Origin of the sequence: Tsukamurella sp. 1534 (genome assembly GCF_000312385.1) — a bacterium.
In the GTDB taxonomy this organism is placed as follows: Bacteria; Actinomycetota; Actinomycetes; order Mycobacteriales; family Mycobacteriaceae; genus Tsukamurella.
Genome location: NZ_HE997626.1, coordinates 577,965 through 632,584, shown reverse-complemented (window position 1 = coordinate 632,584; position 54,620 = coordinate 577,965). Strand labels below are relative to the sequence as shown.

Here is a 54,620-nt window from a genome sequence, read left to right as displayed (position 1 = left end):
TCGCGATGATGGACGGTGTCGGGCTCGACGTGGTGCTCGACATCGAGAACCACTACGCCGCAGAGGATCCCCACCTCCCGGAGGGGCCGCGCCGCCTGCTGCACGAGTACGTCGACAGCGGCCGCCTGGGCGTCAAGACCGGCGAGGGCTTCTACCGCTACGACAGGGAGGGCGAGCGGGCCTAGGCTGGACGGCGTGGTGGTGGACCTCGACGACCTGCTCGCGACCGCCCGCGTGGTGCGCCTGCCCATGCGGGTGCGCTTCCGCGGCATCACCGCCCGCGAGGCGGTGGTGTTCCGCGGCCCCGCCGGCTGGGGCGAGTTCGGCGCGTTCGAGGAGTACGACGACGCCGAGGCCGCGAACTGGCTGCGCGCCGGGATCGAGGCCGCGCACGTCGGCTTCCCCGCACCGCTGCGCACCGTCGTCCCCGTGAACGCGACCGTGCCCGCGGTCCCCGCCGAGCGGGTCGCGTCGGTTCTTGAACGGTTCCCCGGCTGCCGCACGGCGAAGATCAAGGTCGCCGAGAAGGGGCAGGAGCTCGCCGACGACCTCGCCCGGGTCGCCGCCGTGCGGAAGGCGTTGCCCGGCGGAGACATCCGGGTGGACGCGAACGGCGGGTGGACCGTGCCGGAGGCCCACGAGGCGATCTCGCGCCTCCTCGACGACGGTCCGCTGGACTACGCCGAACAGCCCTGCCGCACGGCGCCGGAGCTCGCCGAGCTGCGCGGCCTCCTGGCGGGCGCGTGCGATGTGGCGGCCGACGAATCCATCCGCCGTGCAAGCGATCCCATGCGCGTCGCGGAACTCGGCGCCGCCGACGTGGCGGTGGTCAAGGTGGCCCCGCTGGGCGGGGTCCGCGCCGTGCTCGACGTGGCCGCCGCCCTCCGCGCCGCCGCCGGAGTGCGGGTCACCGTCTCCTCCGCACTGGACACCGCCGTCGGACTCTCCGCCGGGATCGCGGCCGCCGCAAGCATTCCCGAGGGCAATGCCGCCGGCCTCGGGACGGGAGGCTTCTTCACGGAGGACCTCGGAAGCCACCCGCTGACCGACGGTGCGCTGCGGGTCGCCACCGTCGCCCCGGCCGAGCGGGAGATCGCCGCCGTCGAGGTGACCGGGGACCGTCGGGACTGGTGGCTGGACAGGCTGCGGCGGTGTCACGCCCTCCTGTGATGGTTCAGGGCCAGGGCGCGTAGGCCCAGCCCAGCAGGCGGTGCGGCCGCGGGTTCGGGCTGTCGATGATCTGGATCTGGCTGCCGTCGCCCCAGCCCCGTTTGAGCCCCTGCACCGCGCCGCTGAGGTAGCGGCCGTTCCCGAGCGAGATGTCCACGTGATAGCCGTAGTCGCTCTGCGTGAACACCAGTGCGCCGCGCGGTGCCGGCAGGTCCGGGTGGCCGCGCCCCTTGGCGGCCAGCGCCTCGTAGAACGAGCGGGCGTGATCGCGGGGTATGCCGGTCGCGGTGGTGCGGCCGTAGGCGAAGTCTACGAAGTCCTCGCAGCCGTACTCGCCGAAGGTGTCGGTGCCCAACAGGGTCATGCCGCGCGCGATCGCGGCCTCGGGGTCCGCCGCCTGCGCCGGGGGAGCGCCCGCGACGGCGATCGCGATCACGGCGACGACCGACGCCAGTATTCGTTTCACCCGTTCCTTTCTAGTACTACGCGCCCTGTGCGGTGCGGGAATGCGCGATGACGCCGGGCGTACTGACAATGTCGGTGGTGGCGTCTATGGTCCGGGGCATGGAGAACCTGATGACCGAGCTGGGCGCCGCGCTGACCGGTGACCCCGAGGATCGCAAGGCGGCGCTGGACGCGCTGTGGGCCGGGATCGACCCCTCCGACCACGCCGCCAGGTGCATCGCCGCGCACTTCATCGCGGACGCGCAGGAGGACCTCGGCGTGGAGGTCGAGTGGGACGAGCTCTCCCTGGCCGAGTCCCTGCACGTCTCGGACGCGGAGCTGCAGGCCATCCATCCCACGATGTCCGTCGCCGGGTTCATGCCGTCGCTCTACCTCAACCTTGCCGACGGGTACCGCCGGCAGGGCCGGTTCGAGGAGGCGGCCGACAAGCTGCAGACCAGCCGCGACTTCGATTTCGCGCTCGACGATCCGCAGCAGGAGGCCGCGGGCTACTCGGCGATGATCCGCGGCGGGCAGCAGAAGGTGGCCGAGCTCATCGCCGCGCGCGACACCACGAAGGTGGCGCAGGACGGGGCGCCGCCGGCCTAGCGGCGCCCGTCACGGCCGGGGGAGGTCGCGCAGGTGGCGCGCGCCGTCCTCGTCGCCCTGCTCGAACAGCGCCCCGATCAGCAGCGTGCGCAACGCGCTGGTCCGGAGGGCGGTGTCCGCGTGCTCGGGCAGCGCCGAGTCGATCGCGGTGAAGCCGTTGATGAGCGCGACGACGCCCCGGGCCTGCGCGGGCGTCGCCTCGGTCCCGGCCAGAGCGGCCGCGGCGAGCGCCACCCGATCGGCGGCTTCGACGTACTCGGCGACCACGGCGCGCGACTCCGGATCCCGCGCGGCGCGCAGGTACGCCTCCAGCAGCGCCAGCGATTCCGGGTTCCGCGCGGCCGCGGATGCCGCGAATGCCGCGATCACCTGGTCGGGCGTCGCGTCGGCGTCGGCGAGCTGAGTGGACAGCGCGTCCAGTCGGTCGAACTCCTCGGCGACGAAGGTCCGCATCGCCTCCACGGTGAGCTCGTCGATCGAGGCGAAGAAGTACCCGATGGACGTGGTGGGCAGGCCGGCGCGCGCCGTGACGGCGCGGTGCGTCACCGACGCGTAGCCCGTCTCGGCGACGATCTCGACCGCGGCGTCGATGAGGGCGCGCCTGCGTTCGAGCGTGCTCTGCCGGTGTCTGCGCTCCTCCACGGTCGCGAGTCTAGGCCGCGCAGGAAGTCTGTACAAAGTTACAGACTATGGCTATCGTCGAGTCTGTAACTTTGTACAGACTCGGCCGCGGGGCCGGGGAGGGGCAGCCATGACCACCGACATCACCGCCTCGTCGTGCCGCGTCCACGCGGTCGCCGACGACGTGCTCGGCACGCTGGACGCGACCGCCGTGGCCGCCGCGATCGACGCGGGCGCCTTCTCCGCCGCCGACGCGGCCGATGCCGCCGTGGCCCGGATGCGGGCCGTCGACGCCGAGGTCGGCGCTGTCCGCTGGTGGGGCGCGCCCCGCGGGGCGGGGGTCCGGGCGCCGCGGGGCGCCGCGTTCCACGGCGTCCCGTCGGCGATCAAGGAGAACACCCCGTTCGCGGGCCTGCCCACCACGATCGGCTCCGCGGCCCTGCCGGACGCCCCTGCGGCGAAGTCCGGTCCCGTCGCCGAGCAGTTCCTCGCCACCGGCCTCAACGTGCTCGCGTCCACGGCGATGCCGGAGTACGGCCTCACCGCGAGCGCCGAGTTCGCGGACGGCCGTGCGCCCGTGCGGAACCCGTGGGACACCCGGTACACGGCGGGTGGCTCCTCCTCGGGTGCGGCGGCGCTGGTGGCGTCCGGCGCGCTGCCGATCGCGCACGGCAACGACGGCGGCGGCTCGATCCGGATCCCCGCCGCGCTCAACGGCCTCGTCGGGCTCAAGGGCACCCGCGGGCGCACCGTCGGCGCCCCCGAGCTGAAGGTGTTGCCCGTCAACGTGGTCAGCGAGGGCGTGCTCACCCGCACGGTGCGCGACACCGCACGCTACTTCGCCGCCGCCGAACGGCACCAACGGAATTCGGCGCTGCCACCCGTCGGGCACGTTTCCGGGCCCGGTCGTCGCCGCCGGATCGGGCTGGTCACCGAGTCCGTCACCGAATACGGCATCGACGAGGCGTGCCTCGCGCCGGTGCGCTCCCTCGCCGAGGAACTCGCGGCGCAGGGGCACGAGATCGTCGAGCTGTCGATGCGCGACCTGCACCTGGACGGCGGCTTCGTCACCGACTTCCTCACCTACTGGGGCCTGCTCGCGGCTCTCGAGGTGGCCGGCTCGGCGGCCGCCGCGCGCGGGCGGATCGACCGCGCCGCACTCGATCCCGTGACGCGCGGCCTGCTGCGCGCGGGGCGGCGCTCCGCGCTGGCGATCCCCGGTGCGATCCGCCGGCTGCGCGCCGTCGAGGGCGATTACGAGCGGATGTTCGTCGAGCGCGGCGTCGACGCGATGCTGTCGCCCACCATGACCCGGCCCACCCCGCGGATCGGTCACCTCGATCCGGGGCAGCCGTTCGAGGAGTTCATGGCGCGCACCGTGGCGATGGTGGGGATCACCCCGCTCAACAACGTCAGCGGCGGCCCCGCGATCTCCGTACCCTGCGGCATCGACTCCGCCGGCCTGCCGCTCGGGGCGCAGTTCGCCGGGCCCGCGGGCACCGAGGCGACGCTCCTCGAACTCGCCTACGAGGTCGAGGAGATCCGCCCCTTCGCCCGCATCGACGCCTGATCCGGATCGCTGTGCCGACGGTCCGCGGTCAGGAGGCTGCCGGGGTGAGCGCGTCGGCCAGCGCCGCCGCGGTCTCGGGCGAGACGTCCGCGGGCCGGTTCAGGCGGACGCGGTCGATGTAGCTCCGGCGCGCGGCCTCGGCGGCGCCGGGGCAGGCGTCGGCGAGCAGGGCGATGGTCTCGCGCACGTCGGTGGGAACGTAGCCGGGATCGGCCGATGCGGCGTTGTCCGCCGCGAACGATCCGTAGCCCTCGGCCAGGCGGTGCAGGAGGCGTTCGTCGATAGCCATCACCTCAGGCTAACGACGGGGCGCGCTCCCTGGAAGGGGCTGGAGCGCCTCGATCCTCGTCAGCGGAACCAGGACCGCTTGCGGGGCGGGGTGGGCGTCTCCTGCGTATGGCCGGGGCACCAGTCCCGGGCCGGCACCGTCGCCCGCACGGCGTCGACGTGGGAGCCGCACCCGGCCCAGGTGGTCCTGCCGCAGGTGCGGCAGCGGACTGCGTGGCACATCGTGGGGAATCCTTGTTCGGTTCTGTGGCGTTTCACGACGAACCTAGCATCCCCCTGGGGGGTTATGCAATGATGGCTGGAGCCCATCGATGCCGAGGAGAAGGGAAGAGGGATGCCCGAATTCACCATGAGCAGGACGATCGCCGCGCCGTACGCGGAGGCGGTGCAGCGGGTGCGCGACGAGTTGGCGGAGGTCGGTTTCGGCATCCTCACCGAGATCGACATCGCGGCCACGCTCAAGGCGAAGCTCGACGTGGACGTGCCCGCCAAGGTGATCCTCGGCGCCTGCCGCCCGCAGCTCGCCCACGTGGCCCTGGGAGTCGACCCGCGCGTCGCGGCGCTGCTGCCGTGCAACGTGGTGGTCAGCGCCGCCGGCGAGGGCTCGCTCGTCGAGGTCATGGACCCGAACGTGATGCCCGAGTTCACCGGCACCGAGGCCCTCGCCGAGGTCGCCGGGGAGGCCCGCGAGCGCCTGTCGACGATGCTCGCCGCCCTCGAGCCCGAGGCCGGCCGGTGAGGATCCCCGACGAGGACGCCAAGCCCGTCGTCACCCGGATGAAGCGGGCGCACGGCCACCTCGCCACGGTGATCCGCATGCTGGAGGAGGGGGAGGAGTGCGAGGACGTGCTCACCCAGCTCGCCGCCGTGAACAAGGCGCTCAGCCGCAGCGGCTACGCCCTCGTGGCCACCGGCCTGCAGCACTGCATCGTGACCGAGGGGCCCGAGAACGTCGACCGGCAGAAGCTGGAGAAGCTCTTTCTGGCGCTCGCCTGACGGGCGGAGTGCGTCAGCTCAGCTCGTCGACCTCGACCGTGAAGCCCTGCGCGCGAAGACGATCCGCCAGAGCGTCGCCCATCGCGACCGCGGGCGTGAGCACGCCCGCGCGATCCGGGAGCGCCGCGCCGCCGCGCGCGGGGTCACCGTCGAGCGCGAGGGCCAGGCTGGACTCGCCCAGCATGACCGCGGTCCCGCTGTAGCCGGGATCGAGCTTCGCGCCGATCGTCGAGCGGTAGCGCCGCCCGCCGGTGGTGCGGGTGTAGACGTCGGCGATGAAGGAGCCGTTCGCCTGCGACTTCTCGCTGGGGCCCTCGCCGGGCTGCGGCAGGATCCTGTCGAGCACCGGGCGCAGCGGCTTGATCGCGAGGGCGCCCATGCCGACCGCGAGCGCACCCTGCACCACGTGCGAGCCGATCTTCGAGACGATCGGCGGGCCGGGGATCGCCATCGTCTCCCGGTAGCTGAAGTCCGGGCCGTACGCGAAATCCAGCAGGCCGTTCGAGCGGCGCACCACGCGAGTGTTGTAGCTGGCCATGAAGAACGGGGCCAGCGAGCCGCGCAGCGACGGGTCCACGGTGGACGCGTCCACCACCGACAGGTCGCCCGGCTGCGACGGCGTCTCCCGCGCCGGATCCACGGTGAGCGAATGCGGGCGCCCCGCGATCCGCCGCGCCTCCCTGTCCGCCGCCACCTCGTCCGCGAGCCCGATCGCCGACGCGATGGTGCCGCCGCTGGCGCCGCCGCGGAGGGAACGGATCACCAGGGTCGTGGAGCCGAGGGTGCCGGCGCCGTCGGCCTGCGCCTTCTCGTACACCAGGAACGTGCCGAGATCGGAAGGGATGGAATCGAACCCGCAGGAATGCACGATCTTCGTACCGCTCGCCACCGCCTGCTCGTGGTACTTGTCGATGGACCGTCGCGCGAACAGCACCTCGCCGGTGAGGTCCGTGTAGTGCGTCCCGGCGTTCACGCACGCGCCCACCACGGTCTCGCCGTACAGGGCGTAGGGGCCGACGGTGCTGCAGAGGACGGTCGTGCGGGCGGCCATCGCGTCGAGGGTCGACGGCTTGTCCACGTCGGCGACCACGACGCCCCAGTCCTGTGCGCCCGCGCCGAGTGAGTCGCGCAGCTTCTCCAGCTTCGCCTGCGTCCGCCCCGCGAGCGCGATCTTCACGCCCGCCGGCGCGTGCGCCGCCAGGTGCTTGGCCGTCAGCTCCCCGACGAAGCCGGTGGCGCCGAAGACGATGAGGTCGAATTCCCGGGTTCCCGCGGTGCTCATGAACCCAGGCTAGTCATACCTCCGGAGGCGTGCCTCCGCGGCCGATCGTGCTGCAGGCCGCGGCGCGACGCCCACGACTCACGCATCGACGGTGACGGACTCCTCCTCGGAGCGGCGCGACGAGCGCAGGCGCCGGAAGCCGCGGGCCGCGGCGGGGGCGAGGAACAGCATGAGGACCACGCGGATCAACTGCGCCGCCACCACGAAGGTGATGTCCACGTTCGACGACGCGGCCACCGCGAGCACCGCGTAGATGCCGCCCGGGGTGGTGGCCAGGTACCCGTCGAGCGCGGAGACCCCCGTCATCGCCGACAGCGCGAACCCCAGCCCCGCGCAGACCGCGCCGAGCGCCACGATGAGCAGCGTCGCCCACGGCAGCAGCCGCGCCATCGACCGCAGCGACTCCCGGGTGAAACCCACCCCGGCCTGCCAGCCGATCACCAGGTACCCCGCGAACACCAGGGCCGCGGGCACCGTCGCGCCCGACGCCACGCCCGTCAGCGACCCCGTCGCCGAGATCAGTAGAGGTCCCAACAGCCCGCCCGCCGGGAGCCTCGTCCACCGGCCGATCAGCAACCCGGCGCCCACGCAGACCGCCGTGAACACGAGGTCGAACCACCACGGCCGGCCCGGGCCGTCGTCCATCATCGACCCCGCCCCCGCGACGTGCGGATACAGGGCGGCCACCAGCGGCAGCGACACCGTCACCAGGCCCACCCGGAGGTACTGCACCACCGCGACGGTCCGCTCGTCGCCGCCCAGCTCGCGCGCGATCGCCACCAGCCCGGAGGCGCCGCCCGCCACCAGCGCGAGCGACCCGGTGATCGAATCGGTGTCGCGCCGCAGCCCGAGCAGGGCGCCCGCCGCCACCGAGAGCAGGAGCGTCGCGAAACCCACCAGCAGCGCCGCCGGCCACCGCGAGCCCAGCGCCGCGACGGTGTGCGCCTGCATCAGCGTGCCGATGTAGGCGCCCAGCACCGCCTGCGCGCCCAGCTGCAGCGGGCGAGGCACGTCGCCGGGGGAGCGGCCAGCCAGCGCCATCGCCGCCGCGCACAGCAGCGCCGCGAACAGCGCGGCGCTCGGCACGCCGGCCGCCCCGAGCCCCGCCGCCGCCAGGCAGGACGCCGCGGCGAGCACGGCCCAGCGGCCGAGGCCGGTCGGGAGGGAGGCGGGAAGGCTGCGCACGCTCACAAGTATTCGCTTCCGAATCGGGCGTGGCAACTCGCGAAACGATCAAAAGTATGAAGTAAAATCTTGGTATGTCCGATGTCGGCGAACTCCGCTACGCAGTCCACGCCCTGGTCCGGGAGCTGCGCGCGCACCGTCGCCCCACCGAACTCACCGAGACCCAGTACGCGATCCTCGGCGGCCTCGACCGCGGCGGCCCCGCGACCCCCGCCGAACTCGGCGAGGCGCACCGCGTACGCGCCCAGACCCTCACCCCCGCCCTCAACGCCCTCGCCGCCGACGGCCTCGTCCGCCGCCGCCGCGACGACGCGGACCGTCGCCGGCAGTTCGTCGAACTCACCCCCGCCGGCCGGGCCGTCGTCGAGGCGGACCGGGACGCCCGCAACGACTGGCTCGACTCCGTCATGGACGAGCGACTCACCGAACTCGAACGCGGCGTGCTCCTCCTCGCCGCCCCCGTGCTCGCCAAGCTGGCCGACGGATGACGGTGCGCCCCGGCGCGCGGTCGTAAAGTGGTCGCCATGCACAGTCCGAACCCGTCGACGCTCCAAGCACGCGTGATCGTCGACGAACTGGTGCGCGGCGGCGTCACCGACGTGGTGCTGTGCCCCGGCTCCCGCAACGCGCCGCTCGCCTTCGCGGCGCACGCCGCCGACAAGCGCGGCGAACTGCGGCTGCACGTGCGGATCGACGAGCGCACCGCCGGCTTCCTCGCGGTGGGGCTCGCCGCCGCCGCGCGCAGGCCCGTCGCCGTGATCATGACCTCCGGTACCGCCGTCGCGAACCTCAGCCCCGCGGTGTTCGAGGCCAACTACGCCCGCGTGCCGCTGCTCGTGGTGAGCGCGAACCGGCCGTACGAGCTCCTGGGCTCCGGCGCCAACCAGACCGTCGAACAGTTCGGCATCTTCGGCACCCAGGTGCGTGCGGCCCTCAGCCTCGGCCTCGCCGAGCCCGGCCTGGACCGGAACTCGCAGTGGCGCAGCGCCGTCTGCCGCGCGCTCGCCGCCGCCCGCGGCGCCCGCACCGGCAACGCCGGCCCCGTCCAGTTCGACATCCCGCTCCGCGAACCCCTCGTGCCCGACGACCCGTCGCCCGAACTCGCGCAGGGACGGCCCGACGGGGGCCCCTGGACCGTCGCGCCCGTCGCCACCCTCGACGTGCCGCTGCCCATCGACCTCAGCCCCGACACCGTCGTCATCGCCGGCCACGGCGCCGGCCCCAACCCGGCACTGCGTGGCCTCCCCACCGTCGCCGAACCCACCGCGCTCCAGGCGAGCGCCGAGATCGCGCCCCGGCAGCTGCACCCGTGGGCGCTCTCCGCGCTCAAGCCCACCCAGGCCATCATCTGCGGCCGGCCCACCCTGCACCGCGAGGTCAGCGCCCTCCTCGCCGACCCGGACGTCACCGTCTACGCGGTCACCACCGGCCCCCGCTGGCCCGACGTCTCCGGGAACGTCGCCGCCACCGGTACCCGCGTGGTGCCCGTCGGCGAGCCCGACCCGGCGTGGCTGGAGCGCTGCGCCGCCGCCGACACCGCCGCCCGCGCCGCCGTGACCCGCGGCCTCGACGAGGGCCCCGTCACCGGCCTGCACGTGGCGCGCGCGGTGTGCGCCGCCCTCGCCGACGGCGACCAGCTGGTGGTCGGCGCCTCCAACCCCGTGCGCGACGTGGCCCTCGCCGGGCACCTGCCGACCGGCGTCCGCGTGCTCTCCAACCGCGGCGTCGCCGGCATCGACGGCACCGTCAGCACCGCCGTCGGCGCCGCGCTCGCCGCGCCCGGTCGGCGCACCGTCGCCCTGATGGGGGACCTGACCTTCGTGCACGACGCGTCCGGGCTGCTCATCGGGCCGCACGAGCCCCGCCCCGACAACCTCACGATCGTGGTCGCCAACGACAACGGCGGGGGCATCTTCAACCTGCTGGAACAGGGCGAGGAGCGGTACTCCGGGGCGGAGTACGACGGTGCCGCCGCCCGCGTCTTCGGCACCCCGCACGGCACCGACATCGGCTCGCTGTGCGCCGCCTACGGCGTGCCCTACCGGCTCGCCGAGCTGGGCGAACTCGCCGCCCTCGCCACCGCGGACGGGGCCGGTGGCCGGTTCCAGGTGGTCGAGGTGCGCACCGAACGTGCCGGCCTCCGCGCCCTGCACGCCGGAATGCGCGCCGGCATCACCGGGGGCGGCCGGTGAGCCGGGTGGTGCTGCGCCGCATCCAATGGGTGCTGCTGTGGGCCGCGATCCTCATCACCGTCCTGTGCACGATCCTGGTGCTCGCCGCGTGGCGCGACGACAAGGCCATCGAGCGCGACCTCGGCTCCGTGACCGCAGAGGTGCTGTCCGCGAGTCCCACCCGCTCGACGATCAGCTTCTACACACCCGACGGCGTGAACCACAACCCGCCGCTCGGCGTGCTGTACCCCAGCGACCTCACCATCGGCGACCGGATCCAGGTCGAATACAACCGCGCCGACCCCGAACTCGTGCGCGTGGCCGGCCGCACCGCCGCCGTCGCCGTGCTGCCCGCCGCGTCCGTCGCCGTGGGGACCTGGCTCGTGATCGGCTCGGTCATGGTGCTGCTCGCCGTCGCGCACCGCCGCGCCGACGGCGACACCGGTACCCCGGCGCAGGAAAGTTCACCTGCCGTTCCGCGACGGGACAACCGGCGGGAGTCCTGACGGTCACCGTCCCGCGTGACACTCGGCTCGTGCGTATCGCCATCGTCGCGGAATCGTTCCTGCCGAACGTCAACGGGGTGACCAATTCGGTGCTCCGGGTGCTCGAACACTGCCGCCGGACCGGCGCCGAGGCACTCGTCATCGCCCCCGACACCGTCGCGGGGGAGGACCCGGCCCCGCTCGAACACCTCGGTTTCCCCGTGCACCGGGTGCCCGCGCGGATGCTCCCCAGGATCTCCTCGCTGCCCATCGGCCAGCCGGGGATGCTCATGGTCGACGCCCTCCGCGAGTTCCGGCCCGACGTGGTGCACCTCGCCTCGCCGTACTTCCTCGGCGCCGGCGGCCTCGCCGCGGCCAAGCGGCTCGGGGTGCCGACCGTCGCGATCTTCCAGACCGACGTGGCCGGGTTCGCCGGCTCCTACGGCCTCGGCCCGCTCGAGCGCGCGGCCTGGTGGTGGACGCGGCAGATGCACAAGCAGTGCGACCTGACCCTGGCACCGTCGTCGGCCTCCGTCGCCGACCTCGAGGCGCACCGCATCCCCCGGGTGAAGACGTGGGCCCGCGGCGTCGACGGCGAGCGCTTCGCCCCGTCGCACCGCAGCGACGACCTGCGAGGCTCCTGGCTCGGCGACCGCCCCGACCGGCTCGTCGTCGGATTCGTGGGGCGGCTGGCCGCGGAGAAGCACGTCGAGCGCCTCGCGGGCCTCGCCGGCCGCGACGACGTGCAGCTCGTGATCGTCGGCGACGGTCCCGACCGGCCGAAGCTGGAGAAGCTGCTCGGCGCCGGAACCGGCGGCGCGGTGTTCACCGGCCAGCTGGGCGGCGACGACCTCTCCGCCGCGTACGCCTCCCTCGACGTGTTCGTCCACCCCGGCGAGCACGAGACCTTCTGCCAGGCCGTGCAGGAGGCCCTCGCGTCGGGCGTCCCGTCGATCGCCCCGGACCAGGGAGGCCCCCGCGACCTGGTGTCGCACTGCCGCAACGGCTACCTGCTGCCCACCGGCGAGTTCGCCGACCTGCTCCCCGGCGTCATCGACACCCTCGCCGACCCGGCGCTGCGCGCCCGGTTCGGCGACGCCGCCCGCAAGTCCGTGCTGGCCCGCACCTGGCCCGCACTGTGCGACGCCCTGTTCGGTCACTACGAGAGCGTCATCGCCCGGCCCGCCACCGGCCGCGGTGTCCGCGCCGTCGTGTAGTTTTCGGGTATGGCCAGGGCTTCCCTCGATAAGCGGCCCGGCGAGGTGGCGTCGATGTTCGACGGTGTCGCCCGCCGGTACGACCGCACCAACACGCTCATGACCGGGGGCCTGGACCGCTACTGGCGCCGCCGCACCCGGCAGGCGCTGCAACTCAAGCCCGGCGACCGGGTGCTCGACCTCGCCGCCGGCACCGGCGTCTCCACCGTGGAACTCGCCCGCTCCGGCGCCTGGGCCGCCGCGTGCGACTTCTCCACCGGCATGCTCCAGGCCGGCGCCTTCCGGCGGGTGCCGATGGTCGCGGGCGACGCGATGGCGCTGCCCTTCGCCGACGACTCCTTCGACGCCGCCACCATCTCCTTCGGCCTGCGCAACGTGCAGGACACCGCGGCGGGCCTCAGCGAGATGGCCCGCGTCGTCCGGCCCGGCGGCCGGCTCGTGGTGTGCGAGTTCTCCAACCCGACCAACGGCGCGTTCCGTTCGCTGTATGAGAACGTCGCGCTGCAGGCGATCCAGGTGGTGGCCCGCGGATCCTCGAATCCCGAGGCCTACGCCTACCTGGCGGAATCCATCAAGAACTGGCCCGACCAGGAACGCCTCGCGCAGATCGTGCGCGACGCGGGCTGGGGCGACGTGGCGTGGACGAACCTCACCGGCGGCATCGTCGCGCTGCACACCGCGATCCGCCCGCTAGGCTGAGGTCGTGGAGAAGACGGTAGCCGGGGTCGATCTGGGGTCCGACGAGTTCGCGGACGGGATCCGTGCCGACCTCGCCCGCGTCGAGCGGGTCATCGCCGACGGCATCGCCGAGGCGCACGGATGCGTCATCGAGGAGGCCCTGCACCTCTTCGAGGCCGGCGGCAAGCGGTTCCGCCCCATGTTCACGGTCCTCTCCGGCCGCATCGCCGGGCAGCCGTCCGATCAGGTGATCACCGCCGCCGCCGCGATGGAGCTCACCCACCTCGCCACGCTGTACCACGACGACGTGATGGACGAGGCGGACACGCGCCGCGGCGCACCGTCGGCCAACGCCCGGTGGGGCAACTCGATCGCGATCCTGGCCGGCGACTACCTGTTCGCCCGCGCCTCCGCCTACGGCGCAGAGCTCGGGCCGCGCGCCGTCGGCGTCATCGCGAAGTGCTTCGGCGAGCTGGTCACCGGCCAGATGCTCGAGCTCAAGGGCGCGCAGGACTCGGATCCGGTGCAGCACTACCTCGACACCATCTGGGGCAAGACCGGCAGCCTCATCGCCACCTGCGGCCTGCTCGGCGCGCTGCACGGCGGCGCCTCCGAGGAGCTCGCCCAGCGCATGTACCGCATCGGCGCCGCGATCGGCATGGCCTTCCAGATCAGCGACGACATCATCGACATCAGCTCGGTGGCGCAGCAGTCCGGCAAGACGCCCGGCACCGACCTGCGGGAGGGCGTGTGGACCCTCCCCGTCCTGCACGCGCTCCGGGACCCGGGGCCCGACGGTGACCGCCTCCGCGCGATCCTCGTCGGCCCGGTCACCGACGACGCGCTGGTCGCCGAGGCGATCGAGCTGCTCGGCCGGTCCGACGGCATGAAACAGGCCCGCGTCATCCTCGAGGGCTACGCCGACGACGCCCGCACCGAGCTCGCCGAGCTGCCCGAGTCCGAGGCACGCACGTCCCTGGAATCGCTCGTGACGTTCACGGTCGCGCGTCTGGGCTGAGCCCCGCCAGTGCACGCCCACGCCAATCAGATCCGCACGGTTCTGCTGCTGGCTCTCGTCTCCGGTTTCGTCATGGCCACCGGAGCGATCTTCGGGCAGACGGTGTTCCTGCTCTCCATCGTGTTCGCCGCGGGCCTGTGCGCCTACCTGTACGTCGTGGGGCCGTCGCTGCCGTTGCGCGCCATGCACGCGCGGCGGGTCTCCGAGATCGAACAGCCGCACCTGTTCCGCGTGGTGCGGGAGCTCTCCACCGTCGCGCGGCTGCCGATGCCGGCGCTGTACGTGTCGCCGACCTCCGCGCCCAACGTGTTCGCGGCGGGCCACGGCCCGTCGCACGCCGCGGTCTGCTGCACCGAGGGGCTGCTGGAGCTGCTCGACGAGCGGGAGCTGCGCGCCGCCCTCGCGCACGCGCTCACCCGGATCGGCTCCCGGGACACGCTGACCTCGTCGATCGCGGGCGCACTCGGGGCCGTGATCTGCGGTTTCGCCGGGTTCGGCTACCTGCTCGGGTTCGGCGACGGGGGCTCGCGCCGTAGCCGCGTGGTGGAGGCGATGCTCTCGGTGCTCGCGCCGATCGCCGGTGCGCTCATCCGCCTCGGGATGTCGCGGACCGTCGAGTACCGGGCCGACCACGAGGGCGCACTGCTCGCCGGCGACCCGCCCGCGATGATCAGCGCGCTCCGCAAGACCGAGGACGGCGTCGCGTGCGCGCCGCTGCCGCCGGAACCGGAGATCGGCGTGCACGCGCACGCGATGATGGTGTTCCCGTTCCGGGAGGGGGAGAGGTACACCCGCTCCTTCCGCACCCAGCCGCCGCTGGACGACCGCATCGCGCGCCTGCAGTCCCTCACGGCCTAGGCGAGGCCCTCCCGCGCACGCGGCGCCTCAGCCGCGGATCGGCGCCCGGTGGGGGAGAGCCGACCCGCGGGTGAGAATGAACACAGTGCCGGGAGTCAGCGGTAGTTGACGAACTGCACCGCGATGTCGAGGTCGGCGCCCTTGAGGAGCGACTGGACGGACTGCAGATCGTCGCGCGACTTGCTGGTCACGCGCAGCTCGTCGCCCTGGATCTGCGCCTTGACGGACTTGGGGCCCTCGTCGCGGATCAGCTTGCTGATCTTCTTGGCGTTCTCGCTGGTGATGCCCTCGACGAGGGTGCCGGTGATCTTGAACGTCTTCCCCGAGGCGACGGGGTCCCCGGCGTCGAAGGCCTTGAGCGAGAGGCCGCGCTTGATCAGCTTCTCCTGGAACACGTCGAGGCCCGCCTTGGCGCGCTCCTCGGCGTCGGAGGTGATGACGACCTTGTCCTCGCCCGAGAACTCGACGGTGGTGTTCGTGCCCCGGAAGTCGTATCGCTGGCTGAGCTCCTTCGAGGCCTGGTTCAGGGCGTTCGCCACTTCCTGGCGATCGATCTTGCTCACGACGTCGAACGACGAGTCGGCCATCCGTTGACTCCTTCTTTGCTGACCTGCGGGTTTGCGTAGCCCCCGTGGGAGCGTTGTATTCTAACCGCCGCTGCCCTTCAGGGCGGCGAAAGGCACGTTGCCCGAGCGGCCAATGGGAGCGGACTGTAAATCCGTCGGCTTACGCCTACGTAGGTTCGAATCCTACACGTGCCACCAGCTCCGACCCCCGGCGTGAGAGCGCTGGGGGTCGGGCGCTGTCAACGGCAGTGACCAGCGGATTTGTTCAATCTCTTCCGCCGTGTGTACTCTCGTTGAGGCTTCTGGAGTGCCGGTGACGGTGCCCGGGACAGGCCCCCTTAGCTCAGTCGGCAGAGCGTTTCCATGGTAAGGAAAAGGTCGACGGTTCGATTCCGTCAGGGGGCTCGCTAGACCAGTGCAATGTGCTGATAGCTCAGGGCGGTGTAGCTCAGCTGGTTAGAGCGCACGACTCATAATCGTGAGGTCGGGGGATCGAGCCCCCCCACCGCTACAACTGATATCGATCGTGAAAGAGGAACCGTCGTGGCTTCATCGACAGATGTTCGCCCCAAGATCACCTTGGCGTGCGAGGTGTGCAAGCACCGGAACTACATCACCAAGAAGAACCGGCGCAACGACCCCGATCGCCTGGAGCTGAAGAAGTTCTGCCCGAACTGTGGCTCGCATCAGGCGCATCGCGAGTCGCGCTGATCTAACTCAACGTCGACGAAGGGGAGGGTATCCGGTGCGGATGCCCTCCCCTTTGGCATACTGCCCTTCAGCCCATTCACGTTAGGTAGGTTCGACACGTGAGCAATGACATCGATGTGCCGGGTGGACCGGTCACCGAGCAGCTCAGCCATGATGAAGTCGCGGCCCGTACCGCGGCCGCGGTCGGTTACAACTACGAGTACCACGAGAAGTACTACGTGAGCCGCGAGAAGGTGCGCGAGTTCGCGCACGCGAGCCAGTTGACCGACCCGATCCACCACGACGTGGAGGCCGCGCGCGCCGCGGGCCACGCCGACCTGGTCGCCCCGCCGATCATGTTCTCGCTCATCGGGATCATCGCCCACCGCCCGCTGTTCGAGAACGCCATCGTCGGCTACGGCCGGCGGCCGGTCGTGCAGTCGGAGCAGAAGGTGCACTTCCACGCGCCGATCCTGGCCGGGATGACGCTGACCACGCACGTGCACTTCGATCAGTTCCGGCAGGCCGCCGGCGTCGACCTGATCGTGACGCGCAACGAGATCTCCGACCAGGACGGCAATCCGCTGGTCACGTCGTGGACCACGCTCGCCGGGCGTTCCGGCGAGGACGAGGATCCGGCGTTCATGCAGGCTATGGAAAAGGTGATGATGTATGGCGCTTCGTAACTTCGCGGACGTGGCGGTGGGCGAGGAGCTCCCCGAGCGGACCTTCGAGCTCACCCGCGGCGACCTCGTCAACTACGCCGGCGTCACGGGCGACCCCAACCCCATCCACTGGTCGGATCACATCGTGAAGATCGCCGGCATGGACGACGTGGTCGCGCAGGGCATGCTCACGATGAGCCTCGGCTCGAACTACGTCACCGAGTGGCTCGGCGATCCGGTGGCTCTCAAGGAGTACAGCGTGCGCTTCACCGCGCCGGTGTACGTCCCGGCCGATCAGAAGGCGGAGCTGCAGTACTCCGGCAAGATCAAGTCGCTCGATCCCGAGACCAAGACCGGCGTCGTGATGCTCACCGTCAAGCAGGGTGAGCGCAAGATCTTCGGCAAGCCGATCGCCACCGTCCAGTTCGCCTGACGGTCGTTTTGAGGTGCGGCGCCGATGTGCCGTACACTGAACTGTCTGCAGCTTCGGCGGGCGTGTTCGACGCATGCCCACCGAAGGTTGTGGAGTGCGGGCCTCAGGGCCCGCAAAGGGGTGTAGCTCAGTTGGTAGAGCAGCGGTCTCCAAAACCGCAGGTCGCAGGTTCGAGTCCTGTCGCCCCTGCCCAGGCGGGCGTTCGGCCCGCCGAACGACCAGTGGAGGGATTTGCGTGAGCGACGAGCACGACGACGCGACCACCGGCAACGCCGGGGACAGCGCCGCCGAAGACGGCGCACAGCAGGCCCGCCCGTCGGGTAAGCGTGGCAGCGGCCGCCGCGGCCGGACGGCGCTGGCCGAGCCCTCGGAGTCGGCGACGTCGGCGGAGTCCTCCGCCCCGGCACGCGGTGCGGCGACGAAGAAGCAGTCGCGCAATCCCTTCGCGGCCATCTGGCTGTTCCTGCGGCAGGTCGTCGCCGAGCTGCGCAAGGTCATCTGGCCCACGCGCAACCAGATGGTCAACTACACGATCATCGTGCTGGTGTTCGTGGTGGTCCTCACCGCGTTCGTCAGCCTCCTGGACCTCGGCTTCGCGAAGCTGATGTTGTGGGCGTTCAGCTGATCAGCCGATACGCCCCCACGAAAGACGAGACGGAAGGAACTTCGGCGCTGTGAGCACCCCGGAGCAGAACGAGACGGAGCAGGAAGTCCAGGCGGACGTCCTGCTCGACGACGCTGCGGAGGCGCCGGTCGCCGAGGAGCCGGCCGGTGAGGCCCCCGAGTCCGACGCCGCCGTGAGCGACGCGGAGACCGCTGAAGCCGAGGCCGTCGAGGCCGAGGAGGAAGAGGTCGACCCCGTCGAGGAGCTGAAGGCGCAGCTGCGCACCGCCCCCGGCGACTGGTACGTCATCCACACCTATGCGGGCTACGAGAACAAGGTGAAGGCCAACCTCGAGACCCGTGTCCAGAACCTCGACGTCGGCGACTACATCTTCCAGGTGGAGGTCCCCACCGAGGAGGTCACCGAGATCAAGAACGGCCAGCAGAAGCGGGTCAACCGCAAGGTGCTGCCGGGCTACATCCTGGTGCGCATGGACCTCAACGACGAGTCGTGGGGCGCCGTCCGCAACACCCCGGGTGTCACGGGTTTCGTCGGCCTGACCAGCAAGCCTTCGCCGCTCACGATGAACGAGGTCGTGAAGTTCCTGCTCCCCGAGAGCGCCCGGACCAAGCCGGCGAAGGACAAGGGCGCGGGCGCCGCGTCCGACGGTGCCGCCGCCGCGACCGGCGGTGCCGTGTCGCAGGGCCCCGCGGTCGAGGTCGACTTCGAGGTCGGCGAGTCGGTCACCGTCATGGACGGCCCGTTCGCCACGCTGCCCGCGTCGATCAGCGAGATCAACGCCGAGCAGCGCAAGCTCAAGGTGCTCGTCTCGATCTTCGGTCGCGAGACCCCGGTCGAGCTGGCGTTCAACCAGGTCGAGAAGATCAACTGACGCGGGCGCACGCCCCGCGAAGACTTCCCACGTCGCCCATCGGCGTGGGGTGGAAATAAAGGAAACTGAGGATGCCCCCGAAGAAGAAGAAGGTCGCCGGGCTCATCAAGCTTCAGATCCAGGCCGGGCAGGCCAACCCTGCTCCGCCCGTGGGTCCCGCGCTTGGTCAGCACGGCGTCAACATCATGGAGTTCTGCAAGGCGTACAACGCCGCGACCGAGTCGCAGCGTGGCAACGTCATCCCCGTCGAGATCACGGTCTACGAGGACCGGTCCTTCGACTTCAAGCTGAAGACTCCTCCGGCCGCCAAGCTGCTGCTCAAGGCAGCCGGCGTGCAGAAGGGCTCGGGAGAGCCGCACAAGACCAAGGTCGCCAAGGTGACCTGGGATCAGGTGCGCGAGATCGCCGAGACCAAGAAGGAAGATCTGAACGCGAACGACGTCGATCAGGCCGCGAAGATCATCGCCGGCACTGCTCGCTCGATGGGCATCACCGTCGAGTAACTCGACCCCGTCGAGGACGTCACCGGGAGGCACCGCCTCCCGTGGGAGGGCCGGCTCGGCCCGCGGAACCACTCACTGCCCACAAGCCGGGCAAGAACGAAAGAGCAAGAGATGAGCAAGAACAGCAAGGCCTACAAGGCCGCTGCCGAGAAGGTCGACAAGGACAAGCTGTACAGCCCGCTCGAGGCTGTCACGCTGGCCAAGGGCACCTCCTCCACCAAGCAGGACGCCACCGTCGAGGTCGCCATGCGACTCGGCGTCGACCCCCGCAAGGCCGACCAGATGGTGCGCGGCACCGTCAACCTGCCGAACGGCACCGGTAAGACGGCCCGCGTGATCGTCTTCGCCGTCGGCGACAAGGCCGAGGAGGCCAAGGCCGCGGGTGCCGACGAGGTGGGCGCCGAGGACCTGATCGAGAAGATCCAGGGCGGCTGGCTCGAGTTCGACGCCGCGATCGCCACCCCGGACCAGATGGCCAAGGTCGGCCGTATCGCTCGCGTCCTGGGCCCCCGTGGCCTCATGCCGAACCCGAAGACCGGCACCGTGACGCCCGACGTCACCAAGGCGGTCAACGACATCAAGGGCGGCAAGATCAACTTCCGCGTCGACAAGGCGGCCAACCTTCACTTCGTGATCGGTAAGGCATCCTTCGACGCGAAGCAGCTGGTGGAGAACTACGGCGCCGCGCTGGACGAGGTCCTGCGCGCCAAGCCGTCGGCGGCCAAGGGCCGGTACCTGAAGAAGGTCACCGTCTCGACGACCACCGGACCGGGCATCCAGGTGGACCCGTCGCGCGTGAGCAACCTCGCGGAGGAGGAGGCCTAGCCTCCGTCCCCTTCAGGGTCTGAACGCGAGAAGCCCCCGATCACTCCGCCGGAGTGGCCGGGGGCTTCTTCGTGCCCCGGGTCAGAGCAGGAGCGACGGGGCCGTCGAGGCCACGCCGACGAACAGCGCGATGATCAGGACGTAGGCCAGTACCGCCAGCAGGGCCATGCCGGTGAACACGGCGCCGATGATCGTGCCCACCAGCGCCATCGTGTTCCGGTACCCGCGCTCCTTCGATTTCTTCAGCGCGATCCAGCTGACGATCAGGCCCACGGGGGAGCAGGCCGCCACCGACAACACCAGCCCGACGATGCCGAGTGCGCTGTCCGGGTCCTGCGGCGGTTCGCCGTTCGGGCCGGGCATGGGGCCCGCGTAGGGCTGCCCGGGCGCCGGGTACTGGTACTGGCCGAACCGCGGGTCGTAGCCGCCGTACTGCGCGCCGTACTGCGCCGAGGCGGGGTCGTAGGGCTGGTACGGATCCTGCCCGCCGGGTGTGCTCATCCGTCCTCCGGTTCCTGGTCCGTTACGCCGTGAGCCCGTAGGCGAGGCCTATGGCCATGCTCACCGCGCCCACCACGATGCCGACGAGCGCGATCGTGTTCTTGTAGCCCCGCGACTTCGACTTGTTGAGCGCGATGATCGAGACGATCAGCCCGGGCAGCGAGCAGAAGACCGCGAGCACCAGGCCGACGATGGCGAGGGTGGTGTTGGGGTCGTTGATCCGCTCACCGTTCGGACCGACGGGTGCCTGGCCGTACCCCGGCTGGCCGTAGCCGGCCTGGTCGTACCCCGGCTGGGGGTAGCCGGGCTGCGGGTACCCCGGGTACTGCGGTTGCCCGTACCCCTCCGGTCCCTGGGGCGAGCTCGGATCCTGGCCGTACGGCTGACCGGGGTTCTGGGGCCCGTTCGGATCGCTGGGCGTCGACATCGAGAATCGTCTCCTTAGTACAATGAATCATGCTGTCTCCCTCAGAGTAACGGAGCGCTCTGGGATTCCGCTTTCGGCGGGCTTGGCGCCCGGCGGCGGCGCGGCACTGTCGGTGCGGGTGGGTACTCTCGCGCCCATGGACGACGAGAAGCTGCTGGCGCGGATCGGGGCGCTCCTGCGGCAGGCGGAGGGGACCGACAACGAGCACGAGGCCGCCACGTTCACGGAGGCGGCGCAGCGGCTGGCGACCGCCGCGTCGATCGACCTCGCGGTGGCCCGCGCGCATCATCGCGGTAAGGAGCGCGCCCGGGTCGTGCCGGAGCAGCGCACCGTCCGGATCGGGGAGGCGGGCCGGCGCGGGCTGCGCACGTTCGTCGAGCTGTTCGTGGCCATCGCCGCGCCCAACGACGTGACGTGCGACGTGGCCTCCAACTCCACGTTCGTCTTCGCCTACGGCTTCGCGGAGGACATCGACGCGTGCGAGGCGCTCTACGCCTCGCTGGTGATCCAGATGGTCCGTGCCTCCGACGCGTACCTGCGGTCCGGGGCGTACAAGTCGGAGACGGTGCAGCAGCTCTACGAGGACCGGCGTACCCGCCGCCGCTGGGTGGAGGAGAAGCCGCTGGCCGCGGTCACGGCGCGGATCAACTTCCAGTCGGCCTTCGCCGCGCGGATCGGCAAGCGCCTCGCGGAGGCGCGCGCGGCGGAGACGGCGCACCGCACCGAGCAGGGCGAGCCGGGGACGGCGGTCGCCCTGCGGAACAAGGAGATCGAGCTCAAGGACTTCTACCGCGCGGAGTCGTCGGCCCGGGGCAGCTGGCGCGGGTCGGCGGCGTCGGCCGGGTACTCCGACGGCGCGCGCCGCGCCGGCGACAGCGCGGGCCGCTCCGCCCGGCTCGGCGCGCATCACGAGATCGGTGGCGGCAGAGGCGCTCTGGAGCGGGGCGGCAGGTGACCAAGCGGCTGGGGTGGCTGATCGGCGGCGCGGTGGCGCTCGTTCTGGTCGTCGCCGTGGCCGCCGGCGTCCTCGTCGCGCGAGTACTCATGTCCGACGGTGCGCGGCCGTCGGGCGGACCGTCGGGCACGCCGGTCGACGGCCGGTGCGGCCTGCCCGGTGCGAGCTCCACGACCCCGATCACCGACCGCGTGACGGCGGGCCCCGTGTCCTTCCCGGTGTCGGCGGCGCCCGGGTGGACGCCGCAGCGGTACGTGCTGTTCGCGCCCGGCGCGCAGTCCGTGGGGCTGCGCCAGGGGATACCGGGCCAGAAGTGGGACGCGCACGCCGAGATCGGGCTGACCACCTTCGCCCCGCGCCTGCCGGTGGCCGAGGCCGCCCGCCGGATGATCCCGTGCATCGTGGACAGCAGCAGGTACGACTCGTACGGGCCGCGGCTCGAGGGGCTCACCGAGCCCGAGGCGATCACGGTGGACGGGGTGCCCGCGGCGCGGGTCACGGGGCGGATCCTGGTGCGGCGCGCGGGCCTGTCCGTGGTGGGCGATGTGGTGACGGTTGTGGTCATAGACTCGGCACCGCAGGCATACTTCGAGTCGGACACTCCGATCGGTGACGAGGAGCGGGCGGCGGTGGCCAGACAGATCTTCGAGCAGCTCAAGGTGGCGAGGGACGTATGAGCAACCCGCAGGATCCGTACGGACAGCAGCAGCCGGACCCGTACGCGCAGGGCGGATACCAGTACCCGTACGGGCAGCAGCCGGGGCAGCCCCAGTACGGGCAGGGGTACGGCCAGCCGCAGTACGGGCAGGGTTACGGGCAGCAGGGCTACGGCCAGCAGCAGTACGGCCAGCAGTACGGCTACGGCGCACCCGGGCAGCCCGGCGCCCCGGGCGGGCCCGGCGGCCCGCAGAAGCCGAACCGCACCGGCCTGTGGATCGCCGTCGGCGTCGCGGTGCTGCTCGTCATCGCGGTCGTGATCGCCGCCGTCGTGGTGATCGGCAACTCGGACGACGAGCCGAGCGCGTCCTCGCCGTCCACATCGGCTTCCCAGGGCGACCCGTCGACGGGCGCCGCCAGTTGCGGGCTGCCGGGCACCGGCAAGGCCTCCGAGGTCAAGGACCGGGTGGTCTCGGGCCCACTGTCGTTCCCCGTCTCGGCCGCGCCCGGATGGACTCCCGAGAGCTACACGGTGTACGCCGAGAGCATCGCCGCCGCCGGGCTGGAGAAGGCGATGGGCGACGGTCAGCCGTGGCAGGCCGGCGTGGAGATCGGGCAGACCAACTTCGGCGAGAAGCTGGACGGCAAGGACGCGGCGCCGCGGATGATCCAGTGCATCGCCGACGGCGCCGGCTACCAGAGCGCCACGTCGAAGAAGGTCGAGAAGTCCGCGCCGGAGGCGATCACCGTGGACGGCGTGCCCGCTACGAAGATGACCGGCAAGGTGCTCGTGCAGGCCCCGGGGGTCACTGTTCCCGGCGACGAGCTGACGATCCTCGTGATCGACTCCGCGCCCCAGACGTACGCGCTGTTCATCGTCCCCATCGGCCGGGCCGACATGGCCGCGACGGCCAAGGCGGTGCAGGATCAGCTGAAGGTGGCGAAGGACGTCTAGGGACGGGCAGCGGGCCGCGGTCTACCGGGCGGAGGAGCTGGTCCGCGGCCTGTTCGAGCACTCCGCGGGCGGGCGCACCGTCGACGTGCTCGGTGTGCCGCTGACGCTGCCGCCCGAGGCCCGGTTCGGGTCGGTGGACTCGGTGCAGGCCTACGTCGACCGCGTGCTCGGCCCCGGCGAGGTGCGGGTCCGGGCCCGCGCGGGCGCCACCGGCGCGCACTACGAGCGGGGAGCGGACCGTCGCCCGACGGTGGCGGTGCCCGCCGGGCGCGACGGGGCGTGGGCGTTGCGGGAGCTGGTGGTCCTGCACGAACTGGCGCACCACGGCGCACCGTCGGACGCGGCGGCCGCCGCGCACGGGCCCGAGTTCACCGCGGCGTTCGTCGACCTCGCGGCGCGGGTCATGGGCCCGGAGGCCGGCCTGGCCCTGCGCATCGTCTACGCCGAATCCGGCGTGACCATCGGCTGACCGGCGACGATTTGGCGTAGCCCGCCGGTTCCCGTACTCTGGTCCCTCGGAATCCGGTGTCAACCGGATCGTTCCACCAGAGACCGTCGGTCATCGGGCGCGAGCCCGATCGAAGGTCCGGCCCCGAGCCGGCGACCCACGCAGGAGGACGAGGATTCTTCACCGAACCCCGTGCGCCCTGCGCCGGGGTTCTCGTCGTTTCGGGCCCGAGCCTTCTCCGTCGGATGACACGCAAGAGAGGAGGCGAAGTATGGCAAACGCCGAGAAGGTCGCCGCGGTCGCAGAGATCGCCGAGCAGTTCTCGAAGTCCACGGCCACCGTGGTCACCGAGTACCGCGGACTGTCGGTCGGTTCCATCACCGAGCTGCGTCGCTCGCTCGGGGCGGGTACCACCTACTCCGTCGCCAAGAACACCCTGGTCAAGCGCGCCGCGGCTGACGCCGGCGTCGAGGGCCTGGACGAGCTGTTCGAGGGTCCCACCGCGATCGCCTTCATCGAGGGTGAGCCGGTCGAGGCCGCCAAGGCGATCAAGAAGTTCGCCAAGGACAACAAGGCCCTGGTCATCAAGGGCGGCTACATGGACGGCCGTGCGCTGTCCGTGGCGGAGATCGAGCGCATCGCCGATCTCGAGTCGCGCGAGGTGCTCCTGGCCAAGCTCGCCGGTGCCATGAAGGGCAACTTGGCGAAGGCCGCTGGCCTGTTCAACGCTCCCGCCTCGCAGGTGGCCCGCCTGGGCGCCGCGCTGCAGGAGAAGAAGGCCGCCGAAGAGGCTGCCGCCTGATTCCGCTGATCCAGCGAACCTCCCGCGGGCACCGCGCGCGGGAACATCACCACCTTGCCTCGCGGATCAGCGAGCAAGACTGAACGGAAGGACGCCACCATGGCGAAGCTCACCACCGACGAGCTGCTTGATGCTTTCAAGGAGCTGACCCTGCTCGAGCTCAGCGAGTTCGTGAAGGCTTTCGAGGAGACCTTCGAGGTCACCGCCGCTGCTCCGGTCGCCGTCGCGGCCGCCGGTGCTGCCCCGGCTGCCGGCGGCGACGCCGCCGCCGCTGCCGACCAGGACGAGTTCGACGTCATCCTCGATGGCGCCGGCGACAAGAAGATCCAGGTCATCAAGGTCGTCCGCGAGCTGGTTTCGGGCCTCGGCCTGAAGGAGGCCAAGGACCTCGTCGAGGGCGCCCCCAAGGCGATCCTGGAGAAGGTCGACAAGGAGGCCGCCGACGCCGCCAAGGCCAAGCTCGAGGAGGCCGGCGCCTCGGTTTCGGTCAAGTAATAACCGAACCGCACGTCAGTGCTCTGACCGCCCCGTCGCCCAGTGCGACGGGGCGGTTCGCGTTTCCGGGGGCGCCGGCGCCGCCGGATAGAACAGGTCCGGTACCGCGACCAGCGGTGACTGGGGTACTGTGCTCCCAGCGGTCTGTGGCGCGAGCCACACCTAGGAGAGCGACGAAAGGTCTCGACAGTGGGTGTCGAAGTAACTACCAAGAACCTGACGAAGTCGTTCGGGTCCCAGAACATCTGGTCCGACGTCTCGCTGACCCTGCCGGCGGGTGAGGTCTCGGTTCTGCTCGGCCCCTCCGGTACCGGTAAGTCGGTGTTCCTCAAGTCCCTGATCGGTCTGCTGCGCCCCGAGGAGGGCCAGATCATCATCGACGGGACCGACATCCTCACCTGCTCCAGCTCGGAGCTCTACGAGATCCGCAAGATGTTCGGCGTGCTGTTCCAGGACGGCGCCCTCTTCGGCTCGATGAACCTGTACGACAACACGGCCTTCCCGCTTCGTGAGCACACGAAGAAGAAGGAGAGCGAGATCCGTCAGATCACGATGGAGAAGCTCGAGATGGTCGGTCTGGTCGGCGCGGAGGACAAGCTCCCCGGCGAGATCTCGGGCGGTATGCGTAAGCGCGCCGGCCTCGCCCGCGCCCTGGTGCTGGACCCGAAGATCATGCTGGTGGACGAGCCGGACTCGGGCCTGGACCCGGTGCGTACCACCTACACCAGCCAGCTGCTGATGGACATCAACGCGCAGATCGACTGCACCACCCTGATCGTGACGCACAACATCAACATCGCCCGGACCGTTCCGGACAACATGGGCATGCTGTTCCTCAAGCACCTCGTCATGTTCGGCCCGCGCGAGGTCCTGCTGACCTCGGAGGAGCCGGTCGTCAAGCAGTTCCTCACCGGCTCGATGATCGGCCCGATCGGCATGTCGGAGGAGAAGGACCAGGCGCAGATGGCCGCGGAGGCCGAGCGCGTGGCCGGCGGCCACTCCGACGGCGGCGTGGACGTGCCGGACGAGATCGCCCCGCAGATGCAGCCGACGCCGGGCATGCCGGTGCGCCAGGGCGTCGCCCGCCGCAAGGCACGCGTGCGCGAGATGCTGCCGTCGCTGCCGGCGAAGGCGCAGACGGCCATCCTGAGGGACCTGGAGGGGGAGCCCGCGGCCGACGCCGCGTACGCCGCGGCGGGTTCGCCGGAGGCGCCCACGGTGGTGCTGGGCCAGGGGGCCGAGTACCAGGGGCAGGCCCAGGGCGAGGTTCCCGCCGGCTACGAGGTGCGGCAGCCCCTCAGCCAGGACGACAACCCCACGGATCACCTTCCCAAGGTCGAAGACCGCTGATCGACGCGCAGCCGCGCTCGGAGCCCGCCGGGGCGCCGGGCGCGGCTTCGTCGTTCCCGACGGTCCGCGGCCCCGTCGGGCGGGGGAGGCGCACCGTCGGACGCCCCGGCGGTCACGGGACTCTCACCTGATTTTCGAAGAGAACGGCGGTTTCGCTTGACGTTCTCCCCGATTCGGGTCACAGTTATCGGCAGGACGTACGCCTCGACGTCGCGGTTCGCACGGCAGCCAGCCCGCGGGCCCCGGTTCGGCGAGGGTGTTCGATTCACCTGGCGTACGGTCCTTGCGCACGGCCCCTCAGGGGCCTAGTCTGGACTGCCCCTTGCGGGGGTGGTCTCCCTCTGCTAATGTTGGACGTTGCGCTGGCTGCCTCCTGCCCATCTGAATATTCGTCTCCTCCTAGAGGGCGTTTTCTCTGCGGGTTGCCGTCGGCACGATTTTGGCAACGTTACTAGGCACAGCAGAGGACGCATCTTGGCAGTCTCCGTCTCCAGCCAGACTCAGAACGATCAGAACGCGGTGGTCCCGGGGGCCCCGAAGCGCGTGTCGTTCGCGAAGATCTCCGAGCCGCTTCCGGTTCCGGGACTGCTCGATCTCCAGATCGATTCCTTCGAGTGGCTCGTGGGCTCGCCCGCGTGGCGTGAGAAGGCCGCGGCGCGGGGCGAGGCCCAGCCGACCGGCGGCCTGGAGGACATCCTCGCGGAGCTCTCGCCCATCGAGGACTTCTCGGGTTCCATGTCGCTCTCCTTCTCCGATCCGCGCTTCGACGAGGTCAAGGCCTCGATCGAGGAGTGCAAGGACAAGGACATGACGTACGCGGCGCCGCTGTTCGTCACGGCCGAGTTCATCAACAACAACACCGGTGAGATCAAGTCGCAGACCGTCTTCATGGGCGACTTCCCGATGATGACGGACAAGGGCACGTTCATCATCAACGGCACCGAGCGCGTCGTCGTCTCGCAGCTGGTCCGCTCGCCGGGCGTCTACTTCGACGAGACCATCGACAAGTCGACCGAGAAGCCGCTGCACAGCGTGAAGGTCATCCCGGCCCGCGGCGCGTGGCTCGAGTTCGACGTGGACAAGCGCGACACCGTCGGCGTCCGCATCGACCGCAAGCGTCGCCAGCCGGTCACCGTGCTGCTCAAGGCGCTGGGCTGGACGAGCGAGCAGATCCTCGAGCGCTTCGGCTTCTCGGAGATCATGCGGTCCACCCTGGAGAAGGACAACACCGCCGGCACCGATGAGGCGCTGCTCGACATCTACCGCAAGCTGCGCCCGGGCGAGCCGCCCACCAAGGAGTCCGCGCAGACCCTGCTGGAGAACCTGTTCTTCAAGGAGAAGCGCTACGACCTGGCTCGCGTCGGCCGCTACAAGCTGAACAAGAAGCTGGGCCTGCCGGCCAACGAGGACGGCACGCAGCCGCTCGTCCTCACCGAAGAGGACATCGTCGCGACCGTCGAGTACCTGGTGCGCCTGCACGAGGCCCCGTCGGAGCAGCTGACGTACATGACCGTGCCGCAGGGCGAGGAGGTGCCCGTCGAGGTCGACGACATCGACCACTTCGGCAACCGCCGCCTGCGCACCGTGGGCGAGCTGATCCAGAACCAGCTCCGGGTGGGCCTGTCCCGCATGGAGCGCGTGGTGCGCGAGCGCATGACCACGCAGGACGTCGAGGCGATCACCCCGCAGACCCTGATCAACATCCGCCCGGTCTCGGCGGCGATCAAGGAGTTCTTCGGCACCTCGCAGCTGTCGCAGTTCATGGACCAGAACAACCCGCTGTCGGGCCTGACCCACAAGCGCCGCCTGTCGGCGCTGGGCCCGGGCGGCCTGTCGCGTGAGCGCGCCGGCCTCGAGGTCCGCGACGTCCACCCGTCGCACTACGGCCGCATGTGCCCGATCGAGACCCCTGAGGGCCCGAACATCGGCCTGATCGGCTCGCTGTCGGTGTACGCGCGGGTCAACCCGTTCGGCTTCATCGAGACGCCGTACCGCCGCATCGCCGACGGTGTCGTCACCGACGAGATCGTCTACATGACGGCCGACGAGGAGGACCGCTACTACATCGCGCAGGCGAACGCGGCCACCGACGACCAGGGGCGCCTGACCGACGACCGCGTGCTCGTGCGGAAGCGCGGCTCCGAGGTCGAGATGGTCCCCGTCTCGGCGGTGGAGTACATGGACATCTCGCCGCGCCAGATGGTGTCGGTCGCGACGGCCATGATCCCGTTCCTCGAGCACGACGACGCCAACCGTGCCCTCATGGGCGCGAACATGCAGCGTCAGGCCGTGCCGCTGGTCCGTAGCGAGTCGCCGCTGGTCGGCACCGGTATGGAGCTGCGCGCCGCGGTCGACGCCGGCGACGTGGTCATCACGGAGAAGCCGGGCGTCGTGGAGGAGGTCTCGGCCGACTTCATCACCGTCATGGCGGACGACGGCACCCGTGCCACGCATCGCCTGCGCAAGTTCGCGCGGTCGAACCAGGGCACCTGCGCCAACCAGCGCCCGATCGTCAACGCGGGCCAGCGGGTCGAGACCGGCCAGGTCCTGGCCGACGGCCCCTGCACCGACAACGGTGAGATGGCGCTGGGCAAGAACCTGCTCGTCGCGGTCATGCCGTGGGAGGGCCACAACTACGAGGACGCGATCATCCTCTCGCAGCGCCTGGTGGAGGAGGACGTGCTCACGTCCATCCACATCGAGGAGCACGAGATCGATGCCCGCGACACGAAGCTGGGCGCCGAGGAGATCACCCGGGACATCCCGAACGTCTCCGACGAGGTGCTGGCCGACCTGGACGAGCGCGGCATCATCCGCATCGGTGCCGAGGTCCGCGACGGCGACATCCTGGTCGGCAAGGTCACCCCGAAGGGCGAGACCGAGCTGACCCCGGAGGAGCGCCTGCTCCGCGCGATCTTCGGTGAGAAGGCGCGTGAGGTGCGCGACACCTCGCTGAAGGTGCCCCACGGCGAGACCGGCAAGGTCATCGGCGTCCGCGTGTTCTCGCGCGACGACGACGACGAGCTGGCCCCGGGCGTGAACGAGCTGGTCCGCGTGTACGTGGCCCAGAAGCGCAAGGTCCAGGACGGCGACAAGCTGGCCGGCCGCCACGGCAACAAGGGCGTCATCGGCAAGATCCTGCCCGCCGAGGACATGCCCTTCCTGCCGGACGGCACCCCGGTCGACATCATCCTCAACACGCACGGCGTGCCCCGTCGTATGAACATCGGCCAGATCCTGGAGACGCACCTCGGGTGGGTCGCCAAGACGGGCTGGGACGTTCGCGACGAGAACGGGAACATCCCGGACTGGGCGTCGGCGCTGCCCGAGGAGATGTACAGCCAGCCCAAGGACACCAACACCGCCACCCCGGTGTTCGACGGTGCCCGCGACGAGGAGCTGGCAGGCCTGCTGGGCTCGACGCTCCCGAACCGCGACGGCGACGTCATGGTCGGCGGCGACGGCAAGGCGACGCTGTTCGACGGTCGTTCCGGCGAGCCGTTCCCGTACCCGGTCGCGGTGGGCTACATGTACATCCTGAAGCTGCACCACCTGGTCGACGAGAAGATCCACGCCCGTTCCACCGGCCCGTACTCGATGATCACGCAGCAGCCGCTGGGTGGTAAGGCGCAGTTCGGTGGCCAGCGTTTCGGCGAGATGGAGTGCTGGGCCATGCAGGCCTACGGCGCGGCGTACACGCTGCAGGAGCTCCTCACCATCAAGTCGGACGACGTGGTCGGCCGCGTGAAGGTGTACGAGGCGATCGTCAAGGGCGAGAACATCCCCGAGCCGGGCATCCCCGAGTCGTTCAAGGTGCTCCTCAAGGAGCTCCAGTCGCTCTGCCTCAACGTCGAGGTGCTGTCGTCCGACGGCGCCGCGATCGAGATGGCGGACGGTGACGACGAGGACCTCGAGCGCGCTGCTGCCAACCTGGGCATCAACCTGTCGCGCAACGAGAACGCCTCGGCCGAAGACCTCGCCAACTAACCGCCGACCGAACAACTGAGGAGAGAAGTGCTCGACGTCAACTTCTTCGACGAACTGAAGATCGGTCTGGCGACCGCCGATGACATCCGTAACTGGAGCTACGGCGAGGTCAAGAAGCCCGAGACCATCAACTACCGCACGCTGAAGCCCGAGAAGGACGGCCTGTTCTGCGAGAAGATCTTCGGACCGACTCGCGACTGGGAGTGCTACTGCGGCAAGTACAAGCGTGTCCGCTTCAAGGGCATCATCTGCGAGCGCTGCGGCGTCGAGGTCACTCGCGCCAAGGTGCGTCGTGAGCGGATGGGCCACATCGAGCTGGCCGCTCCCGTCACCCACATCTGGTACTTCAAGGGCGTCCCGTCGCGCTTGGGCTACCTGCTGGATCTGGCGCCGAAGGATCTCGAGAAGATCATCTACTTCGCCGCCTACGTGATCACCGAGGTCGACGAGGAGCAGCGGCACAACGAGCAGTCGACGCTCGAGGCCGAGATCGAGTCCGAGAAGAAGGTCCTCGCGGACCAGCGGGACGTCGATCTGGAGAACCGCGCCAAGAAGCTGGAGGACGACCTGGCCGTCCTCGAGGCCGAGGGCGCCAAGGCCGATCAGCGCCGCAAGGTCAAGGACGGCGGCGAGCGCGAGATGCGGCAGATCCGCGACCGCGCCGGCCGCGCCATCGACGAGCTGGACGAGATCTGGACGACCTTCGTCAAGCTCGCTCCGAAGGACATGATCGTCGACGAGAAGCTCTACCGCGAGCTGCAGGACCGCTACGGCGAGTACTTCAAGGGCGCCATGGGCGCCGAGGCGATCAAGAAGCTCATCGAGAACTTCGACATCGACGCCGAGGCCGAGTCGCTGCGCGAGACGATCCGTTCGGGCAAGGGGCAGAAGAAGCTCCGCGCCCTCAAGCGGCTCAAGGTCGTCGCGGCGTTCCAGCAGTCGGGGAACTCGCCGCTGGGCATGGTCCTCGACGCGGTGCCGGTGATCCCGCCGGAGCTGCGCCCGATGGTGCAGCTCGACGGTGGCCGCTTCGCCACGTCGGACCTGAACGACCTCTACCGTCGCGTGATCAACCGCAACAACCGCCTCAAGCGACTGATCGACCTCGGCGCGCCCGAGATCATCGTCAACAACGAGAAGCGGATGCTGCAGGAGTCCGTCGACGCGCTGTTCGACAACGGCCGCCGCGGCCGTCCGGTCACCGGACCGGGCAACCGCCCGCTGAAGTCGCTGTCGGATCTGCTCAAGGGCAAGCAGGGCCGGTTCCGCCAGAACCTGCTCGGCAAGCGCGTGGACTACTCCGGCCGTTCGGTGATCGTCGTGGGCCCGCAGCTCAAGCTGCACCAGTGCGGCCTGCCGAAGCTGATGGCGCTGGAGCTGTTCAAGCCGTTCGTGATGAAGCGCCTGGTGGATCTCAACCACGCGCAGAACATCAAGTCGGCCAAGCGCATGGTGGAGCGGCAGCGCCCGCAGGTGTGGGACGTCCTCGAAGAGGTCATCGCCGAGCACCCGGTGCTGCTCAACCGTGCGCCCACGCTGCACCGCCTGGGCATCCAGGCGTTCGAGCCGCAGCTCGTGGAGGGCAAGGCCATCCAGCTGCACCCGCTCGTGTGTGAGGCCTTCAACGCCGACTTCGACGGTGACCAGATGGCCGTGCACCTCCCGCTGTCCGCGGAGGCGCAGGCCGAGGCGCGCATCCTGATGCTGTCGTCGAACAACATCCTGTCGCCGGCGTCGGGCCGCCCGCTCGCCATGCCGCGTCTGGACATGGTGACCGGCCTGTTCCACCTGACCACCGAGAAGAAGGACGCCCTGGGCGCCTTCACCCCGGCGGCCGAGGATCAGCCGGAGACGGGCGTCTACTCGAGCCCGGCCGAGGCGATCATGGCGGTCGACCTGGGCGACCTGTCGATCCAGGCTCCGATCAAGGTGCGGCTGACCGATCAGCGTCCGCCGGCCGAGATCGAGGCCGAGCTGTTCGACGGTGCCTGGGAGCGCGGTCAGGCCTGGACGGCCGAAACCACGCTGGGCCGTGTGCTGTTCAACGATCTGCTGCCGATCGACTACCCGTTCGTCGACGAGCAGATGCCGAAGAAGCGCCAGGCCGTGATCATCAACGATCTGGCCGAGCGGTACCCGATGATCGTGGTGGCGCAGACGGTCGACAAGCTCAAGGACGCCGGCTTCTACTGGGCCACGCGTTCGGGTGTCACGGTCTCGATGTCCGACGTGCTCGTTCCGCCGAGCAAGAAGGAGATCCTGGACCGCTACGAGGAGCGCGCCGACGGCATCGAGCGCAAGTACGCCCGCGGTGCCCTCACCTCGGGTGAGCGCCGCGACGCGCTGGTCGAGATCTGGAAGCAGGCCACGGACGAGGTCGGTAAGGCCATCGACGACTTCTACCCCGAGGACAACCCGATCACGATGATCCCGAAGTCGGGCGCCACCGGCAACATGACCCAGGTGCGCAACCTGGCGGGCATGAAGGGCCTGGTGACGAACCCGAAGGGCGAGTTCATCCCGCGTCCGATCAAGTCCTCGTTCCGTGAGGGCCTGACGGTGCTGGAGTACTTCATCAACACCCACGGTGCTCGTAAGGGTCTGGCCGATACCGCGCTCCGTACCGCCGACTCGGGTTACCTGACCCGTCGTCTGGTGGACGTCTCGCAGGACGTCATCGTCCGCGAGGAGGACTGCGGCACGTCGCGCGGCATCCTGGTGCCGCTCGGCGAGAAGCAGGCCGACGGTTCGATCATCCGCGATGCGCACGTCGAGACCTCGGCGTACGCCCGCACCCTGGCCGAGGACGCGAAGGACGACAAGGGCAACGTCGTCGTCGAGCGCGGCCACGACCTCGGTGATCCGCAGATCGAGGCCCTGCTGGCGGCCGGCGTCGACCAGGTGAAGGTGCGCTCCGTGCTCACCTGCACCACCGGTACCGGCGTCTGCGCCACCTGCTACGGCCGCTCGATGGCCACCGGCAAGCTGGTCGACATCGGCGAGGCCGTCGGCATCGTCGCCGCCCAGTCCATCGGTGAGCCCGGTACCCAGCTGACCATGCGTACCTTCCACCAGGGTGGCGTCGGTGACGACATCACCGGTGGTCTGCCGCGAGTCACCGAGCTGTTCGAGGCCCGTGTCCCCAAGGGCAAGGCCCCGATCGCCGAGGTCTCCGGCCGGATCCGCCTGGAGGACGACGACCGGTTCTACACGATCACCATCACGCCGGACGACGGCAGCGAAGAGGTCGTGTACGACAAGATCAGCAAGCGCCAGCGCCTGCGCGTGTTCAAGCACGACGACGGCTCCGAGCGCCTGCTGGCCGACGGCGACCACGTGCAGGTGGGCCAGCAGCTCCTCGAGGGCGCTGCCGACCCGCACGAGGTGCTCCGCGTCATGGGCCCGCGTCAGGTGCAGGTGCACCTGGTCAACGAGGTCCAGGAGGTGTACCGGTCGCAGGGTGTGTCGATCCACGACAAGCACATCGAGACCATCGTTCGCCAGATGCTGCGTCGCGTGACGATCATCGATTCGGGTGCCACGGAGTTCCTGCCCGGTTCGCTCACCGAGCGCGCCGAGTTCGAGGCCGAGAACCGTCGCGTCGTGGCCGAGGGCGGCGAGCCCGCGGCCGGCCGTCCGGTGCTCATGGGCATCACGAAGGCGTCGCTCGCGACCGATTCGTGGCTGTCGGCGGCCTCCTTCCAGGAGACCACCCGCGTGCTCACGGACGCCGCGATCAACACCCGCTCCGACAAGCTGGTGGGCCTCAAGGAGAACGTCATCATCGGTAAGCTCATCCCGGCCGGTACGGGCATCAACAAGTACCGGAACATCCAGGTGCAGCCGACCGAGGAGGCCCGCGCGGCCGCGTACTCGGTGCCGACCTTCGACGATCAGTACTACGGCCCGGAGGGTGCGTTCGGCGCACCGTCGGGCGCCGCGGTGCCGCTCGACGATTACGGCTTCTCCGACGGCTACCGGTGACGTAGTCAGCCGAATCCGGCCCCCGACCTGTTCGCAGGTCGGGGGCCGTTTTCGTCGGCCCGACGATGCGGTGGCCCAGGGGGCTGTTGCGCTCCGGCCTCCTGATGTGTACGGTGTGAACATCAAATGTTCACGCCGTGAACACAGAGGCTGAGGAGCCGATGATGACCGTGACCTCCGATGCGACCGCGGCTCCGACGAAGCCGTGGGCGAACCGTTCGAAGTCCTGGATCACCGGCATGGTGCTGACCGTGCTGATCTGGGCGTTCCTGGTGTTCGACGTGGTGGGGAAACTGACCAAGCCGCAGGCGGTGATCGACGGGACGCTGCAGCTCGGATTCCAGGAGAAGCACATCCTGGTGATCGGGCTGGTGCTGCTGGTCGGCGTGGTGCTGTGGACGATCCCGCGGACCGCGGTGATCGGCGCGATCTACCTCACCGGTTACCTGGGCGGGGCGGTGGCGATCAACCTGCGCGCCGAGCAGCCGGTCGCGGGCTTCGTGCTCTCGGGCGTGTATGTGGGCGTGCTGATCTGGGTCGCGATGATCCTGCGCCGCCCGGATCTCCGCCGCGCGGTCCTCGGCCGGTGACCGCTGCCGTGGCCGACCGCGCGCAGATCATGCGCTGGCTCGAGGCCGAGCGGCGCAGTATCGCCGACCTCCTGGAATCCCTGGAGCCGCAGCAGTGGTCGGAGCGGTCCGCCTGCTCGGAGTGGACGATCCACCAGCTGGCGGCGCACATCACCACGTCGACCGGCGACACCGTGCTGGCCACGGTCCGCGGCCTGATCCGGGCGCGCGGCGATTGGAACCGGATGAACGCGCGGGCGGCGATCGACATCGCCGCGCAGAGCTCTCCGCCGCAGGTGATCGCGCGGATCCGGGAGACGGCGGCGTCCCCGAGGCGGGCGCCCGGCGCGGCGCCGATCGATCCGCTCGTCGACATGTTGGTGCACGGCCAGGACGTCGCGATGCCGCTGGGGATCGCGCGCGCGATGCCCGTCGAGCCCGCCGTCGCCGCCCTGGACCACGTCGCGCGCAGCCGGTTCTACCCGGGACGCAAGGCTTTCCGCGGTCTGCGCGTGGTCGCCGAGGATGCGGACTGGTCGGCGGGGGAGGGCGACGAGGTGCGCGCACCCGTGTCCGCCCTGCTCCTCGCCGCGACGGGCCGCCCCGCCGCCCTGGACGCCGCGGCCGGCCCGGGTGTCGCCGCCCTGCGCTCGCGGCTCTGAGTCGCGCCGTCAGACCCGCGGCCTACTCCGGTCGACGGGCGGCTGGACGAGGCGGATCTCGGTGGACTCCCGGGCCATCGCCCGGCGCTGGTAGGTGCCCTCGATCCGCCGCCCGTCGACGTCCCCGGACAGGGAGAGGGAATCGGGGGATCGCTGGGACGCGGCCAGCCGCACCGGCGCGGCGCCGGCGCCGGACCGGAGGAGGAGCGCACCGTCGGACACCGTGAGGCCAAACGGTTGCACGGTGCCGTCCGGCCGCTGCGTCACGACGCTGTCCTGTGCCGAGCCCTGCGCGGGCCGGCCGGGCGTGCCGCGCAGGGTGATCGCGACGGCGGTCCACACCGGGCCGGACGACGCGGCGAGGGCCGGCGCACCGTCGACGGTGAACGACGTCGCCCGCCAGGTTCCGTCGAGCGGACTGCGCGGGGTGTCCATGCTCCGCCACCGGTCGACGTTCTGCGCCCCGACGGCCGCCATCACCGCGAGGACCGCCGTCACGACCGCAGCCCGGGCCCATAGTGGTCCGCCGGATGTGCTCCGCGGCAGGATGATCCGCAGCAGTGCGGGCCAGGACGGTGTCGTGAGTGCGACAGCGGTCAGCAGCAGCTCCAGCGACAACAGTTTGACGGGCACGTCGTAGAAGAGGTTGAGCAGGACGATCTGCGTCAGCGCCACGATCGCGAGCATCGCGCCCGCCGGCCGGGTCCTGCGGAACAGCAACAGGATTCCGGATGCCACCTCGATCATCCCGGTGATCACCGTGTACGGCGTGGAGGCCGCCATGGATCCCCACAGCATCGAGAATCCGCCGGTGTCGCCGACCGACTGCAGTTGGTGCGCGGGCAGATTCATGTATCCCATCTGGATCGGGACGGCCTTGGCCAGGCCGTAGATCAGCATCGCCACGGCCAGGCTGATCGCGGCGATCCCGCTGAGCGCGCGGTAGGCGCCGCGCAGGTCGGGGTGGTCGCGGTCGAGCATGGCCCAAACCGCGGATCCGGCCAGTGCCACCACGATCCAGCCGAGGTGGAACTGCCACGCCCAGGCCATGTCGCTCCCGGTCGCCGCGTCCACGTCGACGGGGCCCGTGCCGGTGAGGGCCGCCCCGATCGTGGCGAAGAACGACCACACCGGGTCGACGACGCCGCTGATCGACAGGCGCGCGAGGAGTTGGCTCAGCAGGATGCCGTCGACGAACAGGACCAGCAGTCCGCCGCCGACCGTCAGTCCCGCCATGCCGGCGAACGTGCTGCGCGCGGTGGCGTGGGGTGCGGGTCGAGGTGAATCCATGCGTCCCACACTAAACACAATGATATAGGAATGCCTAACCTTGCTTCCTTCCGGGCGAAACGGGCATACTCGCTAGTCGCCGGTGCTACCGAGCGCCGCGGACGAAGGGGTGGGTGGATGTTCACGAAGGTTCGAGGTGCCGCGACGGCGCTGCTCTGCGCCGTCGCGCTGGCCGTGGCGGGCTGCGGTTCGGGGGCGGGGGGTGACGCGCCCGGCGACGCGCGCACCGTCGCCACCGTCAAGGGCGAGGTGCGGATCCCCGAGGCGCCGAAGCGTGTGGTGCTGCTGAACTACGCCCTCGCGGGCTACCTCTACGACCTGCGGCTTCCGGTCGTGGCGATGACGCCCGAGTTCACCGGGAAACCGTCCGAGCCGAACGGGGCCTGGGCCGGCGATTTCAGGTCCGCGGGGACGAGGTTCATCCCGTGGCCCGCGGAGGGCTTCAGCATCGAGGAGGTCGCCGCGCAGAAGCCCGACCTCATCGTGGCCGGCGGCATCGGCCTGCCGTTCAAGCAGGCCGACGACGCCTACGACAAGCTGTCCGCGATCGCGCCGACGGTGTTGGTGGACAAGAAGTACGAGACGTGGCAGGCGCAGTTCGAATACCTCGCCGGCGCGGTGTTCGGGAAGCCGCAGGTGTACGCCGACGCCGTGCGGAAGTACGACGAGAAGATCGCCGAGGTGAAGGCGTCGATCACTCCGCCGCCCGCGCCCGCGGCGTTCGTCTCCATGACCGGCAAGGGCGTGGCGCACGGCCTGGTCGAGGGGCGCGGCGTGCCGGGCGAATTCGCCAAGGTGGGCATCGCGTCCGCCCCGATCTTCGCTTCCGGCCGCTTCCGGCCCTTCTCCCAGGGCGGCGATTCCTACGAGGTCTCGCCCGAGCTCATCGCGAGCACCTTCGATCAGCCGACGCTGTTCGTCATGGCCTTCAACAACGCGAGCACGGCGAGCGTCGCGACCCTGCGGCAGCAGCCGGTGTGGGCGGCGCTGCCCGCGTTCACGGCGAACAGCGCCCACGACCTGCCGTACTGGGTGCAGCGCCCGGACTTCGACCGCGCCATCGCGACGCTCGACCTGGTGCGGCAGATGTTCCCGAAGAGGTAGCCCCGCGGTCAGGCCGGCCGGATCCGCACCGGCTGGCCCGGCCGCAGCTGGAACGCCGCGGACAGCGACCGCCGGTCGAGGACGGCGATCACGGGGTAGCCGCCGGTCACCGGGTGATCGGGGCCGAAGATCACCGGCTGCCCACCGGGCGGCACCTGGATCGCGCCGAGAGGCACTCCCTCGCTGGGCAACTGGCCCTCGCCTGCCGGGGCGAGCGGCGGACCGTCGGACCTGTCCAGCCGTACGCCGATCCGATTGCTGGTGGCGGAGGTGGCCCACCCGCCCGCGAACAGGTCCCGCGGCGCGGCGAACCGGTCGGCCCGCGGACCCAGGTGGGCGAGCAGGGTGACGGTCCCCGACACGGGCGCGGGCACGGCGGCGATGCCGACGTCCGGGATCGCGCCCGACGGTGCGCCGATCGCCAGCCGGTCGCCCGCCTCGAGCGGGCGGGAGAACCCGCTGAGCACGTCGGCGCTCCACGAACCGAGGACACGGGTGCCGGGGCCGGAGAGTCCACCGCGCACAGCCAGATACGTCCGCAGCCCCGCCGTCGGAGGGCTCAGCACCAGCCGGGCTCCGGCGGGAAGGGCACGCGCGTACGACATCCCGACGGGGCGTCCGTCGACCTCCACCCGGACCGGCGCGCCCGTCACGGCCACGACCGCGGGCTCGGTGAAGCGGACCGTGAGGCCGCCGAGGGTGGCCTCGACGACGGCGGCGCTCTCGGCGTTCCCGACCAGGCGGTTGGCGAGTGTGGCGGCCGCGGCGTCGGCGAATCCGGACCGGGGCACGCCCTGGTGTGCGGAGCCCGAACGGCCGGCGTCCTGCACCAGGGCGAGCGGGCCGGGTGCCTCGACGGTCAACTCAGGCATGGAACTCCACCGCCGATCCGGGGCGCAGCAGCGCGCCGCGCTCGGGGTCGAACAGGCGCTCGGGGGCCTCGATCCTGCCGATCAGGTTCCAGCCGCCGGGGGAGGGGCGCGGGTACACGGCGGCGTAGCCGGCCGCGAGCGCCACCGATCCCGCGGGCACGTGCGCGCGCGGCTGCGCGTGCCGGGGGAGGTACAGCGGGGAGCCGGGCACCACGTCCTCGCGCATCAGATACCCGAAACCCGGTGCGAAGCCGAGGAATCCGACGGTCCACGGCCGCGCGCACAGCGACGAGACGAGAGCATCGCGTTCCGCCGGCGCCGCGGGGAGGTCCGGGCCGTCGAAGGTCACGGCGAGCCGCAGGACCTCGCCGCCGGAGTCCGCGCCCGTCGCCGCCGCGGCGGCGACGGATTCGATCGCGGACCGCCGGAGCCGGGGGCCCTCGACGAGCACGGTGGTGGCGCCGGCCACCACGTCGAGCGCGCCGAGCTCGTCGCGGCGGGGCAGCAGCGCGGCCGCCACGGCGGCGGCGTGCGCCCCGTCGGCGCACTCGAGCAGGAGGGCCTCCGGGCCGGCGGTGCGGAGGCCGACGGCGTGCGCGCCCGCGGGCGCGTTAATCGCGGCCTCCGGTGAACGCGACAGGCGTGATGCCCTTCTCCTGCAGCGCCGCCCGGACCGCGCGCGCCGACGCGACGGCGCCCGGGGTGTCGCCGTGCAGGCAGATCGATTGCGCGTCCACGTCCACGGAGCGGCCGTCGATCGTGCCCACGGTGCCCTCGGTCGCCAGCCGCACCGCCTGCGCGGCGATCGCCTCCGGATCGTGGAGAACGGCGCCGGGCTCGCGACGGTCCACGAGGCGGCCGTCGGGAGTGTAGGCGCGGTCGGCGAAGGCCTCCCGCACGGTGCGCAGCCCGGCGTCGCCGGCCAGGCGGAGCAGATGGCTGCCGGGGGCGCCGAGGATGGACAGGCCCTGATCGAACGCCAGCACCGCGTCGACCACCGCCCGCGCCTGCGCCTGCGAGGTCGTCACCGCGTGGTACAGAGCGCCGTGCGGTTTGAGGTAGAGGACGCGGGTGCCCGCCGCGCGGGCGAGGCCGTGCAGGGCGCCCAGCTGGTAGAGCACGTCGGCCCGCAGGTCGTCCGGCGCCACGTCGATGAACCGCCTGCCGAACCCGGCCAGGTCCCGATAGCCCACCTGCGCGCCGATCACGACGCCGGCCCGGGCCGCGAGCTCGCACGTGCGCAGCAGCGTGAGCGGATCGCCGGCGTGGAATCCGCACGCGACGTTGGCGCTGGTCACCACGTCGAGCAGGGCCTCGTCGTCGCCCAGCGTCCAGCGTCCGAAGGACTCGCCCATGTCCGCGTTGAGGTCCACCGGTGCTCCCCTTCGGTCGTCGTCCCGCCCGGCGCGTGGTCGCCGGAAGCGGACGTAGGAGTGAACGGTACGACAGTAGTATCGACCCCGACGGGTCTTTGAACAAGATTGTTGAACAAAATCTGGCGGGGTGATGGATACCGACGGGGACGACTTCGTTAGCGTTCGAGGTGTGGAGACAGCTCGGGGAGGCGCCGCGACCCACGTCCCGGTGGCCGAGGCGGTGGCCGCGCGCGTGCGCGACCGGATCTTCGACGGTGTGCTGCCCCCGGGCATCCAGCTCTACGAGGAACAGCTCGCCGAGGAGCTGGGGGCCTCGCGCAACACCCTGCGCGAGGCCTTCCGCCTGCTCTCCCACGAGCGCCTGGTGCAGCACGTCCGGCACCGCGGCGTGTTCGTCCGGACCCCGACGGCCGACGATGCCCGGGACCTGTGGCGCGCCCGCGAGGTGCTCGAGTGCGGCGCTCTCGCCGCTGCCCGCCGCGCGGCGACGCCGCCCGCGGCCGGCGTCGACCTGGAGGACCTGACGGTGCGCGCCACCGCGGCCGCCGAGCGCGGCGAGTGGGCGCAGGTGGGCACCTACAACGGCGAGGTGCACCTGGCGATCTGCGGGCTCGCGGGCAGCGCGCGCCTGGTGGAGGAGGCGCGCCGGCTGCTCACCGAGATCCGCCTCGTGTTCGTGGCCGTGGGCGGCGCGCAGGTGGTGCACGAGCCCTGGCTCAGGGCGAACGCCGAACTGGCGCGGCTGATCTCGGCGGGTGATCTGACGGCCGCCGAGGACGCGCTGCGCGACTACCTGCACCGCTCGGGCGAATCCATGGTCGCGCTGTTCCACGCCCGCGACGCCGCCGCGCGCTGAGTCCCGGACGCTAGACCGGCACGATCTCCGAGCCGAGCGGCAGCAGCGACAGGCGGATCATCTTGAAGTTGGCGATCGCCATGGGGATGCCGATGATCGTGAGGCACAGCGCGATACCGGTCACGATGTGCCCGATCGCCAGCCAGATGCCCGCGACCAGGAGCCAGATCACATTGCCGACGGCCGAGGCCGCCCCGGCGGTGGGCCGGTCGACGACGGTGCGCCCGAACGGCCACAGCGCGTAGTTCGCGATCCGGAACGACGCGAGCCCGAACGGGATCGTCACGATGAGCAGGCAGCACACGATCCCGGCGACCGCGTAGCCCACGGCCATCCAGAACCCGCAGAACACCAGCCAGATGATGTTGAGGAGCACCTTCATGCGCCCAGTATGCAGGCGCCCGGGGCGTCGCAGGTCAGGCGGTGCGCGGCGTCACGGTGTGAGGGAGTACACGGAGGTCGCGGTGCCGGAGAACACCGCCGAGCGTTCCCGGTGCGAGGCGTCGCCCACGATCTCGGTGGCCAGGTCCAGGACGTCGGAATAGCCGGCCCGCAGCAGGCACACGGGCCAGTCGGAGCCGAACATCACCCGGCCCGCGCCGAACGCGTCGAGCACGTGCCGCCCGTACGGGAGGACGTCCTCCGCGGTCCAGGCGCCGGGCGGGCACTCGGTCACCAGGCCCGAGAGTTTGCAGGCGACGTTGGGGAGTTCCGCCAGCGCGGAGATCCAGCGCGCCCAGCCGTCCCACTCGCCGCCGATATCGGGCTTGCCGGCGTGGTCGAGCACGAACATCGTCGACGGTGCGCGGCGCGCCAGCTCCAGCGCCGCCGCCCGCTGCGGCCCGCGCACCAGGAGGTCGTAGGTCAGTCCCCGTTCGGTGGCGGCGGCGAGGCCGCGGGCGACGTCGGGCCGGAGCAGCCACGCGGGATCGGGCTCGTCCTGCGCCAGGTGCCGGAGGCCGCGCAGCGCGCCGCCACCGGGTGCGGCGGCGAGCGCGTCGAGATCGTCGGCCACCGCCGGCGAGGTCAGGTCGGCCCAGCCCACGACGGCCGTCACCGGCCCGGGACCGGCGGCCGCGGCGAGCAGGTCGAGCGTCTCGGCGGCGGTGCCGAGGGCCTGGACCGCCACGGTGGCCGTACCCGACGGTGCCGCGTCCGCGAGGTCGACGGTGCCGAAATCGCGGCGGATGGTCGCGAGTCGCGGGTCGTCGAGCCAGCCGTGATCGTGCCGGTCCAGGGACCAGAGGTGGTGGTGCGCATCGACGATCATCGCGGGGCCGCTTCGCCGGCGGGGAGCGACCAGACCAGCGCGATGCCGTGGTCGTCGCCGGAGTAGTCGTCCTCGATCTCGAGCAGCCCGGCCATCCTCGCCTGCCAGGGCACGTTGGCGGGGTGCGCGGCGAGGCGCCGGCGCATGGCCCGGTAGTCGTCCACCTCGACGAGGTGGAACAGCTCCCTCCCGTCGCGCCAGATGCGCCACGCCCGCACGCCCGCATCCCGCAGCGCCGCATCGAGATCCGCGGGGATCACGGCGTGCACCCGGTCGTACTCCTCCTCGGCGCCGGGCTTGAGCCGGGTGTGCAGGGCGATCGTCTCGGTCACGACCGCGCCGCCCGGTCCGGGCGGGGGAGCGGCACCACGCGGGTGAGCTGGGTGACGTGGCCGGGGTTCAGCTCGTCGAGCGAGTTCACGCCCAGCAGGCGCATCGTGCGCCGCACCTCGTCGGCGAGGATGGTGATCGCGCGGTCCACGCCGGCCTCGCCGCCCGCCATCAGGCCGTACAGGTACGCGCGTCCCACCAGCGTGCTGCGCGCGCCGAGCGCGATCGCGGCCACGACATCGGCCCCGGACATGACGCCGGTGTCCAGCAGGATCTCGGTGGCGCCGCCGAGATCGGCGGCGACCTCCGGGAGCAGGTGGAACGGCACGGGAGCCCGGTCCAGCTGCCGCCCGCCGTGATTGGACAGCACGATGCCGTCGGCACCGAGGTCGGCGCACCGCCGGGCGTCGTCGATGGTCTGGATGCCCTTGACCACCACCTTCCCCGGCCACTGGTCGCGGATCCACGCGAGGTCGGAGTAGTCCACGGTGGGATCGAACATGGTGTCCAACAGCTCGCCGACGGTGCCGGACCAGCGGTCGAGCGATGCGAACGACAGGGGCTCGGTGGTGAGGAAGTCGATCCACCAGTGCGGGCGGGGCACCGCGTCGAGCACGGTGCGCAGCGTAAGCGCGGGAGGGATGGTCATGCCGTTGCGCTTGTCCCGCAGGCGCGCCCCGGCCACGGGGACGTCCACGGTGACGAGCAGTGTGTCGTACCCCGCCGCGGCCGCGCGATCGACGAGCGCCATCGACCGCTCCCGGTCGCGCCACATGTACAGCTGGAACCACTGGCGCCCGCCCCGGCCCGCCTCGGCCACCTCCTCGATCGACGCCGTGCCCATCGTGGAGAGCGAGAACGGGATCCCGGCGCGGGTCGCGGCGCGCACCCCCGCGAGTTCGCCCTCGGTCTGCATCATCCGGGTGAACCCCGTGGGGGCGATCGCGAAGGGCAGGGCCGACGGTCCGCCGAGCACCGTCCGCGCGGTGTCCACGGAGGCCACGTTCCGGAGGATCTGCGGATGGAACTCGATGTCGGCGAACGCCTGCCGCGCCCGCGCCAGCGAGAGCTCGGCCTCCGCGGCGCCGTCGGTGTAGTCGAACGCGGCGCGCGGCGTCCGGCGCTGCGCGATGCGGCGGAGGTCGGCGATGGTCTGGGCGTCGTCCAGCCGCGCGGCCCGCCGGTCGAGGCGGGGCGGCTTCACGCGCATGAGCGGCGCGAGGTCACGCACCTTGGGCACCTGACGGCGCATCAGTCCTCCGATCTTTGACGAAGCGCTTTCGGTGATGATAGCCGGAGGGCGCACAAAGCCCCGGCGTGTTGACGCATAGACATCGGATGTTTACAGTCAACGCTGTGACTCACCACACATGGTCCACGGTACCCGGGGCGGGTGCGCTTCGCGCCGGAGCCCCGGTCCTGATCGCGAGGGGGCGTCGATGAGGCTGCGCAGAGTGGGTGAAGCGGGCCGGGAACTGCCGATCGTCTCCGCGGGCGACGGCCGGTGGTTCGACGCGTCCGGCGTCGTCGCCGACTACCGGCCGGACACGATCGGCGCGGCCTGGCCCCTGCTGACCACCGCGATGGCCGAGGGGTGCCTGCCGGCCTTCGACCCGCGCGGCCTCCGGGTGGGGGCGCCGGTGGCGCGTCCCGGCAAGATCGTGTGCGTCGGGGTCAACTACCTCGCGCACGCCGAGGAGACCGAGCACGAGAAGCCGGCCGAGCCGGTCGTGTTCCTCAAGACCTCGGCCACCGTCGTCGGCCCGCACGACGCGATCCTCATACCCCGCGGCTCCGTCGCGACCGACTACGAGGTGGAACTGGCGGCCGTGATCGGCAGCACCGCACGGTATCTCGACGACGCGGAGCAGGGGCTCGCGTGCGTGGCCGGCTACACCGTCTCCGACGACGTGTCCGAACGCGACTTCCAGATGAACCACGGCGGCACCTGGGACAAGGGCAAGAACTGCGAGACCTTCAACCCCCTCGGGCCGGAACTGGTGACGGCGGACGAGATCCCGGACCCGCAGCGCCTCGGGATCGGGCTCACCGTGAACGGCGAGGTGCGGCAGGAGGCGAACACCGCGCAGATGATCTTCGGCGTCGGCGAGATCGTCCGCTACCTCAGTCGGTTCATGGTGCTCGAACCCGGCGACGTGATCAACACCGGGACCCCGGCCGGCGTCGCGTTCGGCTACCCGGGGGACAAGCCGTACCTCCGCCGCGGCGACGTGGTCGAGGCCGCGATCGAGGGGCTCGGCGCGCACCGCTCGCCCGTCGGGGCGGCCTGAGATGGGAGCCGTGTTCACGGAATTCGCCACGCACGACGTGCGTTTCCCGACGTCCAGGGATCTGGACGGGTCCGACGCGATGAACGTCGACCCCGACTACTCCGCGGCCTACCTGGTGCTGGGGACCGACGCGGGCGACGGGCTCGAGGGGCACGGCTTCGTGTTCACCATCGGCAGGGGCAACGACGTGCAGAGGGCCGCGATCGAGGCGCTCGCGCCGTACGTGCTCGGCCGCGCCGTCGACGCGGTCCTCGAGGACCTCGGCGGCATGTGGCGCGAACTGGTCTACGACGCGCAGTTGCGGTGGCTCGGCCCGGAGAAGGGCGTCATGCACATGGCGATCGGCGCGGTGATCAACGCCCTGTGGGACCTGCGGGCCAAACGCGCGGGCCTGCCGCTGTGGCAGCTCCTGGGCGAGCTGTCGCCGGAGGCCCTCGTGGATCTCGTGGACTTCCGCTACCTCACCGACGCCCTGACCCGCGACGAGGCGCTGGAACTGCTCCGCGCCTCGGTACCGGGCCGGGAGGAGCGCGCTGCGGCGCTGCGGGAGCGGGGCTACCCCGCGTACACCACCTCGCCGGGTTGGCTCGGCTACTCCGACGAGAAGCTGGTGCGCCTGGCCCGGGAGGCCGTCGCCGCCGGGTTCCGGCAGATCAAGCTCAAGGTGGGCGCCGACGTCGACGACGACGTGCGCCGATTCGCGCTCGCCCGCGCCGCCGTGGGCGAGGACGTCCGCATCGCCGTGGACGCGAACCAGCGGTGGGACGTCGCGGACGCGGTGGCGTCGATCGAGCGGCTGCGCGAGTTCGTCCCGTGGTGGGTCGAGGAGCCGACCGCACCCGACGACGTGCTCGCCCACGCCGCGATCCGGCGGGCCGTCTCGCCCGTGCGGATCGCCACCGGCGAGCACGCGCACAGCCGGGTGCTGTTCAAGCAGCTGCTGCAGGCGGAGGCCATCGACGTGCTGCAATTGGACTCGACCCGCGTGGCCGGCGTCAACGAGAACATCGCGATCCTGTTGCTGGCGGCCAAGTTCGGCGTGCCCGTCTGCCCGCACGCCGGCGGCGTGGGCCTGTGCGAGCTGGTGCAGCACCTGTCGATGTTCGACTATGTCGCGGTGTCCGCCACCGTCGCCGATCGCACCATCGAGTACGTCGACCACCTGCACGAGCATTTCCTCGACCCGGTGCGGATCGTCGACGGCGCGTACGCGGCCCCCGCGGCGCCGGGCTTCTCCGCGCAGATGCGGGACGAGTCCATCCTGCGGTACACCTTTCCGGGCGGGGCGGAATGGGCGGAGGGAGCGGCGTCATGACCACCGAGTTCGAGGGCTTCCGCGCCGTCGTGACCGGCGGCGGATCGGGCATCGGCCGGCGCACGGCCGAGGAACTGCTCGCCCGCGGCGCGGCGGTGGCGGTGCTCGACCTGGACCCGTCCACCGCGCCGGACGGCGCACATCCGATCCGCTGCGACGTGGCGGACGACGACGCGGTCCGGTCCGCCGTGGCGGCAGCCGCGGCGCGCCTGGGCGGCATCGACGGCCTGGTCAACAACGCGGGCATCGGCGCCCAGGGCACCGTCGAGGACGGCGACCTGGACGAGTGGCGCACGGTGTTCGAGATCAACGTGCTCGGCATCGTCCGCGTGACGCGGGCCGCGCTCGGGCACCTGCGGGAGTCGAAGGCGGCCGCCGTCGTCAACACCTGCTCGATCGCCGCGACCGCGGGGCTCCCGCGGCGCGCGCTGTACAGCGCCTCCAAGGGGGCGGTGGAGTCGCTGACCCGCGCCATGGCGGCGGACCACGTGCGCGAGGGCATCCGGTTCAACTGCGTCAACCCCGGCACCGTCGACACCCCGTGGGTGCGCCGGCTGCTGGACGCGGCGACCGATCCCGAAGCCGAGGCCGAGGCCCTGCGCCGCCGGCAGCCCACGGGCCGGCTGGTGAGCGCCACCGAGGTGGCCGGGGCGATCTGCTACCTGCTCGGCCCCGCGGCCGCCGCCACCACCGGGACCTCGCTCGCCGTCGACGGCGGGATGAGCGGCCTGCGACTCCCGCCGCAGCGATGACCGAGCCGCAGCACGCCACGGGCCGTCCCCTCGGGCGCGGCGGACTGCGGGTGGGGCCGTTGGGATTCGGCGCCGCCGCGATCGGGAACCTGTTCAGCGAGGTCGACGACGCGCAGGCGACGGAGGCGGTGCGCGCCGCCCTCGGCGCGGGCCTGCGCTACTTCGACACCGCGCCGCACTACGGGCTCGGGCTGTCCGAGACGCGGCTCGGAGCGGCCCTGGGCCCCGAACGGGACGTGCTGGTGTCCACCAAAGTGGGGCGCGTACTGCGGCCCGCCGCAGGGGATCCGGGGCCCGACACCGAGGGCTTCGCGGTGACCGCCGGCGTGGAGCGGGTGTGGGACTTCAGCCGCGACGGCGTACTGCGTTCGATCGAGTCGAGCCTGGAGCGGTTGGGCCGGGACCGGATCGACGTGGTGTTCGTGCACGATCCGGACGACCACTTCGCCGAGGCGATGGACGGTGCGTTCCCCGCGCTCGACGAGTTGCGACGCCAGGGCGTGATCACCTCCTACGGCGCCGGGATGAACCAGTCGGCGATGCTCACCCGGTTCGTCCGGGAGACGGACCTCGACGTCGTGCTCGTCGCCGGCCGGTACACCGTGCTCGACCGCGGCGCCGCCGAGGACCTTCTGCCCGCGTGCGCGGAGCGCGACGTGTCCGTGGTCGCGGGCGGCGTGTTCAACTCGGGGATCAGCGCCTCGGCCGAACCCGGGCCCGGCGCGATGTACGACTACCGGCCCGCGACCCGGACGGAGATCGAGCGCGCGCGGCGGGCCGCGGGGATCTGCCGCGACCACGGCACCACGCTCCCGCACGCGGCGGTGCACTACCCACTGTGCGATCCCACGGTGAGCACCGTCCTGATCGGTATGCGCAGCGCGCAGGAAGTCGCCTCTGACCTGCAGCTTCTCCGAGAGGAGCCGCCTCGGGCGCTGTGGGACGACCTGGCAGCCGTGTTGTGACGCGCGGGGCGTCCGACCGTCGATATCATCGACGGATGTCGACAACCGAGGGGGCCGGGCGGGTGTCGCGTACCGACGACGCGATTCTCAAGCTCAAGGCGATGATCACTGACGGCGAGCTGCCGGCGGGGAGCCGTCTGCCCAACGAGGCCGACCTCGCCGAGCGGCTCGGACTCTCCCGCAACTCCCTGCGCGAGGCGATCCGGGCGCTCGCCATGCTGCGGATCCTGGACGTCAAGCAGGGCGACGGCACCTACGTCACCAGCCTCGAACCCACCCTGCTGCTGGACACCATGGGGTTCGTCGTGGACTTCCAGCAGGACGATTCGGTGCTGCACTTCTTCGAGGTGCGGCGCATCCTCGAGCCCTCGGCCACCGCGATGGCCGCCCGCAGGATCACCCCCGAGACGCTCGCGGTGCTCGAGGACACGCTCGCGCTCGGCGGGCCGGACGCGTCGGTGGAGACGCTGGTGGAACAGGACGTCCTGTTCCACCGGACCATCGCCGAGGCCTCGGGCAATCCGGTGCTCCGCGCGCTCATCGCCGGGCTCTCGGGCCCCACGCTGCGGGCGCGGATCTGGCGCGGCTACGACCAGTCGGGCGCGCGGGAACGCACCATCGCCGAGCACACGCAGATCTACGAGGCACTCGCCGCGGGCGAACCCGATGTGGCGGCGGCCTGCGCGACGGTGCACATCGCCGGCGTGGAATCGTTCATCCGGCACGCGATGGACGAGCGGGCGGCGGCGCCCGGGGAGTAGTCGTACGCTGGGGACATGACTCTGTTCCAGCGCGCGGCGAAGGTCTTCAACGCGGGATTCACGCCGCTCCTGTCCCTGCCCGTGGTCGGCCCCGCGCTCGGGAAGTCGATGGTCACCTTGAGCTACACCGGCCGCAAGTCCGGTAAGCGGTTCTCGTTGCCCGTCGCCTATCGGCGCAGCGGCGCCGACCGCGTGACCATCGCCGTCGCCCTGCCGGATCAGAAGCAGTGGTGGCGCAACTTCCTCGGCGAGGGCGCGCCCCTCACGCTGCACTTCCCCGACGGTGACCGCACCGGCCACGCCGTCGCCACCCGCTCCGACAGCGGCGTCACCCTCGCGGTCGACCTGGCCTAATCCAGCGCGGCCGCGGCGGCGTCGACCTTGGCGCGCAAGGCCTCTCGGATCTCGGGCGGATCGAGCACCGTCACCTCCGGGAGCGTGGCCCACAGCACCCACTCCGCCTGGTCGCGGTCCCGGAACACGGCGACGCCGGCACCGTCGGGCCCGGGCGGCGTGACCCGGGCGGCGAACATGGTGAGCTTGTCCCAGGCGTCGGGCGTCGCCCGGACGGTGACGGGCACCGTGGCCAGGGCGGTCCGGAAGGACGTGCGGGACTCCTCGAACTCGGCGGCGAGATCCACCTCCGCGGGCCGCTCCGCGGGATCGGAAAGCACTGTCACGGAGGAGAACCGGGAAGTGCGATAGGTTCGGCGATCGCCGTCGCGCAGCGCCAGGAGGTACCAGCGCTGACCGGCGTGCACGAGTCCCACCGGGTCCAGCAGTCGCTCCGCGGGGGCGCCGCCCCGGGCCGCGTACACCGCGCGCACGCGCAGGCCGTCGATCACCGCGTGCTGCAGGTCGCCGAGGAACGGCTCGGGTTCGGGGACCCGGGCGAAACCGTCGGGGCGCACGTGGATCCGCTGGGCTGCGGCGGCTGCCTCCCGACGGTGCGCCTCCGGCAGAGCCGCGGCCACCTTGCGCATGGCGCTGGCGAAGGCGGGGGAGACGGGCGCCCCGGCGAGCAGGGCCTTCGCCTCGTCGAGCGTCAGACCCGTGAGGTCCGTGCGGTACCCGGGCAGCAGGCGGATGCCGCCGCCGTGGCCGCGGTCGGTGTAGACGGGCACCCCGGCGGCGGACAGCGCCTCGACATCGCGCAACACGGTGCGAGTGGACACTTCGAGCTCGCCCGCGATCTGCGCGGCGGTCATGGAGCCGCGGTGCCGCAGCAGCATGAGCAGCGAGAGGAGGCGGTCGGCGCGCATGGGAGAACTCTCCCAGACCAATATGACAGGAGGTGTCATATTAGGCGGGTTGACTGCACTCATGACCGATACAGCAGCCCTCACCGACCCCCGTCCCGCCTACGCCGCCGCCACCGAGTGGATGCACTCGCTCCTCGCGAACGTCACCGACGAGCAGCTCGCCCTCCCCACCCCGTGCGACGAGTTCGACGTCCGCGCCCTCGCCGAGCACCTCATCGCCGTGGTGATGCGCGCCGAGGCGCTGGCCACCGTCGCCACCGTCGACGGCCAGCCGTTCCGCGCCGAGGAGTACGACGCCACCACCTACGCCCGTATCCGCGAGCGCGCGCTCGCCGCCTGGGCGGAGGCCCCGCTCGAGCGGGAGGTCGCGGTGCCGTGGGGCGTCGTGCCCGGCTTCGCGGCCCTGGGCATGTACGTCAACGAGACGCTCGTGCACGGCTGGGACCTCGCGGTCGCCACCGGCCAGGACGCGGAGTTCCCCGAGCCCGCCCTGCCCGAGGGCGTCCTCGCCGTGGTGAAGAAGGCCCTGCCGGCCGATTACCGCGGAGGGGAGGTGCCCTTCGGCCCCGTCGTGGAGCCGCGCGCCGAGGCCGGCCCCACCGAGCGCCTCGCCAATTGGAGCGGGCGGTCCGCGCAGGGCTGGGTCTGATGACGGCGAAGACCGTCGCGCTGTTCCATTCCGTGCTCGGCGTCCGCGAGGGCGTCCTCCTCGCCGCGGAGCGCCTCCGGGGCGCCGGGCACGCGGTGCGCGTGGTGGACCAGTACGCGGGCCGGGTGTTCGACGACTACGCCGAGGCGTCCGAATACGCGGAGGGCGTGGGCTATCCCGCACTCATGGCCTCGGCCCTGGAGGCCGTCGCCGACCTGCCCGACGGCTTCGTCGCCATGGGCTTCTCCAACGGCGGCGGCATGTCCACGTACGTGGCCTGCCATCGCCCGGTGGAGCGGGCGGTGCTCTGCTCGGGCGCGCTGCCGCTGGAGATGATCGGCCTCGACCGGTGGCCGGCGGGTGTGCCCGCGCAGCTGCACTACACCGTGGACGACCCGTTCCAGCGCCCCGGATCCGTGGCCTCGGTGATGGATTCCGTCAGCGCCGCGGGTGCGGTGAGCGAGTACCACCAGTATCCGGGCGCGGGGCACCTGTTCACGGACCCCTCCCTGCCCGCGGAGTTCGACGGTGCCGCCGCCGAAGTGTTCTGGGAGCGGGTGCTCGGCTTCGTCGGGCGTTGACGTGGAGTGCGGTTCAGGTCGTAGCGTCGGGACATGAGCATCGAACTGAACCACACCATCGTCGCGGCGGCGGACAACCTCGAGACCGCGCGTTTCCTCACGGAGATGCTCGGCCTCGAGGGCCCCGTCGCCGTGGCGGGCGGGCACTTCCAGCAGGTGAAACTCGCCAACGGCGTCGACCTCGACGTGATGACCGTGGCGCCGCCCATCCATCGCCAGCACTACGCGTTCCTCGTCTCGGAGCGGGAGTTCGACGAGATCTTCGGCCGGATCACCGACCGCGGCCTCGAGTTCTACGCCCACCCGGACGGCTCCGGGCGCGGGGAGATCAATCACAACTTCGGTGGCCGGGGCGTCTACTTCTTCTCGCCCGACGGACACGCCCTCGAGGCCCTCACCGTCGCCTGACCCGTCAGAAGGGCGGGGGTTCGGGTTCGGTGTTCGGGACGAATTCGACGCCCTGCTCCTCGGCCTGCTTACGTTGCCCTTCCAGCTCCTTCCGGAGGCGTTCTTCGGCGCGCTTCGTGGCCTTCTCGAGTCGGATGCGGCGGTTCTTGGTGCGTTCGTCGCGGCGTTGTTGGGCGCGGTGTTCGGCGTGGGTGTCGAAGGTCGGCGGTTCGGTCTGCTCTTCTGGTTCGGTGCGGGCAGGGGTGTCCCAGATGAGTTTCCCGAGGCCGGGGAGGATGTCCTGGGCGGCGCCGGGTGGGGTGAGCCAGATACCGCCGGCGGGGTGCCGCCATTCGACGGTGCCGTCGTCGAGCAGGTCGGAGAGCCATCCGGTTTCGGTTTTGATGCGGTGGTGGAATCCGCAGAGTGGTACCAGGTTCCCGGGGCCGTGTTTCCCGGCGACCGTCGTCCGGCCGCCGCGCGCAGGATTGCGGTGGTCGTATTCGGCGACGTGATCGGCCTGGCAACGGGTGGACGGCACGCTGCAGCCGGGGAACACCCACGTCGGGTACGTCAGCCGCATGATCAGCAGTTGGTATTGGGTGGGTGTGTAGCCGGAGGATCCGGTGATGTGGATCTCCCCGGTCGCGGGGTCGCGCTTACCCAATGTGCGGATGGTGGTGTCACAGTCGGCGATCAGGTCGTTCGCTTGCTCCACGGTCACCGGCCCGGAGATCCCGAGCTCGTCGCACACCACATACGCCCCTCCCGACGAGTCCGGAGGCGTCGACGCGCGCTGTGCACCCGAGTCGCCGGAGGCGATGTCCCCGGTTTCGTCTACGTCGTCCGCGGCGTTCGTGAGGTCCGCATCGTCCGAACGGTCTGCATTGTCTTCGTCGTTCGTGACGTCCGTGCCGTCCGCGTCGTCTGCCTCATCCGCGGTGTCTTCGGCGGCGGGTGGTTCGTCGAACAGGGTGATCGCGTCGTCGACCGCACCAGCAGTGGTGGCGGGCTGGGGTTCGGCCGCGGCGGGTTCCGGTGGGCGGAGGTCGGATTCGTTGAGGAGGATCAGTGCCAGGGCTTTCACTTCCGATGACACGGCAGCGGTGCGGGGTTTACGTTCCTTGAACCGGCAGGCATCGTCGGAACACTGGCAACCGAGAGTCTCGTAACCCTCGATCAACGCCGCATGCGCGGCGACCTGCCGCTCACCCGGCGTCCGCGGATCCTTCCGGCAGGTGGTCTTGAGCATGTCGGCGAGGAGGGCGGCGAAGCGGATGCCGTGTTCCTTGGACACCACCGCCTCGATATCGACCGTCCCATCGGCACGCGCGTGCATGTCGATGCCGAAGCGGGGCTTCTTCTCCGGGACCTGGGGGACGGCGTCGATGTCGATCCGCACCAGGATCTGCTTCGCCGCCTCCTCCACCGCCGCCGCGGTCACCGCCACATCGGGATCGGTGAGCGTTCCCGCGAGCCACGCGGCCATGCGGACGTCGAACTCATGGAGCACGCGGTCGTCGATGATCGCCGACGCGTACCGCAGGACGGCGTAGAGCTGTTGGTTCGTCACGATGCCGGTGGCGCAGACCGCGAATACGCGCGGCAACCGTTCGCGGAGGTCCAGTCCGCGGTGCACCGCCGCGGAGGCGCCGCCCCGCCCGACCTGCAGCACCGCACCCACCTCGGCGACCAGTTCGTCCCAGTCCCCGACGAACCGGCGATCGGACTCGGTGCGGCACCGTCGGGCATCGTCACGGACGGAGAACAGCTGCGAGAGCACTGCGTTCTTCCTCGCCTCCAACCTGTTCGCCTCGGCGAGCACCGAGCGCAGGTCGGCCAGCAGGGCGCCGGCGTCGAGGCCTGCGACGTCCCCGAACTCGGGCGGCAGCGGTCGGCGGACCGCTCTCCCGTGTTCGAATGCATCGCCTGTCTGGCTCATATATTCGATACTACTCCGCTCACGACGATATTGCTACAGCAACAAGTGGACTGATTCGCCTGGCTCCCACGGCGTTCGGCATCGCCGTCGTGCTCGGAGGCATGCGTGCGGCGCATGGCTGTTCGGAAACGAACCGCCCCCCGCGCCCCGTCGCCGCGCCTCGCCGTCGCGCCTCGCGATCGTGCCCGGGTCTCAGTCCTCGAACAGTGCGCGGATGTCCGACGCGGCGAGGCGGGCGTCGAAACCGCCCTCGCCGCCCATGACGGATTCGAACAGCGCGGCCTTGCGCTCCTTGAGCGCCATCACCTTGTCCTCGATCGTGTCCGCGGAGACGAGCCGGTAGACCATCACGCTGCGGGTCTGTCCGATGCGGTGCGCCCGGTCGATGGCCTGCGCCTCCGCGGCGGGGTTCCACCACGGGTCCAGGAGGAAGCAGTAGTCCGCCTGCACCAGGTTGAGGCCGAATCCGCCCGCCTTGAGCGAGATGAGGAACACCTGCACCTCGCCGGAGGTGAACCTCTCGATCGCGGCGGCCCGGTCCGTGGTGGAACCGTCTAGGTACGCGTACGCCACGCCCTCCTCGTCCAACCGCTCCGCGGCCTTCCGCAGGAACCCGGTGAACTGGCTGAACACCAGCACCGCGTGTTTCTCCTCCAGCAGCTCGTCGAGCTTCTCCGCGAGGTAGTCCAGCTTCGCCACGTCCTCGACGGCCAGGTCCTCGTCGACCAGCGACGGGTCCAGCGCCAGCCGGCGCAGCATCGTGAGCGACCGCAGGATCTCGAACCGGTTGCCCTCGAAATCGTCCAGCAGGCCCAGCAGTTTCGCGCGCTGGTCGGCCAGGATCCGGTCGTAGGTGTGCCGGTGCTCCTCCGAGAGCTCCACCTGTACCACGGATTCCGTCTTCTCCGGCAGGTCCTTCGCCACCAGGTCCTTGGTGCGGCGCAGCATGAACGGGCGTACCCGTCGTCGCAACCGGGCGAGCCGGTCGTCGTCGCCGCCGCGCTCGATCGGGCGCCGGTACTCCTCCGCGAACCAGGACCGGCCCGGGAACAGTC

61 protein-coding genes, 4 tRNA genes and 1 pseudogene (2 of these 66 cut by a window edge) are annotated in these 54,620 nt (G+C 71.1%); 46 read left to right on the top strand and 20 right to left on the bottom strand.

What is annotated here, in order from left to right:
• Positions 1-185: the 3' portion of a 3-hydroxyacyl-CoA dehydrogenase family protein gene (locus BN39_RS03210; protein ID WP_019200913.1), read on the top strand. It extends 697 nt beyond the left edge of the window; 185 of the gene's 882 nt are visible here — the last part of the coding sequence; its start codon lies off the left edge, out of view; the stop codon is at positions 183-185.
• A gap of 10 nt (positions 186-195) precedes the next feature.
• A complete protein-coding gene (locus tag BN39_RS03205; RefSeq protein WP_019200912.1) occupies positions 196-1,170 on the top strand; it encodes an o-succinylbenzoate synthase in 975 nt (324 codons plus the stop codon).
• A gap of 4 nt (positions 1,171-1,174) precedes the next feature.
• Here the strand turns inward: BN39_RS03205 and BN39_RS03200 are convergent, their stop codons facing one another.
• A complete protein-coding gene (locus BN39_RS03200; protein WP_019200911.1) occupies positions 1,175-1,636 on the bottom strand; it encodes a C40 family peptidase in 462 nt (153 codons plus the stop codon).
• Between the two features lie 98 nt (positions 1,637-1,734).
• Here BN39_RS03200 and BN39_RS03195 point away from each other — a divergent pair, with 98 nt between their 5' ends.
• Positions 1,735-2,223 carry a hypothetical protein gene (locus tag BN39_RS03195; RefSeq protein WP_202803282.1) on the top strand — a complete coding sequence of 163 codons (489 nt, stop codon included), beginning with the start codon at positions 1,735-1,737 and terminating at the stop codon, positions 2,221-2,223.
• 9 nt (positions 2,224-2,232) lie between these two features.
• On the opposite strand, the gene BN39_RS03190 is transcribed toward BN39_RS03195, so the two are convergent.
• The gene (locus BN39_RS03190; RefSeq protein ID WP_019200909.1) at positions 2,233-2,865 is read right to left on the bottom strand and encodes a TetR/AcrR family transcriptional regulator; all 633 of its coding nucleotides are present in this window, start codon (positions 2,863-2,865) and stop codon (positions 2,233-2,235) included.
• Positions 2,866-2,974: 109 nt separating this feature from the next.
• Here BN39_RS03190 and BN39_RS03185 point away from each other — a divergent pair, with 109 nt between their 5' ends.
• Positions 2,975-4,414: an amidase gene (locus tag BN39_RS03185; protein WP_019200908.1), complete on the top strand. Its 1,440-nt coding sequence runs from the start codon at positions 2,975-2,977 to the stop codon at positions 4,412-4,414.
• A gap of 28 nt (positions 4,415-4,442) precedes the next feature.
• Here BN39_RS03185 and BN39_RS03180 read toward each other — a convergent pair whose 3' ends face one another.
• Both BN39_RS03180 and BN39_RS23650 read right to left on the bottom strand, forming a co-directional pair.
• Entirely contained in the window at positions 4,443-4,703 is a 261-nt protein-coding gene (locus BN39_RS03180) for a hypothetical protein (protein WP_019200907.1), read from the bottom strand.
• Between the two features lie 59 nt (positions 4,704-4,762).
• The gene (locus BN39_RS23650; protein ID WP_192814832.1) at positions 4,763-4,924 is read right to left on the bottom strand and encodes a hypothetical protein; all 162 of its coding nucleotides are present in this window, start codon (positions 4,922-4,924) and stop codon (positions 4,763-4,765) included.
• Between the two features lie 112 nt (positions 4,925-5,036).
• Here BN39_RS23650 and BN39_RS03175 point away from each other — a divergent pair, with 112 nt between their 5' ends.
• Together BN39_RS03175 and BN39_RS03170 are read left to right on the top strand one after the other, a co-directional pair.
• Positions 5,037-5,441 (top strand): DUF302 domain-containing protein, encoded by a 405-nt coding sequence (locus BN39_RS03175; RefSeq protein WP_019200906.1) that lies wholly within the window; start codon positions 5,037-5,039, stop codon positions 5,439-5,441.
• Positions 5,438-5,698, top strand: coding sequence for a metal-sensitive transcriptional regulator (locus BN39_RS03170; protein WP_019200905.1), 261 nt, complete (start codon positions 5,438-5,440; stop codon positions 5,696-5,698). Before BN39_RS03175 ends, BN39_RS03170 begins: the two co-directional genes overlap by 4 nt.
• Positions 5,699-5,711: 13 nt before the next feature.
• On the opposite strand, the gene BN39_RS03165 is transcribed toward BN39_RS03170, so the two are convergent.
• Together BN39_RS03165 and BN39_RS03160 are read right to left on the bottom strand one after the other, a co-directional pair.
• Positions 5,712-6,980: a trans-acting enoyl reductase family protein gene (locus BN39_RS03165; RefSeq protein ID WP_019200904.1), complete on the bottom strand. Its 1,269-nt coding sequence runs from the start codon at positions 6,978-6,980 to the stop codon at positions 5,712-5,714.
• Positions 6,981-7,058: 78 nt separating this feature from the next.
• Positions 7,059-8,165 carry an AbrB family transcriptional regulator gene (locus BN39_RS03160; RefSeq protein WP_040766472.1) on the bottom strand — a complete coding sequence of 369 codons (1,107 nt, stop codon included), beginning with the start codon at positions 8,163-8,165 and terminating at the stop codon, positions 7,059-7,061.
• Positions 8,166-8,239: 74 nt separating this feature from the next.
• On the opposite strand from BN39_RS03160, the gene BN39_RS03155 reads away from it, so the two are divergent.
• Genes BN39_RS03155 through BN39_RS03125 form a run of 7 tightly spaced genes read left to right on the top strand, consistent with a single transcriptional unit; the run spans position 8,240 to position 14,592 of the window.
• On the top strand, positions 8,240-8,653 hold the full coding sequence (locus BN39_RS03155; protein WP_019200902.1) for a MarR family winged helix-turn-helix transcriptional regulator: 414 nt from the start codon (positions 8,240-8,242) through the stop codon (positions 8,651-8,653).
• Between the two features lie 36 nt (positions 8,654-8,689).
• The gene (gene menD / locus BN39_RS03150) at positions 8,690-10,357 is read left to right on the top strand and encodes a 2-succinyl-5-enolpyruvyl-6-hydroxy-3-cyclohexene-1-carboxylic-acid synthase (protein ID WP_040766470.1); all 1,668 of its coding nucleotides are present in this window, start codon (positions 8,690-8,692) and stop codon (positions 10,355-10,357) included.
• Positions 10,354-10,842 (top strand): DUF3592 domain-containing protein, encoded by a 489-nt coding sequence (locus tag BN39_RS03145; RefSeq protein ID WP_019200900.1) that lies wholly within the window; start codon positions 10,354-10,356, stop codon positions 10,840-10,842. Before menD ends, BN39_RS03145 begins: the two co-directional genes overlap by 4 nt.
• 29 nt (positions 10,843-10,871) lie before the next feature.
• The gene (locus tag BN39_RS03140) at positions 10,872-12,038 is read left to right on the top strand and encodes a glycosyltransferase family 1 protein (protein WP_019200899.1); all 1,167 of its coding nucleotides are present in this window, start codon (positions 10,872-10,874) and stop codon (positions 12,036-12,038) included.
• Positions 12,039-12,047: 9 nt separating this feature from the next.
• On the top strand, positions 12,048-12,737 hold the full coding sequence (locus BN39_RS03135; RefSeq protein WP_040765784.1) for a demethylmenaquinone methyltransferase: 690 nt from the start codon (positions 12,048-12,050) through the stop codon (positions 12,735-12,737).
• A gap of 4 nt (positions 12,738-12,741) precedes the next feature.
• Positions 12,742-13,734 (top strand): polyprenyl synthetase family protein, encoded by a 993-nt coding sequence (locus tag BN39_RS03130; RefSeq protein ID WP_019200897.1) that lies wholly within the window; start codon positions 12,742-12,744, stop codon positions 13,732-13,734.
• 9 nt (positions 13,735-13,743) lie between these two features.
• Positions 13,744-14,592, top strand: coding sequence for a M48 family metalloprotease (locus BN39_RS03125; RefSeq protein ID WP_019200896.1), 849 nt, complete (start codon positions 13,744-13,746; stop codon positions 14,590-14,592).
• 95 nt (positions 14,593-14,687) lie between these two features.
• On the opposite strand, the gene BN39_RS03120 is transcribed toward BN39_RS03125, so the two are convergent.
• Positions 14,688-15,179, bottom strand: a complete 492-nt coding sequence (locus BN39_RS03120) for a YajQ family cyclic di-GMP-binding protein (RefSeq protein ID WP_019200895.1) — start codon at positions 15,177-15,179, stop codon at positions 14,688-14,690.
• A gap of 91 nt (positions 15,180-15,270) precedes the next feature.
• On the opposite strand from BN39_RS03120, the gene BN39_RS03115 reads away from it, so the two are divergent.
• The 11 genes from BN39_RS03115 (at position 15,271) to rplA (ending at position 19,770) form a co-directional block, all read left to right on the top strand.
• Positions 15,271-15,356: transfer RNA gene (locus tag BN39_RS03115), tRNA-Tyr, on the top strand.
• Positions 15,357-15,490: 134 nt separating this feature from the next.
• Positions 15,491-15,563: transfer RNA gene (locus BN39_RS03110), tRNA-Thr, on the top strand.
• Positions 15,564-15,595: 32 nt separating this feature from the next.
• Positions 15,596-15,669: transfer RNA gene (locus tag BN39_RS03105), tRNA-Met, on the top strand.
• A 32-nt stretch (positions 15,670-15,701) separates the two neighbouring features.
• Positions 15,702-15,869 carry a 50S ribosomal protein L33 gene (gene rpmG, locus BN39_RS03100; protein WP_013125415.1) on the top strand — a complete coding sequence of 56 codons (168 nt, stop codon included), beginning with the start codon at positions 15,702-15,704 and terminating at the stop codon, positions 15,867-15,869.
• A 98-nt stretch (positions 15,870-15,967) separates the two neighbouring features.
• On the top strand, positions 15,968-16,534 hold the full coding sequence (gene hadA, locus BN39_RS03095; RefSeq protein ID WP_081585900.1) for a (3R)-hydroxyacyl-ACP dehydratase subunit HadA: 567 nt from the start codon (positions 15,968-15,970) through the stop codon (positions 16,532-16,534).
• Entirely contained in the window at positions 16,521-16,946 is a 426-nt protein-coding gene (hadB, locus tag BN39_RS03090) for a (3R)-hydroxyacyl-ACP dehydratase subunit HadB (protein ID WP_019200892.1), read from the top strand. Before hadA ends, hadB begins: the two co-directional genes overlap by 14 nt.
• A 116-nt stretch (positions 16,947-17,062) precedes the next feature.
• Positions 17,063-17,135: transfer RNA gene (locus BN39_RS03085), tRNA-Trp, on the top strand.
• Positions 17,136-17,181: 46 nt separating this feature from the next.
• Positions 17,182-17,571: a preprotein translocase subunit SecE gene (gene secE / locus BN39_RS03080; RefSeq protein ID WP_019200891.1), complete on the top strand. Its 390-nt coding sequence runs from the start codon at positions 17,182-17,184 to the stop codon at positions 17,569-17,571.
• Positions 17,572-17,620: 49 nt separating this feature from the next.
• Positions 17,621-18,442: a transcription termination/antitermination protein NusG gene (nusG, locus tag BN39_RS03075; RefSeq protein WP_019200890.1), complete on the top strand. Its 822-nt coding sequence runs from the start codon at positions 17,621-17,623 to the stop codon at positions 18,440-18,442.
• 71 nt (positions 18,443-18,513) lie between these two features.
• Complete coding sequence (rplK, locus tag BN39_RS03070) at positions 18,514-18,945, top strand: 50S ribosomal protein L11 (RefSeq protein WP_013125420.1); 432 nt, start codon at positions 18,514-18,516, stop codon at positions 18,943-18,945.
• 111 nt (positions 18,946-19,056) lie between these two features.
• Positions 19,057-19,770, top strand: coding sequence for a 50S ribosomal protein L1 (gene rplA, locus BN39_RS03065; protein ID WP_019200889.1), 714 nt, complete (start codon positions 19,057-19,059; stop codon positions 19,768-19,770).
• Positions 19,771-19,851: 81 nt separating this feature from the next.
• Here the strand turns inward: rplA and BN39_RS03060 are convergent, their stop codons facing one another.
• Together BN39_RS03060 and BN39_RS23095 are read right to left on the bottom strand one after the other, a co-directional pair.
• A complete protein-coding gene (locus BN39_RS03060; RefSeq protein WP_019200888.1) occupies positions 19,852-20,271 on the bottom strand; it encodes a DUF4190 domain-containing protein in 420 nt (139 codons plus the stop codon).
• Between the two features lie 22 nt (positions 20,272-20,293).
• Positions 20,294-20,698, bottom strand: a complete 405-nt coding sequence (locus BN39_RS23095; RefSeq protein ID WP_019200887.1) for a DUF4190 domain-containing protein — start codon at positions 20,696-20,698, stop codon at positions 20,294-20,296.
• 136 nt (positions 20,699-20,834) lie between these two features.
• On the opposite strand from BN39_RS23095, the gene BN39_RS24010 reads away from it, so the two are divergent.
• The 11 genes and pseudogenes from BN39_RS24010 (at position 20,835) to BN39_RS03000 (ending at position 35,562) form a co-directional block, all read left to right on the top strand.
• A complete protein-coding gene (locus BN39_RS24010; RefSeq protein ID WP_040766466.1) occupies positions 20,835-21,653 on the top strand; it encodes a DUF2786 domain-containing protein in 819 nt (272 codons plus the stop codon).
• A complete protein-coding gene (locus BN39_RS03045; protein WP_019200885.1) occupies positions 21,650-22,330 on the top strand; it encodes a hypothetical protein in 681 nt (226 codons plus the stop codon). The genes BN39_RS24010 and BN39_RS03045 overlap by 4 nt, the downstream gene beginning before the upstream one ends.
• Complete coding sequence (locus BN39_RS03040; RefSeq protein WP_019200884.1) at positions 22,327-23,265, top strand: hypothetical protein; 939 nt, start codon at positions 22,327-22,329, stop codon at positions 23,263-23,265. The genes BN39_RS03045 and BN39_RS03040 overlap by 4 nt, the downstream gene beginning before the upstream one ends.
• 10 nt (positions 23,266-23,275) lie before the next feature.
• Positions 23,276-23,734, top strand: a pseudogene (locus BN39_RS03035) (TIGR04338 family metallohydrolase); the annotation flags it as partial.
• Between the two features lie 250 nt (positions 23,735-23,984).
• Positions 23,985-24,515: a 50S ribosomal protein L10 gene (gene rplJ / locus BN39_RS03030; RefSeq protein WP_019200882.1), complete on the top strand. Its 531-nt coding sequence runs from the start codon at positions 23,985-23,987 to the stop codon at positions 24,513-24,515.
• Between the two features lie 99 nt (positions 24,516-24,614).
• Positions 24,615-25,010 carry a 50S ribosomal protein L7/L12 gene (gene rplL, locus BN39_RS03025; RefSeq protein ID WP_019200881.1) on the top strand — a complete coding sequence of 132 codons (396 nt, stop codon included), beginning with the start codon at positions 24,615-24,617 and terminating at the stop codon, positions 25,008-25,010.
• Positions 25,011-25,199: 189 nt separating this feature from the next.
• The gene (locus tag BN39_RS03020; RefSeq protein WP_019200880.1) at positions 25,200-26,360 is read left to right on the top strand and encodes an ABC transporter ATP-binding protein; all 1,161 of its coding nucleotides are present in this window, start codon (positions 25,200-25,202) and stop codon (positions 26,358-26,360) included.
• A 474-nt stretch (positions 26,361-26,834) separates the two neighbouring features.
• Entirely contained in the window at positions 26,835-30,347 is a 3,513-nt protein-coding gene (locus tag BN39_RS03015) for a DNA-directed RNA polymerase subunit beta (RefSeq protein ID WP_040765781.1), read from the top strand.
• 27 nt (positions 30,348-30,374) lie between these two features.
• The gene (locus BN39_RS03010) at positions 30,375-34,331 is read left to right on the top strand and encodes a DNA-directed RNA polymerase subunit beta' (RefSeq protein WP_019200878.1); all 3,957 of its coding nucleotides are present in this window, start codon (positions 30,375-30,377) and stop codon (positions 34,329-34,331) included.
• Positions 34,332-34,468: 137 nt separating this feature from the next.
• On the top strand, positions 34,469-34,921 hold the full coding sequence (locus BN39_RS03005) for a DoxX family protein (RefSeq protein WP_237741616.1): 453 nt from the start codon (positions 34,469-34,471) through the stop codon (positions 34,919-34,921).
• Positions 34,918-35,562 carry a maleylpyruvate isomerase family mycothiol-dependent enzyme gene (locus BN39_RS03000; protein ID WP_019200875.1) on the top strand — a complete coding sequence of 215 codons (645 nt, stop codon included), beginning with the start codon at positions 34,918-34,920 and terminating at the stop codon, positions 35,560-35,562. The genes BN39_RS03005 and BN39_RS03000 overlap by 4 nt, the downstream gene beginning before the upstream one ends.
• A gap of 9 nt (positions 35,563-35,571) precedes the next feature.
• Here BN39_RS03000 and BN39_RS02995 read toward each other — a convergent pair whose 3' ends face one another.
• Positions 35,572-36,852, bottom strand: coding sequence for a hypothetical protein (locus BN39_RS02995; protein ID WP_148281401.1), 1,281 nt, complete (start codon positions 36,850-36,852; stop codon positions 35,572-35,574).
• 117 nt (positions 36,853-36,969) lie between these two features.
• Between BN39_RS02995 and BN39_RS02990 the strand changes: the two genes are divergently transcribed.
• Positions 36,970-37,956, top strand: a complete 987-nt coding sequence (locus BN39_RS02990) for an ABC transporter substrate-binding protein (protein WP_019200873.1) — start codon at positions 36,970-36,972, stop codon at positions 37,954-37,956.
• An 8-nt stretch (positions 37,957-37,964) separates the two neighbouring features.
• On the opposite strand, the gene BN39_RS02985 is transcribed toward BN39_RS02990, so the two are convergent.
• The 3 genes from BN39_RS02985 to BN39_RS02975 are packed head-to-tail and all read right to left on the bottom strand — an operon-like array spanning position 37,965 to position 40,201.
• Positions 37,965-38,828: a biotin-dependent carboxyltransferase family protein gene (locus tag BN39_RS02985; protein WP_019200872.1), complete on the bottom strand. Its 864-nt coding sequence runs from the start codon at positions 38,826-38,828 to the stop codon at positions 37,965-37,967.
• A complete protein-coding gene (locus BN39_RS02980; protein WP_256378469.1) occupies positions 38,821-39,444 on the bottom strand; it encodes a carboxyltransferase domain-containing protein in 624 nt (207 codons plus the stop codon). Before BN39_RS02980 ends, BN39_RS02985 begins: the two co-directional genes overlap by 8 nt.
• Complete coding sequence (locus BN39_RS02975) at positions 39,440-40,201, bottom strand: LamB/YcsF family protein (protein ID WP_019200870.1); 762 nt, start codon at positions 40,199-40,201, stop codon at positions 39,440-39,442. Before BN39_RS02975 ends, BN39_RS02980 begins: the two co-directional genes overlap by 5 nt.
• Before the next feature lie 172 nt (positions 40,202-40,373).
• Between BN39_RS02975 and BN39_RS02970 the strand changes: the two genes are divergently transcribed.
• On the top strand, positions 40,374-41,060 hold the full coding sequence (locus BN39_RS02970) for a GntR family transcriptional regulator (RefSeq protein ID WP_040765779.1): 687 nt from the start codon (positions 40,374-40,376) through the stop codon (positions 41,058-41,060).
• Positions 41,061-41,070: 10 nt separating this feature from the next.
• Here BN39_RS02970 and BN39_RS02965 read toward each other — a convergent pair whose 3' ends face one another.
• The 4 genes from BN39_RS02965 to BN39_RS02950 are packed head-to-tail and all read right to left on the bottom strand — an operon-like array spanning position 41,071 to position 43,912.
• Positions 41,071-41,442 (bottom strand): YccF domain-containing protein, encoded by a 372-nt coding sequence (locus tag BN39_RS02965; RefSeq protein ID WP_019200868.1) that lies wholly within the window; start codon positions 41,440-41,442, stop codon positions 41,071-41,073.
• 51 nt (positions 41,443-41,493) lie between these two features.
• Positions 41,494-42,330: an amidohydrolase gene (locus tag BN39_RS02960; protein ID WP_019200867.1), complete on the bottom strand. Its 837-nt coding sequence runs from the start codon at positions 42,328-42,330 to the stop codon at positions 41,494-41,496.
• On the bottom strand, positions 42,327-42,662 hold the full coding sequence (locus BN39_RS02955) for an L-rhamnose mutarotase (protein ID WP_019200866.1): 336 nt from the start codon (positions 42,660-42,662) through the stop codon (positions 42,327-42,329). Before BN39_RS02955 ends, BN39_RS02960 begins: the two co-directional genes overlap by 4 nt.
• A complete protein-coding gene (locus tag BN39_RS02950) occupies positions 42,659-43,912 on the bottom strand; it encodes an alpha-hydroxy acid oxidase (protein ID WP_019200865.1) in 1,254 nt (417 codons plus the stop codon). The genes BN39_RS02955 and BN39_RS02950 overlap by 4 nt, the downstream gene beginning before the upstream one ends.
• 187 nt (positions 43,913-44,099) lie before the next feature.
• Here BN39_RS02950 and BN39_RS02945 point away from each other — a divergent pair, with 187 nt between their 5' ends.
• The 6 genes from BN39_RS02945 to BN39_RS02920 are packed head-to-tail and all read left to right on the top strand — an operon-like array spanning position 44,100 to position 49,098.
• Positions 44,100-44,951 (top strand): fumarylacetoacetate hydrolase family protein, encoded by an 852-nt coding sequence (locus tag BN39_RS02945; protein WP_040765778.1) that lies wholly within the window; start codon positions 44,100-44,102, stop codon positions 44,949-44,951.
• Position 44,952: 1 nt separating this feature from the next.
• Positions 44,953-46,266: an enolase C-terminal domain-like protein gene (locus BN39_RS02940; RefSeq protein ID WP_019200863.1), complete on the top strand. Its 1,314-nt coding sequence runs from the start codon at positions 44,953-44,955 to the stop codon at positions 46,264-46,266.
• Entirely contained in the window at positions 46,263-47,018 is a 756-nt protein-coding gene (locus BN39_RS02935) for an SDR family NAD(P)-dependent oxidoreductase (protein ID WP_019200862.1), read from the top strand. The genes BN39_RS02940 and BN39_RS02935 overlap by 4 nt, the downstream gene beginning before the upstream one ends.
• Positions 47,015-47,983 carry an aldo/keto reductase gene (locus BN39_RS02930; protein WP_019200861.1) on the top strand — a complete coding sequence of 323 codons (969 nt, stop codon included), beginning with the start codon at positions 47,015-47,017 and terminating at the stop codon, positions 47,981-47,983. The genes BN39_RS02935 and BN39_RS02930 overlap by 4 nt, the downstream gene beginning before the upstream one ends.
• A 35-nt stretch (positions 47,984-48,018) precedes the next feature.
• Positions 48,019-48,744: a FadR/GntR family transcriptional regulator gene (locus BN39_RS02925; RefSeq protein ID WP_019200860.1), complete on the top strand. Its 726-nt coding sequence runs from the start codon at positions 48,019-48,021 to the stop codon at positions 48,742-48,744.
• Positions 48,745-48,759: 15 nt separating this feature from the next.
• Complete coding sequence (locus BN39_RS02920) at positions 48,760-49,098, top strand: hypothetical protein (RefSeq protein ID WP_019200859.1); 339 nt, start codon at positions 48,760-48,762, stop codon at positions 49,096-49,098.
• Here BN39_RS02920 and BN39_RS02915 read toward each other — a convergent pair.
• Entirely contained in the window at positions 49,095-50,006 is a 912-nt protein-coding gene (locus tag BN39_RS02915) for a YafY family protein (protein WP_019200858.1), read from the bottom strand. The genes BN39_RS02920 and BN39_RS02915 overlap by 4 nt on opposite strands.
• Before the next feature lie 61 nt (positions 50,007-50,067).
• Here BN39_RS02915 and BN39_RS02910 point away from each other — a divergent pair, with 61 nt between their 5' ends.
• The 3 genes from BN39_RS02910 to BN39_RS02900 are packed head-to-tail and all read left to right on the top strand — an operon-like array spanning position 50,068 to position 51,644.
• Positions 50,068-50,655, top strand: coding sequence for a TIGR03086 family metal-binding protein (locus tag BN39_RS02910; RefSeq protein WP_019200857.1), 588 nt, complete (start codon positions 50,068-50,070; stop codon positions 50,653-50,655).
• Positions 50,655-51,236 (top strand): dienelactone hydrolase family protein, encoded by a 582-nt coding sequence (locus BN39_RS02905; RefSeq protein WP_019200856.1) that lies wholly within the window; start codon positions 50,655-50,657, stop codon positions 51,234-51,236. Before BN39_RS02910 ends, BN39_RS02905 begins: the two co-directional genes overlap by 1 nt.
• Positions 51,237-51,269: 33 nt before the next feature.
• Complete coding sequence (locus BN39_RS02900) at positions 51,270-51,644, top strand: VOC family protein (RefSeq protein WP_019200855.1); 375 nt, start codon at positions 51,270-51,272, stop codon at positions 51,642-51,644.
• A 4-nt stretch (positions 51,645-51,648) separates the two neighbouring features.
• On the opposite strand, the gene BN39_RS02895 is transcribed toward BN39_RS02900, so the two are convergent.
• Together BN39_RS02895 and BN39_RS02890 are read right to left on the bottom strand one after the other, a co-directional pair.
• Positions 51,649-53,565, bottom strand: coding sequence for a DUF222 domain-containing protein (locus tag BN39_RS02895; protein WP_019200854.1), 1,917 nt, complete (start codon positions 53,563-53,565; stop codon positions 51,649-51,651).
• 192 nt (positions 53,566-53,757) lie between these two features.
• Positions 53,758-54,620 carry the 3' end of a DEAD/DEAH box helicase gene (locus tag BN39_RS02890; RefSeq protein ID WP_019200853.1) on the bottom strand. The gene runs 2,389 nt beyond the window's last position, so the window shows 863 of its 3,252 coding nt (coding positions 2,390-3,252); its start codon lies off the right edge, out of view — the gene reads right to left on this strand; it ends in the stop codon at positions 53,758-53,760.

Bases quoted from the DNA above. Each gene is read 5' to 3' on its own strand.
- BN39_RS03040 (WP_019200884.1), top strand. From the start codon at position 22,327: ATGAGCAACCCGCAGGATCCGTACGGACAGCAGCAGCCGGACCCGTAC.
- BN39_RS03155 (WP_019200902.1), top strand. From the start codon at position 8,240: ATGTCCGATGTCGGCGAACTCCGCTACGCAGTCCACGCCCTGGTCCGG.
- BN39_RS02930 (WP_019200861.1), top strand. From the start codon at position 47,015: ATGACCGAGCCGCAGCACGCCACGGGCCGTCCCCTCGGGCGCGGCGGA.
- BN39_RS03175 (WP_019200906.1), top strand. From the start codon at position 5,037: ATGCCCGAATTCACCATGAGCAGGACGATCGCCGCGCCGTACGCGGAG.
- BN39_RS23650 (WP_192814832.1), bottom strand. From the start codon at position 4,924: ATGTGCCACGCAGTCCGCTGCCGCACCTGCGGCAGGACCACCTGGGCC.
- BN39_RS02960 (WP_019200867.1), bottom strand. From the start codon at position 42,330: ATGATCGTCGATGCGCACCACCACCTCTGGTCCCTGGACCGGCACGAT.
- BN39_RS02935 (WP_019200862.1), top strand. From the start codon at position 46,263: ATGACCACCGAGTTCGAGGGCTTCCGCGCCGTCGTGACCGGCGGCGGA.
- BN39_RS02950 (WP_019200865.1), bottom strand. From the start codon at position 43,912: ATGCGCCGTCAGGTGCCCAAGGTGCGTGACCTCGCGCCGCTCATGCGC.
- BN39_RS03180 (WP_019200907.1), bottom strand. From the start codon at position 4,703: ATGGCTATCGACGAACGCCTCCTGCACCGCCTGGCCGAGGGCTACGGA.
- BN39_RS02990 (WP_019200873.1), top strand. From the start codon at position 36,970: ATGTTCACGAAGGTTCGAGGTGCCGCGACGGCGCTGCTCTGCGCCGTC.
- BN39_RS03060 (WP_019200888.1), bottom strand. From the start codon at position 20,271: ATGAGCACACCCGGCGGGCAGGATCCGTACCAGCCCTACGACCCCGCC.
- BN39_RS03135 (WP_040765784.1), top strand. From the start codon at position 12,048: ATGGCCAGGGCTTCCCTCGATAAGCGGCCCGGCGAGGTGGCGTCGATG.
- BN39_RS02965 (WP_019200868.1), bottom strand. From the start codon at position 41,442: ATGAAGGTGCTCCTCAACATCATCTGGCTGGTGTTCTGCGGGTTCTGG.
- rplL (WP_019200881.1), top strand. From the start codon at position 24,615: ATGGCGAAGCTCACCACCGACGAGCTGCTTGATGCTTTCAAGGAGCTG.
- BN39_RS02985 (WP_019200872.1), bottom strand. From the start codon at position 38,828: ATGCCTGAGTTGACCGTCGAGGCACCCGGCCCGCTCGCCCTGGTGCAG.
- BN39_RS02905 (WP_019200856.1), top strand. From the start codon at position 50,655: ATGACGGCGAAGACCGTCGCGCTGTTCCATTCCGTGCTCGGCGTCCGC.
- BN39_RS24010 (WP_040766466.1), top strand. From the start codon at position 20,835: ATGGACGACGAGAAGCTGCTGGCGCGGATCGGGGCGCTCCTGCGGCAG.
- rplA (WP_019200889.1), top strand. From the start codon at position 19,057: ATGAGCAAGAACAGCAAGGCCTACAAGGCCGCTGCCGAGAAGGTCGAC.
- BN39_RS02920 (WP_019200859.1), top strand. From the start codon at position 48,760: ATGACTCTGTTCCAGCGCGCGGCGAAGGTCTTCAACGCGGGATTCACG.
- hadB (WP_019200892.1), top strand. From the start codon at position 16,521: ATGGCGCTTCGTAACTTCGCGGACGTGGCGGTGGGCGAGGAGCTCCCC.
- rplK (WP_013125420.1), top strand. From the start codon at position 18,514: ATGCCCCCGAAGAAGAAGAAGGTCGCCGGGCTCATCAAGCTTCAGATC.
- BN39_RS02945 (WP_040765778.1), top strand. From the start codon at position 44,100: ATGAGGCTGCGCAGAGTGGGTGAAGCGGGCCGGGAACTGCCGATCGTC.
- BN39_RS02895 (WP_019200854.1), bottom strand. From the start codon at position 53,565: ATGAGCCAGACAGGCGATGCATTCGAACACGGGAGAGCGGTCCGCCGA.
- BN39_RS02915 (WP_019200858.1), bottom strand. From the start codon at position 50,006: ATGCGCGCCGACCGCCTCCTCTCGCTGCTCATGCTGCTGCGGCACCGC.
- BN39_RS02900 (WP_019200855.1), top strand. From the start codon at position 51,270: ATGAGCATCGAACTGAACCACACCATCGTCGCGGCGGCGGACAACCTC.
- BN39_RS03120 (WP_019200895.1), bottom strand. From the start codon at position 15,179: ATGGCCGACTCGTCGTTCGACGTCGTGAGCAAGATCGATCGCCAGGAA.
- BN39_RS23095 (WP_019200887.1), bottom strand. From the start codon at position 20,698: ATGTCGACGCCCAGCGATCCGAACGGGCCCCAGAACCCCGGTCAGCCG.
- BN39_RS03195 (WP_202803282.1), top strand. From the start codon at position 1,735: ATGGAGAACCTGATGACCGAGCTGGGCGCCGCGCTGACCGGTGACCCC.
- BN39_RS03185 (WP_019200908.1), top strand. From the start codon at position 2,975: ATGACCACCGACATCACCGCCTCGTCGTGCCGCGTCCACGCGGTCGCC.
- BN39_RS02995 (WP_148281401.1), bottom strand. From the start codon at position 36,852: ATGGATTCACCTCGACCCGCACCCCACGCCACCGCGCGCAGCACGTTC.
- BN39_RS02910 (WP_019200857.1), top strand. From the start codon at position 50,068: ATGACCGATACAGCAGCCCTCACCGACCCCCGTCCCGCCTACGCCGCC.
- BN39_RS03165 (WP_019200904.1), bottom strand. From the start codon at position 6,980: ATGAGCACCGCGGGAACCCGGGAATTCGACCTCATCGTCTTCGGCGCC.
- BN39_RS02925 (WP_019200860.1), top strand. From the start codon at position 48,019: ATGTCGACAACCGAGGGGGCCGGGCGGGTGTCGCGTACCGACGACGCG.
- BN39_RS02940 (WP_019200863.1), top strand. From the start codon at position 44,953: ATGGGAGCCGTGTTCACGGAATTCGCCACGCACGACGTGCGTTTCCCG.
- menD (WP_040766470.1), top strand. From the start codon at position 8,690: ATGCACAGTCCGAACCCGTCGACGCTCCAAGCACGCGTGATCGTCGAC.
- rplJ (WP_019200882.1), top strand. From the start codon at position 23,985: ATGGCAAACGCCGAGAAGGTCGCCGCGGTCGCAGAGATCGCCGAGCAG.